Here is a 57,671-nt window from a genome sequence, read left to right on the forward strand (position 1 = left end):
GGCAAAACTACTGGCGGTCTTCAACGGAAAAGTCTGGAGCTTCTGGAGGCCTTAAAATGGATAATAGCTTAAAAAAAGATATGACTTAGCTTTTAATTATTTTTCAAAATAAGACAGGCTAAAGTTGTAATCTGTAAAAATAAATAAAAACACAAGTTCAATATAACAACACCATCAGAAATGATAATTCAATAGCATTATTCAGCAAAGCCAGGCAAAATAAACTACTTTTTCAGCTAATGATGGTCTTACCCCCAACTAAGTTTTTCCAATTAGTTGGGGGCTTTTTAAAAAATCTCTTAAAAAGAAAATATATGACAGGGACTAATTTTAAAGAAATCCATATAGGAAAACTTATTAAAGAAAGAACATTAGAATTAGATCTGGAAACATCCAGAATCTGTAATTTTTTTCATACAGACAAAAAAGAAATTGAGAAAATGTACATGGTGGAAAGTATCGATACTAAAACCCTTCTCAGATGGTGCAAATTATTAGAATATGATTTTTTCAGAATATATTCCCAACATTTAATCTTATATGCCCCGCCTTCAAATCCTGATCAGCAGAGTAAAAAAAGAGAGAAATCCAACCTTCCTCAATTCAGAAAAAACATTTACACTGTTGAGATCATTAATTTTATTTTAGAGCTTGTAGAAACAGGAAAGAAAACGAAACAAGAGGTGATTCAGGAATACAGGATACCTAAAACGACACTCTATAAATGGATCCATAAATATAAAAAATAAAGAATAAATGCTCAATACCCTTAATATAAATAATAAAAAATCTGTTTTCATCCATATTTTTCACTGGCCTTTCGTTTTATTTTTACTTACCCTATTTTTTTATTTCAGATCAGATTGGTTATTTACTGTCAGTTTAATTTTGTTTTTTATAGTGACAGCCATAAGATTGCTTACCGCAAGATATCTGAACATAAAAATTTCAGACACCTGGATCAGTGTAAAAGAAATTTATATTCTGAGAAGCAGGAAACCTCTTCATTATTTAAGTCTTCCCCCTTATCATATTATTCATTTTTCAATGAATAATAAAAAGAACGAAGACCTGATCTTTTTTATAAAAATTCAAGGTAAATCTAAGACCATCGGATTTCCGGTAAAACATTTCAGCAGGTATGAAAAATTAATGATAAGAACAACTCTGGAGGAAGTTATTAAAAAGTAAATCACATAAAAAAATATGGAAATAGTAAAGCCTGATTATAAAAAGATATATGAGGATATTTTAAAGTTAAAGCATCCTGATAAAATTAAAGATTGTAAATCGTTACTGTCTAAATCTAAACTTTCGGCAAAAGATGTTGTCCGGATAAATGATATTATCTTTTCAAAAAGCGATAAAATGACTTTATTCTTAAATCAAAGGCATCGGTCTTATGATAAATCCGCTATTTTGGAAATATTGGATTATCAAAAAAAGTATAAGCTCAATAATTCCCAACTAGCCAACCACTTCAGGCTCAGCAGGAACAGCATTACCAAATGGAAGAAAATATTTTTAGTATAATAGCTTTATTTCAGTTGGCTGCAATTAGGTTTTTAAAAAGGATCATATCTAAACCGGCAGGTATGAATACCTTAAACTATCCGTAAAATTAAGTACATCCTGTCAAGGAATCCTATATGGCAGCTCTTATCATTTAGAAGACTCTCGCACTATCTGGCCTTTTGAGACTGCCTCCTTATTTTTATAATGTAACTAGGCTGTTTTGAAATTATAAAACATTTTTATAAAAAAACAAAAATTACTTTAACTTTGCTGCTGAAAATAACAGGCATCCATCACAAAATTTTAGGGATGGATGTTATATCGTTTTAAAACTAATACCAGGCAGACTTAAATAATCAGAAAATCAATTTAGCGGATAAACAAATATGAAATATAAATTCTTAAATTTTAAGTTGAGGAAGATTGTCCATTATTCACTGATCTTGTGTGTTCTATTGATACAGGTGATTATAGCAATATTTTTTTATAACGAATTTGTCAATGGAAAGAAGCTGAAGTTTATCAAAAACCAACTGGAAGAAAGCAGAGCATTGGGGGGGCTCACTGATAATTCAAGGAAAGATTTTGTAGATGCACAGAATTATCTTCAGAAATATATGATAAGTGAAGATGATAAAGACCTTGCCCTCTACTTTCAATCCCTTAGAAAACTTAAAGATAATTTTGATAAAATAAGCCGGTACGAAAATATAAATCCAAGACTGAAAAATAATATAGAGTCCCATAGAAAAGATGCATTCAAAACGGCAAGATTTAAAACGTTAATAGACTCCGTATACCGGTATTCTCTGAACCCGCCAGCAAAAATACAGGACAAGGAATATGAGCCGGAAAAATTTAAAAATAATTTTGATAACCTGAATATACAAACCCATACCTTTTCTGATACTATTAAAAAGAAAGGCCTTATGGGGCGTTTAAAAGATGCCATATCCGGTAAAGTGAATGTACAGAAAGAAAGTACCGTTATTACTTTAACCAATAATAAAACGGCAGATCTTTCCAATGCTAAAGCTGAAATGAATAAAGCGATAAAATCGATGGATAAGCATTATGCAACTGAAGTAAAGAAATTTCAGATATATGCGGCCCAGAACCAGCAGGAAAACATTAAGTTTTACAATAGCTTCAGCAAACTACTGATTTATGGCAACGGGCTGATAGGAGTATATGAAAATGCTATTGAAGCCTTTCAGTCAGAATTAGAAAAAGAATACAACAAGCAAAGCTCAATTAATAATCAAATCAGGACGTATCTGGTACTTGGATTAATGATCTTAATGTTCATCGTATCCATCCTGATCATGTATTTCACAAGGGTTGCCTTTATTTATGAACGGAAACTGAATGCTGCCAATGATGAAATTAAAAAGAACCTTAATTTCAAAAACAGAATCCTGGGAATGCTGAGCCATGAATTGAGATCACCTTTAAAAATCATCAACATTTTTATTGATAAGATCAACCGGACGACAAAGGATGATACCATAAAAGATTATCTTAAATCGATAAAATTTACCAACAGTACATTACTGATACAATCTAACCAGATCCTGGAATACACGAAAAACCAGGATGCAGATAAAAAACTCGTCAATACAGTTTTCAACCTTAAAGATGAAATCAGTTCTATCGTAACGGCCATTACACCTTATATAGAAACAAGGAAAAATAAATTTGTGGTCACAGACGGAATCCCTGTTGGCGTAGTGGTGAATACAGACAATATAAAAATCAACCAGCTATTTATGAATATCCTGGGGAATGCCAATAAGTTTACGGAAAACGGGCAGATTGATCTTGCCATGACCACAGAAATGATAGGTGATAACAAAATCTCCCTGGCTGTAATCATAAACGATACAGGGATCGGAATATCGGAATCTGATGTAGGGAAAATTTTCGAGCCCTATTATCAGGGAATGATATCTGACGAAATTGACAATCTTGGTGCAGGTTTAGGATTAAGCTTGTGTAAAGAAATCGTAGAACTTTTCAACGGCGAGATCTCGGTCTCAAGTAAACTGTATAAAGGAACACAGGTATCATTCAGGATCAATTTAAATATCAGTACTAATGACGGAGCTACCCATTGAAAATAAAAAGATCGTATTTCTTTTAGCAGACGATCACAGTATTGTGCGGCAAGGCATGGAGATCATTATCAGTGATCTTGTTCCGGATGCTACCATTTATCATACCTCATCTTTACAGCAGATTGCAGAGATGGTGGAATCAAAAGGAATAGAAATGGCTGTCATTGATGCGCATTTCCCGGATGGAAACAGCCTTAGCATTATATCACAGGTCAAAAGTGTGAATCCTGATATTAAAATCCTCATTTTCACGGGGCTTGAAGAAGAGCTGTATGCCCTTAAATTTATTAAAGCCGGCGCCAATGGGTACCTGAGTAAATTGAGTGAAGAAGAAGAGGTAAGAGAGGCAGTCTTGCATTTTATACAGAAAGGGGAATATTTTTCTACTGTTTCCCGGGACTTAATGGTGCAGCTGATACACAATCCGGATTTAATCAATCCTCTGAGCCGTTTGACTAAAAGAGAGCTGCAAATTGCAGAGATGTACGCCGACGGATATGGAAACCTTGAAATTGCCAATCACCTGGATATAAAGCAGAATACCGTAAGCACCATTAAAAAAAATATTTTTGATAAACTAAAAATTGAAAACCTTGTTGAGCTGATTGAGCTCATCAAAACACATCATAAAATGTAGGATTTCTAAAGCCTGCTCTTCATTTCTTTTTATCAAAGCTGCTTTTGCTGATAAATATCTATGCTCTTATCGATATATATCTATGCCCTTTGTCAGTGATTTTATCTAGCAATGTTGTTTCTTTGTCATAGAAAAATTACAACGGAAACCAATCCAGATTAAAATGTTTTAATGGTATTGCAAACGAGTATATGATTCTAAAAATGCAAATGATGAAAATTATATAAATGTGTATGCATGGCTTTTAACCGACTTCTTAAAACTAAAAAACACAAATACAATATAAAGAAGTAAAATAGGTTTTTAGGCTATTTTGTACAGAAAAAAGGAGGCTGTCTCAAGTGAGACAGCTTTTTTTTATAATAATTCAAATAAAAAGACTTTAAGCATCAGGTTTAAAGTCTTTTTTTATCCGTACCTGTAGTTTTACCTTCCCGAATGTCTTATTGACCTTACAAAGTGTCCGGTTGAAATATATTATGAGTGCCCGGCTTAGCTGTACACTTTAAGTTTGCATCATAATCATACAAAAATAAACTACAATGAAAGCAATCAGAAAAATGTCAGCTACAAGTGTATTATGTTTAACGCTTTTTACGGCAGTTACCATGTCTTGCAGAGAAGAAAGCGAGAACACTCCCGTTCAGGAGGCACCCGCAGCAACGCATCAAACTGCCAAAACACAATTTATCAATGTGAAAGGAACTTCATTTGCCTACCGTGTTCTTGGAAAAGAAGGCGGTATTCCTTTGGTATTGCTACCGGGATTAGGTGGCTCAATGGATGATTGGGACCCTGCGGTTACCGATGGGCTGGCTAAAAAATACAAAGTGATCATCTTCGACAATAAAGGAGTGGCTGCATCCAAAGGTACTACTCCCAATACCGTACAGGCAATGGCCGATGATGCCATAGATTTTATAGAAGCCCTGCATCTGAATAAAGTGAATATCATGGGCTTTTCTATGGGTGGTTTTGTGGCACAAAGAGTGGTTTTAACCAAGCCTTCCCTGATCAATAAAGTGATCTTAACAGGTACGGGGCCAATGGGAGCCATCGGATTATCCAATCTGCCGAACATCATTGCAGGCACAGCAGGATTAAGCGCTGAAGAATCTTTCCTGAAATTCGGGTTTACATCATCTGCGGAGAGTATTGCAGCCGGAAAGGCTTCGTATGCGAGAATCCAGCTTCGTACGGTAGACAGGGATCTTCCGCTTAGCGATGCTACATCAGCTTCACAGTTTACAGCGGTTTTAAGCTGGGCACAGCCTGATACCAATGCCCTTACGGAAATAAATAAAATTAAAAACCCTGTTCTTATCGTACATGGTGAGAATGATCTTCCGGTATCGGTACAGAATGCACAGAATATGAAACAGAATTTAGATCATGCCGAGCTTTTGATCTTCCCGGATTCCGGGCATGCCTCTTTCTTCCAGAATCATGATGCATTTGTAGCGAAGGCGGTAGCGTTTCTGAATGAATAGGTATTGTATTTTGTCTCATTCATGATCTGAATCATGATGCTGTAAAAATGTGGTAATAATAGATTGTACTGAATAAAGGTACAGATCTTAGCCCTCCTTTTTTGGAGGGTTTTTTAAATATTAGTAATGCTTTGCAAGGGGAATGAAAAGATTTTTATTCTCTTTGTGTGAATTCCGATCACGTAAATAGAATTTAAGATAATTTATAGAAAATATAAAAAAAATGTAGGATTCCGTAATTTATGTTAGTTTTTATTTGTTATTTTAATATTGTTTTATTGTTCTGTTGAATTAAATAAAAAGTAATAACCATGAAAAAAATATCATTAAATAATATAATCCTATTCAGACAAAAATTAGATAAAAACCGGAAAGCATTTTTATCTAGTTTAAGGCGAAAAGACGAAATTAAATCGGAAGGTGGAGGAAATTATTGGGTAAGAAGTTTAAGTGCATTAAGTAATGGGTTTAAGTTAAAAGATAATCAACCTTTAAAAGAAAAAATTTCTGAAATACTAGAGCTTTTTACTCCTGCTTTAACTAAACAAATAAAAGAAATGTATCAAAGAAATCTTGATATCCTCCATAACTATGAAGACTTTGATTTCTCAGAATGGTTACCCGAAAATTCAAAAATTTTATCTAAGACGAATAAAAAATCAATTATTTATATCAATACTATCCCAGTTCAAATTACACCTAGCCAAATATATTCTTTTGAAAAAAACGGAAATATATATGTTGGAGCAATCTGGTTTGTTGCTAAATTAAAGGGCTATAAAATTGAGGAATTAGGAATGTTTGCTGAGGCCCTTTATATATATCTTTCTAATAATTTTGATCAGGAATTCGAATTAAGCGCTGAAAATTGTCTTATAGTAGATGTTCTTGGTAAAAAAGAAGTAAATTATCAAATGCTAATTGATGAAGAGATACCCTCAATTTTTAATACCACCTTGGAATTGATAAAAAACACTCACTAATATCTAAAAATTTTAATAGTAATAGTGTTCTTACTGGCAGAAAACCTATTTTTGTTTATATTTGTAAAAAGACACGACCACCACTATGGAAAAGCTAAGAAGTTTAAGAAAGCAAAGGGGGTATACCCAGGAATATATGTCAAAAATTTTGTCAACGGATGTTTCCAACTACTCCCGTAAGGAGAGTGGCGATGTAAGGATATTTGATGACGAGTGGGAAAAGCTGGCTGCGGCATTAGATGTTCCCGTAGAGGAAATTAAAGAAGAAAGACCAAATAGCGTCACACAAAATAATGAAAACTTGACTTTTAACGATACCAGCTCTTTTCACCAATCGGGTATTTATAATTGTAATATTCCTAATTATATCCTAGAAAACCAGCAGGATTACATCAATCTCTTAAAAGAGCAGATTGAGATATTAAAAAAGAATCAGAAATAAGCTCTGAAAAAAATATAATAAATGCCGTCTCTCACCAGACGGTATTTTTATGGTGTATAGCTAACCCCCAATCTTCTTAAAAATCAATGAAATTTCCCTCCGGAAAGGTAATCTTAGGTTCACAACCTCAATCGTAAGGTCCTGTGTATATCAGTTGGGGTTGCAAACTGCGGATTGAGGTTAACAGACCTGAAAATTGAGGTTCTAAACCCCATTACAGGAGTCCTGAACCTTAACGGAATGGTACATAACCCCAGGATTACCGTTTCACATTCCAACGAAGCAGTTCAGAACCCCCACGGAATAGTTCAGCACTCCAAAATTACGGTCCGGTACTCTTCCGGAGGATTGTAATACCCCAACGGAATGATCTGTAATCCTTTTTTTGCGGTTTAAAACCCTGAGGGAAGAGTTTATGACCTCAAAACAATATTCCGGAACCTCAAAATATGAGTCTGTAGCTTTTCAGAACCCATAAAAAAGTCCGGAATATATTTTCCGGACTTCGTTATTAAATTCTTAAATACGTTTTTTATTTAGCCGAGGGCGGTGGGGTATTACCGGTTTTGGGTAGCTTTTCAAAAAACTGTTTCAGTTCGTTCTGTTTTACTTCAAACCCCGGAGAAGCTGTACCTGCTTTATAGACTGTAAAAGCATAATCGGTAAGAGCGGCCTGGTAGTTGTCATAATCATGCAGTATTTTTGCATTTTTCAGCCTTGTGACTAGGCTTTCCAATCTTGCAATATAGCTTTCATAGTTTTGGCGGGAGGTGAGGTCTCTTTCAAACTCTGCCCAGTCTATTTCCGTAGCGCTCAGGGTAGGCTGGCTTTTCCGGTAATCAGATACCTTATTAACGAGCAGTTTGTTTTGCTCATTGATGCTGCCGTATTTCCGGCGGTCTTCCGGGGTAAGGTTAGTAGTAATTGATGCCAGAGCATTTTCTAATGCTGTAATGGCTGCCTGTGCTGCTGTTACCTGCGCAGCGGTGAGGTGCGTGTTGTTGAGGTTGCTGAGTGCCATAATTTTTGTGTTTTTTTGTTAGTATTTTATTTTTACATCACACTCAAATATAAAATAAATCAACTTAATAGTGATATATTTTTTAATATTTCGTTATAAAAATTTAATCTCTTTCTATTCTTAAAAATATGGCTTCACTGAGACAATATTTTTTTGTTACGTCAAGTTTTGGCGTTGTCAAAGAATACTTTTGCTATACCAAACAATAGATCTCTTGCAAGGATTTGTAAAACAAATATTAAAATTTAACACCAACCAAAATGATTTACACAGAAGATTTTTTTGCAGCAGGAAGTTCATTTCCTAATGATGATTTAGTACAGCTGGTAGACAGCTACACGCTTGAAAATGTAAATTTTAAAAAGACTACAGTATGGCATGACGGTTCGGCGATGACGCCTGCATCTGCTGACGGTATTGTATACAGACAAAAAGGGAGCGTATATTATGTAGATGTAGACTGGCTTTCTAACCGTACCGTATATGTAAAAAGATTCGGTGCAAAAGGAGACGGGGTTACCAATGATGCCCCTGCCATCAGAAGGATGATCAAATTTCTTCCTGCCAGCGATTTTATCATAATATTTGAAAATGCTACCTATCTGCAGGGTGATGGTACTTACGAAGAATATCCTCTGGATATTGACGGGAAATATTCAGGTTCGGAAGACATCGGAATACCCATTTTCTTTAGTTTTGAAAACAAATCAGATTTTATTATTTATGGAAACGGAGCGCTTATAAAAGCTCACCCCAATAATGCACCTATCATTAATGCCCGAGGGTTTGAATTTATAAGATGTAATAATTTCAGGGTACAGGATCTTAATTATGACGGTTCAAAAAATACAAGAACTCCCAATGGAGGTGATGCTTCTAAGTATAATAATCAATCGGGTTTTAAAGTAAGTTCAAGTAAAAAATGGGAAATTGTAGGCTGCCGTTCAGATAATACCTGTATGGATGGCTTTATCATTACTTCTGATGACATATTTGATAAGGTTCATCCAGCTAATAACTGGAATGAAGACGGACTATTGAAGAATTGCCATGCTGATAACAGCTACAGACAAGGGTGTTCCATTGTCAACAGCAAAAGAATGAAAGTGATAGGCGGCACATATACCAACTCCGGGAAAACCTACGGAACACTTCCTAAAGCCGGAATTGATATTGAAGAAGGTGAGCCAAACCCATATGGCTTCGGAAGAGGAAGCAGCGATGCAGTGGTAGAAGGCGTTCTATTTGCTGGCAATCTGGGAGACGGGCTCGCTTTGCATTTCGGAACCCATGATGCTACAGTGACCAACTGTGTTTTTCACAATAATCCGTTTTTTGTGGCTCCGGACATAGATGGGCTAAGCTGTAATAATACCATTTATAATAATAATTTCCATGATTCAAACGTCAGATTATTGGGTGGTGGTGAGCATTTTTATGGAAACAGGATTTATTTATCACCTACCTATCCGTTTAATTTCATTTTAGAAAACCATTATCCGCATTATCTTAATAAAAAATGCCGTGAGACCCTTGTTTATGATAACTATATTCAGCGTGATGCAGGCACCGGATCTATCGGTGATGTAACGGGTGCTGTTATCATCGGTAACTATAAAAACGGGGTTAGGTTTTTCAAAAACACCTTTATCAATCTTGCATCAAAAGCCAACTTCCTGTATATGTATGGTTCTGAGGACAGAAGCGTGGAATTCTATGATAATGTATTTCATAATACAGAAACGTTCAATACCAATACAGCATTAAACCCAGCCAATATCTACTATACCAATGCTGAAGTATTCTTAAAGAAAGCTTATAATAACAAAATAGAAATTCCGGGAATGACGCCTATGGTTTCTGTAGCTGAAAGAACAAAAGGAGATAAACTGGTTAAAAGTTTCAAGCTGGAAAGAATTCCTTCCGGAAAGTTTGTAGATATTAGTTTCGATAATATTACTTCTGCCTTTGAAGCCAGAGATCTTTATTTAAAAGTGACTACCAGTGGCTATTGGTTTGAAAATGATTCTACCCAGCAGAAAAGCGAAATCATGTCACTTTCAGATGTAAAACCTGTTACTTATACCGGAACATTGGATGAATTCAAGAAACTGCCTGTATCTACGGGGCTCTATATCAAAAATAATAAAGCTACCATTACCTTTGCGCAAAGTAGCTCCGATGCTTCCAGTAATACATTATGGAATTTAGATGTTGTTGTTGAGGTGCTTGGAAGGTATACAGATGATTTTTCAATCATTTTGTCAGATTATTATAATACCAACAGCCAGCCTATGATTGTTAATTTACCCATCACAAAATCTGTAACACAAGCCAATTCGTCTGCGGCAGATGTTGCATCGCTCCGTACAGATTTCAATAATCTGTTATCAAAGTTAAAGAGTGCAGGAATTATGCAGAATTAAAATAAAAAATCCCGGTCGAGTTGGCCGGGATATTTTTTATAGTACAACTTCCTCAAAAATCAAAAGGCATTTCCGGATTCCTAAGTTCCGGAAGAATAAAGCAAAAAGAAATTGGAAAATTATTATTTTTGCTGAAATCTGCCGGAAAAATGAAGAACGTAATAAGCTGGATATTGCTTTTATTTCTTAGCATTTTACTTCTGAATAACTGTTTTACCAGTAAAGTTCAGAAAAATATTGCCCAAAAAACATCTTTTATTGCCAGGCTACGGGAATTATACTCTTCCGGAGATTCTTCAAAATGGCCGGTGCCCTTATTGGATAACGAAGCCGAACCTTATTTTTCTGAGATCGGGCACTTACCGGAAGTTCAGTTTCCGGAAGATAATCCATATTCTGTTGAGAAAGTATTTTTAGGCAAGACCCTTTTTTTTGACCCGCGTCTTTCAGGCTCCGACCAGATAGCATGTGCTTCCTGCCATGATCCTGAACTCAGCTGGACAGACCACAGGGCTTTATCCTACGGCCATGACAGGCAGCTTGGCACCAGGAATGCAATGACGATTCTGAATGTTGCCTATACAGGCTCTCTGTTTTGGGAAGGGCGGGCAAAATCTTTGGAAGAGCAAACCCAGATGCCGATTCAGGATAAAAAAGAAATGAACGGGCATATTGAGATAGCTGCCGGTAAAATTGCTAAAATAAAAGGTTATGAGCCTTTATTCGAGAGAGCTTTTGGAAATAAAACCGTGACAAAAGAAAGAATTGCCCAGGCCATTGCTACTTTTGAAAGAACCGTAAAGAGTGCCCCGAGTAAATTTGATGAGTTCATAGACGGTAAAAGAGACCTCTATACCGATGATGAGGTGATGGGGCTTCATCTTTTCCGTACCAAAGCAAACTGTATCAGCTGTCATAATTCCGGGTATTTTTCCAATAACCGGTTTGAAAATATCGGAACCTCTTTATTAAGCTCGAAAGAAGAAGATCTTGGAAGATACCTGGTGACAAAAAATCCGGAGGATGTCGGGAAATTCCGGGTTCCCAGTTTAAGGGAAGCCGCCAGAACAGGCCCGTGGATGCACAACGGATCCATGGTGACTCTTAGCGAAATTATCCAACTGTACAACAAAGGAAATCCCGAACCTTATCAAAATAAGTCTGCAATTTATAATGGAATTCCATTGGCTTCCCATAAATCTGAAATCCTGAGGCTATTGGACTTGACAGATGAAGAAGTCTTCCAGATCGAAGCTTTCCTGGGGACATTATCAACAAGGCCACGGAGAATTATTCCTCCTGATTTACCTCATTAGAAATTGATCAAATGGCGTCTGAGATTTGTGGCATAATAATAGGTTGATTTTAAGTTATTAACCAAAACCAATCACACAATGAAATCAGAAGAGCAATTACCAAAAAGTTTAAGAGGGCAAACTGTAGTCATTACCGGTGGAAGTAGTGGCGTAGGAAGGGCAACAGCCGAAGCATTTGCATTGGAAGGCTGTAATATTATCGTTGCAGCAAGAGGAAAGGACGGATTGGATGAAACGGTAAGTTTATGCAGGGATTTAGGTGTTGTTGCAATAGGTGTGCCCACAGATGTGTCCGTAGCTGAACAGGTGGATCATCTTGCCAAAACGGCACTGCAGTTTAACGGCAGGATTGATATCTGGGTAAATAATGCCGGAGTAATGGCAAGCGGTAAATTTGAAGAAATTCCGATGGAGCTTAATGAGCAGGTAATCAAGACCAATTTATTCGGGTATATGCATGGTGCTTATAGTGTGCTTCCTATTTTTAAAAAGCAGAAAGACGGTATCCTTATCAATAATATTTCTATCGGCGGATTTATACCGGCACCTTACAGCGCAGCCTATTCATCGGCGAAATTTGGAATCCGCGGAATGATGGAGTGTCTTCAGGGCGAGATTTCTGATTTCCCCGGAGTGCATATCTGTAATCTATATCCACAGATCCAGAGATCTACGGGCAATATGCATTCTGCAAAATATTCGGGGTTGGATTTTAAAATTCCTCCATTTGCTGCAGATCCAAGGGATACGGCTGCAAAAATAGTTGAACTGGCAAAAAATCCTCAAAAAGGTATGTTTCCGGATATTACTTCACGGGTGATTAAGAATGTATATGGTTTATTCCCCAGATCTATAATGAATGTAGCTTCTGCAGGGATGCGTATGGTGATGAAAATCAAAAATGCACCTTCTGATGCGGGCAATATTTTTGAGGCTTCTTCAGAACCCCATCGGATTTATGGCGAAACGATACTTCCGGTTCCTTCAAGAAAAATGAGATTAGCGATCCTTGCCGGGCTTGGCCTGGGAGTAGCTTATATGATCTGGAATACAAGATCTGCAGACAGAAAGCATTGCTAAAAAACAGAAAATACTAAATTTAAAAGGCATTCAGGCTGAAATTTGTTTATGAAAATTGTAAAAATTAAGTAAATTGTGCAGAAGAATATCCAGTACATGATTTTACGGAAAATTACAATAGCTGTTTTTATGGTTTTTAGTATTACAGGCATTGCGCAGAGCACTAAGAAACAGATGTCGAAACTTATTCAGGATGAATTTCAGTTTGCAGATAAGCAGTATCGGTATTTAATCAAAAATATTCCGCAGGATAAAATGCCCCAATCTTACAATATTTCTGCAGGAAAAGTCATCAGCAGAGAAATTACATGGTGGTGTTCCGGTTTTTACCCGGGATCGTTGTGGATGATCTATGAGCAGATCAAAGATCCGGAAATCAGGAAAGAAGCGGAAAGAACCCTTGCACTCATTGAACCGAATAAAACATTTACAAGAGACCATGACCTGGGTTTTATGATGCTCAGCAGTTTCGGAAATGCTTATAGAATTACAAAAGATCCCAAATACAAAGATATTATCCTGACATCGGCAGGATCTCTTTCCACAAGGTTCTGTCCGGGGATGCAGGCTATTTTGTCGTGGGGTAAAATGGCAGATTTTAAAGGTCCTGTGATTATTGACAATATGATGAATCTTGAAATGCTGAATTGGGCATCCCAGAACGGAGGTGATAAAAAATACCAGGAAATAGCCATTGCCCATGCCAATACCACGATGAAAAATCATTTCCGCGCCGATTACAGTTCTTACCATGTAATCGATTATAATATTAACACGGGTGAAGTATTAGGTAAGAAAACTTTTCAGGGGTATTCCGATTCTTCGGCTTGGGCGAGAGGGCAGGGGTGGGCTTTATACGGTTATACCATGATGTACAGGTTTACTAAAGATCAGAAATACCTGGATCAGGCAAGGAATATTGCCGGGTTTATTCTGAATAATCCGGCTTTACCGGAAGATAAAATTCCGTATTGGGATTTTAATGATCCTAAAATTCCTGAAGTTCCCCGTGATGCTTCTGCCGCTGCTATTATGGCTTCTGCATTCCTGGAGCTGGGACAATATACCAAAGCAAAGGAAAAACAGCGTTATATTGATACTGCCCGTCAGATACTGATAAGCTTGTCAGGAGAAAAGTATCAGTCAGAGCCGGGGGAAAACGGTGGTTTTCTTTTAAAACACAGCACGGGAGGGTTGCCTCTTAATTCAGAGATTGATGTTCCGTTGATTTATGCAGATTATTATTTTCTGGAAGCTTTGAAAAGGTATAAAGACTGGTATTTATTGTAATGAAGAGAATGTGAAAGAACTTTGTGATCAGTGCCCACAAAAATTAAGTATTCCTTAGACATAATCAGGTAAACAAAATTAGCCCAGATGCAATGACTGGTTATTTTATAATCCTTATTAATGAAAACCGGGAATTAGTATACCCCGGTTTATCCATTAATCATTATTTAATCTGTTAAAATATCTGCCGGCTTATAATTTAAAACCTCTGATCTGGTAATTAGCATGGGTTTTATCGCCACCCAGCAGCTTTCCCAAATATGAATTAATGACATAAAGGTTTCCATTATCTGCAGCAAATGCGGTAGTGGGAAATTCGTTTTTACCGATGCTGACTTCTTTGATTTTGCTTGCCGATGCCCAGCCGTTATTCGAGCTGATCAGGTGTATTTTGCCATCACCAAGCCCATTTTCCACCACTGCCAGATTATTATTGCTCCATTCAAGCCCATCCGGAGTTTTAATCGTATTACCAATACCTGTAATTTCAGAAACGGCAGCATCGGCAACCTTCACTTTGAAAAGTTTTTCACCTTGTGTATGGGCTACAACAAAATATCCATCATTGTGATATACAATACCATTAAGTCCGAAAGAGCCAGCCGGAGCGCTAAACGAAGCATGATCGGCAAAAATAGAGGTATTATAGTCTTTATTAATTTTATAAATAACAGGCGAAAAAGAATCTGTGATATAAATATTGCCATTGTTATCCATTGCAATATCATTTGGAAATACACCACCAGTTGTAACAAGTGGTTTGAGGTCTATCCCTTTGATAAGGGCTCCTGTCTTAGAATTATAGATGCCTGTGTAGGCTATTTGGCCGGCAGTGCTTCCATTGTTTCCACTTTTTTCAGAAGCACCGGCATCACCACTTACTACGATAATCCGGTCGTTGATTTCATCAGTATATGTTCCTAATGCTGCAACAATATTGGGGTCATTAATGAATGGGGTGAAGTTTTTACCATCGGAGCTTAATGTGTAGACTGTTCCTTTATTGAAAGAAGCAATTACAAAACGGTTGTTATCCGTATCAAAATCAATTCCTTCAGGATAGATACCTGTTGCTGTAAAACTGTAATTTTCCAGAAGGGAAGTTTTTTGTGGCTCTGTTTTATCTTCGCTGCATGCTGTAAAGCTTAGAATTGCAAATGCTAATAATAAACCGGATAAATTGAATTTATTCATTGTGCTTTTTATGTTTATATTAAATTGTTTGTTAATCTTATAATTTAATGCGGTAAATAAAATAGGGTGGTTTTCCGGCATCGGGTTCCCCTGAAAATGCGGTTGTAGTATTGAGCTGGTTTACGGATATATAGAGATAGCCGTCTTCAGAGAGAGCTATATTATCCGGCCATTTTAACCTGGAGTCTTTTATAAAGCTGCTCAGCTTTCCGTTAGCGTCTAATTTACTGATGCTATGTCCGCCGAGGTTTGTGATATAATGATTACCTTTTGTATCAGTAGCTACACCGTCACTTACCGGTTTTTCACTGAATTTTACAATGGAATTACCAATTACAGTATCATCTGCATTCTCCCGGAAAAGTTTTGCCGGAACCTGATACCATGTTGTCCCGTTCATCGCTCCAAAGAAAATTGTTTCCCTGTCATTGGAAAGGGTTATAGGATTTATCCCTACACGCGCCGGCTTACCTCCGAAATCGGTTACCCGGCCATCAATTATCATATCCACATCTTCAGCCTGGAGGCTTGGATGCCCGCTGAATCTTCTTGATTTTTTTGTTTTAAGATTCAATGCTATAATACCCGGGTTGCTGATATCTGCCAGATAGGCCCAACCTCTGTCTTCATCAATGGCCACATCCTGAATAAAACTTCCCTTGGGAGCTATCTCTTGGGTAAATTCAATCTTTTCCAATAATTTATTTTTTTTCAGGTCAAAACTCCATAAACGGGTTTTTCCCAATTCCAATCCCATATCAATCATCCATAAACGGTTTTTTTTGTCTACGATTATCCCTAGTGGGGTATCAAAGGTTAAATCACCCAATGTATTTTTATTTTTCTGAAATGAGGCAGAAGGAAAAGGAACTGCCTTTCCGTTTACTATTTCTACAAGTTGCTGATTCGGATTTCCCAATGGATGGATAGTGGCAAATACTCTTCCGTCTTTACTTACGGCTACATTTCCGGGCCTCATATCATCGAATTGTGCGACGACTTCCAATACTTTTTTTTCTTGTGGAATATAAGTTGCCGTATTATCTACCCAGTCTTTACGAACCGGGGCAAAAAAGTCCAGATCTTCAGTACCGTCTTCCAGACAGAAAAATTCATGGGGTGTATTGGCCGGAATAATAAGTATACCACCTGCTTTTACAATATGGTCTTTATTATTAATGACCACTCTCACACTACCTTTTGTGATATAGGTTACCTGTTCATTGGGATGCTGATGTTGAGGAACGTGTGCTCCTTTTTCCATCTTCCAGTGGGCAAATGTACTTTCGCTGCCCGTAACCCATTTACGCTGCAAGCCCTTGTCGACCTGTTCCCAGATTCCTTTATTAAAATAGGTGTGCAATACTTTTTGCTGTGCGGTCACATGAGTTGTTGAAAATGTTCCTGCTATAGCCAGAAAAATAATTGATATATTGTATTTCATAATATTGGGGTTTAATATTGGGATTTTGTTCCGGTAGGTTTCCATTCTCGTTGGTAACCCTGATTATTGTCAGGTAAAACAACTTCGTAAGCATTCTTTTCATCCAGCTCTACGGTGATTGAGGTATTGTAAAGGTCGCCTTCAATTAAATGCCCTCCCAATGTTTTATCATCTGACAAAAAATGGAAATGAAATGGTGAAAGATCCAATCCATTAAGATATGGCGGTGTATAGAAGCCTATCATGGTCCCTTTTACGTTTTGTTTTTTATATAGAGGCCGGGCTTTCATCAGTTCAGCGATTCCAATAGTGTCTTTTTCATTTACTTTTATTGCACCACCTAAAGTAACATTCCGGTACGCGGTTTTAATCTTGAAAGCATAAAAACGGTTTTTTGATGGTAGTTTTTTCAGCAAAGCTTCTTGAAAATCTGTAAAACTTCTGATGTTTTCCAGTACAATTGTTTTATCTGTTTTGAAAAAAGTAAATGAAGCAAAAGGAATATTTCTGCGGTTATCTGCCTGTTCGACAGAACCGTCTGTTGCAATACGGTAAATAATGCCGTTTAAAGCGATGAGTTCACCATCCAGTAAATGATAAGTTCCCAAACCGAAATTACCTTTATTCTTTAAATCCTTGACCGTTATATTACCTGTATAAACCCCATTGCGCATAGCATCTATTGATGAATAATGGAAAATTTTATCAATATCCTGCTGGGATTTTAAAATTAAAGGACTTAAGAGGGAGAGTGTAATTAATAATGTTGCATTCATAATTATGTCTTTTTTTGATGAGGTAAAATTATACAGTATTATTTGTTATTATTAGTATAATATTGCTATATTTGGGTATAAATTTGCCAGATTGATTAGTCGTTATGAAAAATAATTTCTTACATGAGCCTTACAGTATTCATTTTGAAACTCTGGATGTTTTTCCTGAAATGCAGGGCAGAAAAAATTTTTTTGAATTGGTATTTATTTTAACAGGTACAGGGCAGCATTGTATCAACCAGCATAGTTTTTCTTATTATCAAAATCATATGTTTTTACTGACCCCTCAGGATTGCAGTAAGTTTTCCATAGATGAGACAACCCGGTTTTTCTTTTTACGGTTTAGCAATATTTACTTAAAAAATAATGGGATCTCTAAAGAGAATATCCAGCGACTGGAATTTATTTTGCAAAATGCCAATCATCGGCCAGGCTGTATTTTGAAAAACCAGAGTGATAAAGCACTGGTACGCCCTGTCATAGAGGCTCTTATCCGCGAAGCAGTAAACAAGGATATTTATCACAGTGAAATTACAGAGCAATTAATTAATACCCTGATTGTAGTAGTAGCTCGGAATATTGCAAAATACCTTCCACAAAAAATAGACGAGACTTCTGATGAACGTATTATTGATATTCTTAATTATATACAGTCAAATATTTATGAACCTGAGAGAATAAGAACAGAAAGTATCTGTAAAGAATTCGGTATTTCCGGAAATTATCTTGGGAAATATTTTAAAAAACACAGTGGCGAAACCCTACAATCTTATATCAACAATTATAAAATTACTTTAATTGAGCACAGGCTAAAGTACAGTGACCGGCGTATCACTGAAATTGCCAGTGAGCTTGGATTCACGGATGAAAGCCATTTGAATAAATTTTTCAAAGCCCAAAGAGGTAAAAGCCCCAAAACATTCAGAATGGAATTTGCAGGACAATAGAAATCTGTTTACAGTAAGATATTAAACATTCTCTTTTCAATCTGTGATAAGTTTGTAAATTTCTTTATTGATGATCTTTCAGCTCCTGTAAAATCTTATTTATGTAGCGGATGCGAGAAAATTTTGATACTGTATTTTATTGGTATTAAGGTTTCTATCCGTATATATCTCATCAAAATATTTACTGAGTGAGATTACTTTCTCCATATTAACCGGATTTATATAGCGCAGGAACATCTGTTCGGTACTGTGGCCCGTAGCCTCCATTAAAAGCGGAGTAGGGATCTTTCCATAGAAATTGGTTGCAAAACTTCTTCTTCCGATATGACTGGAAAGTACTTTCCATTTTTCTGTTTCTACATTCCTGGATCTGAATCCGAATCGTTTTTTAGCTCTGATAATTTCATTCAGCTTAGACATCCTGGCAATTTCTTTGATATGCCTATTATAATCCTGCATGCCCATCAGGTCTGGAAACTGGTTATTATTATTTTTCAAAATATTGACGACTACAGGATGCAGCGGAAGTAGTATCTGTTTCTGTGTTTTTTGCTGGGTAAACCTGATGCAGACCCTGCCGTCTACCTTTAATAATTGATGGGTTGAAAAGTGCATGAAATCTGAGAATCTCTGACCGGTATAGCAACTGATCATCAACCAGTCTTTGGCAGCCTGTAAATTTGCCGGAACCTTTGTTGTTTTTATTTGCAGCAATTCTTTTTCATTCAGGGTAATGATGTCTTTATCTTGTTTTTCTCTTTTTATTTCCAGCTCTCTTACACTTGTCCGGATGCCCTTTCTTTCAGCAAAGTTTAATATGGTTTTTACAAAATGTATTGTTCTGTAGATGGTATTATCACTGTATTGTTCTTCTTTACCAAACAGAATGAAATCTTTGATGAACGTTGAATTTAATGTATCTAGGTATAAACGGCTCATGATATAGGCTTCAAACCTCCGTAAAAGATTAAAAAAGACTTTATAACGCTTGAACGTAGATTTGCAGATCATATTTTCTTTTGTGGAAATGTAAAGCTGCATGAAATAGAGTAATGAATTTTCCAAAAAAGTTTTTTCCCCTTCATTGCTTATCTGCTTTACTTTCCGGGACAAGAGTCTCTGGCTGATGGGTTTCCCAAGCTCAATCTTTTTTTCAGCATATTCTTTTAATTCAAGCTTAAGATGGTTCATCTTTTCATACAGGCGTTTGTGTTTTTTCAGATAAATGTTTTGTGGCCTGCCTTTTTGATCATCCCACTCATTTTCATCAATCCTGAAGGGGGTCTGAAATTGAAAATTAATATCCTTGGAAGAATCGGAGATTTTAAGAGAAATACCTTTAAACCTATCATTGGCTGTAAGAAAAAACTGAAATGTCATTTTTGATAATTTAATGAGTTAATTATCAGCGCAATTTAATGAAAAAAGTAGTCCTACTTAGACTACTTTATGAACACAAATATACCTAATTTTTCATAGACAGCAAATATATTAAAGTGTTGTTAATTAAAATTATAGGAAATAAAATGATATTAAGAAATCTTTAATGAAAATGAAGTGATGTTTACTCCTTTCAGTAATACTTCAGATGCTTAGCGCTGGCTGCTAGCATAATATTTTCAAAGATAGTCTAAGTAGGACTATACTTAAATATTTACTTATTAATGATGAATAATATAATGAAAAATTACTTTCTTTTAATATTTTGTAGTGTATTTTTATTAAGTGTTGCATATAAAATGACCCAATTCCCCGGGGTTAATTTAAAGGAAGAGCAGGCCTTTGCAGCCAGGAAAGAGATCTTTGCAGGCTTACCTCAGCCTGAGGTACATAACCGTCATTCTGCTACAGAAAATAAAACAACCGAAATTCCGGCTCCCGATTCCAGAGACCATGTGTATGAATCAAAGATAAACATGTACGTCCCGGCTTTATTGATGATAGGCTTGGTCCTTATTCTTTATTTCTCAAAAACCGGAACTTCTTTTAAATCCAGATCCTAAAAACTTTAACCAAGAAACCATAACTTATGAGAAGAGAATTTATACTGAACAACAGGTATTATACAAGAGTGTTCCTGGCGGTGATGCTACCCCTCTTAATACTGGATATCCTGTTGATGATAGGCTGCCTTCTGCTGTCTTTTAAAGGAAGCAACCTGATTTTGATCGTAACCTTTATTGCCCTGTTTGTTTTATTGATCGTACTATTCGGGATGCGGTGCCTTGAGTTTGAAAGCACGGGAATGGTGATAAGCGTAAGGTCTTATCATCCTTTCACTATTGGCTGGACCCGGCCTGTTATTGAGTTTCCGGCATATCTGCTTAATGATTTTTCGGTCAGGAACCGTTATCTGTACTTAAAACTAAAAAAAGACGATAACCGGTTTGTTGAAACCAAAGTAAGGCTTGACGGTTTAACCCGGAATCAGATAGAGAAACTACAGAAAGTCCTTAGAGAAACCATTGAATATTGTTAAAAGACAGATATGAAAATTAATTTTAAGGATATTCATATCGGGAACCTGATTTATACCCGTGTTGAGGAGAATGGAACGGATATGAAAAAAATATGCGGTTTTATGAAATGTTCTGAAGATGATATAAAAAGGATGTACAAATCAAATCATATTCAGACTGACGTTTTATTAAGATGGTGTAAACTTCTGGAATATGACTTTTTCAGATTTTTTTCACAACATCTGATATTGTATGCGCCACCGGGAAATACAAACTATAACAAAGAAAGTACAACTGCATTGCCCCAGTTCCGGAAAAACCTTTATACCGTAGAAGTGATCAGGTTTATTTTGGAGAGCATCGAAAGTGGGGAAAAAACAAAGCTTCAGATAGTCACTGAATATAAAATTCCCAAATCTACATTACACAGATGGATCACCAAATATAAAGATGAAATTTAAAAATCAGTATAGCAATGAAACAAGTAAATGTAAAGAATAACAGTCCCGATTATAAGAAAATTTATACGGATATTCTGAATAAAAGATTTCCAGGGAAAATAAAAGAATGTAAAGAGATACTGAATAAAGAAGTCCTTTCCCATCTGGATGTGATCAATATCAACAGTTTAATATTCGGGAATGGTACGAAAGAAGCTTCAGAATTTAATCAGAAACACCGGTTTTATAATAAACCCACTATTCTGAAGATCCTGGATTACCAGAAGAAACATCATTTAAACAATACCCAGCTGGCAATGCACTTTAAAATGAGCAGAAATACGGTGACAAAATGGAAGAAAATATTTTTAGTCTGAATATATTTTAAAACGATCAGAATCAATCGTTTTTTCATGGTTTATTAAAAAAGCCGTTTCTCACTGAGAAACGGCTTTTCGAAAATTAATATAAAACGCCTAAACTTTCCGGTGCAAACCCCGAAAGTTCTTCAACTTTTCCTTCTTTTATTTTTTTCACCCACTGGTAATCATTTAACAGGGCACGTCCTACAGCTACAAGGTCAAAATCGCCTCTTTCCAGTCTACGTATAAGTTCTGTAAGATCTGTTGTTTCCGAACCTTCGCCGGCAAATGCTGTCATAAAATCTTCTTTAAGACCTACAGAACCTACTGTAATTGTTGGTTGTCCGGTTATTTTCTTTGCCCATCCTGCGAAATTAAGGTCTGAACCTTCAAATTCAGGCTCCCAGAATCTGCGTTGTGAGCAATGGAAGATATCAGCTCCAGCCTCTTTCATCGGCAGAAGCCATTCTTCCATTTCAGCAGGTGTTGTGGCAAGTCTGCTTTTATAATCCTGCTGTTTCCATTGAGAAAGACGGATGATGATCGTGAAATCTTCTCCTACGGCAGCTCTTATAGCTTTGATGACATCTACGGCAAAACGGCTTCTTTCTTTTATGGTCTTGCCTCCGTATTCATCGGTTCTGGTATTGGTAACTTCCCAAAAGAACTGATCGATAAGGTAGCCATGGGCACCATGAATTTCAATACAATCAAATCCAAGGTCTTTTGCTGCTTTTGCTGACGCTGCAAACTGTCTGATGGTATCTTCAATGTCTTCAAGGGACATCGTTGCTGCTTTCTCCATTGGGGTAAGAGGATATTCCTCCGACATTCTCGTGTCTCCCACATGCCATATCTGTGGTCCCATTTTTCCACCGTTCTGGTGAACCTGGTCAATAACGTTTTTCCAGCCCTGTAAGGCTTCTGTTCCATAAAAATCCGGAATATTCTGTACGTTTTTAGATCCCGGCCTGTTGATTACTGTACCTTCTGAAAGAATTAAGCCAACCTCTGAAGCTGCTCTTCTGGCATAGTAATCGGCAATCTGTTGTGTAGGAACTCCATCTGCAGACTGGGCTCTGGTCATAGGAGCCATTACTATTCTGTTTTTAAGTTGAAGTTTTTTATAGCTAAATGGACTGAATAATGCGTCTGTGCTCATTTTTGAATTTAATATTTTTAAATTGTTTTTGTTACACAAAGTAACTAATAATAATTTGTTTTTGTATCTATTGAAAGAAAAAAATAGTAACTTTGTTGTAACAAATAATAGTAACCTATTAGTAACTTATGAGACAGAACAAAATGACACAATGCAGCTGCCCTTTAGGTAAGGCAATGTCAGCTTTAGGAAGTAAATGGAAACCGATTATTGTAATGGTAATCAGAGACAGGACATTGCGTTTCGGAGAGATTGCAGCACGCATTCATGTGATTTCCCGTAAAGTTCTTACCGATCAGTTGAGGGAAATGGAAGAAGACGGTTTGCTGATAAGAGAAGAATTTAAAGAGCTTCCGCCAAGGGTAGAATATTCTCTTACGGAAAAAGGAATTGCTCTCCTGCCTATTCTGCAATTGCTGGAAGAATGGGAAGCAAGATTTGCGATGAGTGAAATGGTAAGTGTAAATAACAATTAAAATGCGAAGCATACTGGTTGCTGAAAGTATAAAGCAGGCTCAATACCGGCTCTGTATCATCTATGCAGACATTTTAAAGTTTTCACCGTTTAATATTCTTTATTAAAAAAACAATAATTTTTTTACATAAGTACGATTAATTGATATTAGTCGTTATATTTACCTAAATAATATTTAATTCACAAAAAGAAAACTGAATTAACAGACCATAATTTTTTAAATGACGAGTAAAATCATTGGAGTAGGAAACTATATTCCCCCCGAAACTATCACAAATTTATTCTTTGACAAGCATAATTTTATCAATAAAAGCGGAGAATCATTAACAGAAAGTAACGCTATTATCGCCAGTAAGCTGAAAGAGATTACCGGTATTGAAGAAAGAAGGTACGCAAGTAATGACCAGGTGACTTCTGATTTAGGCCTGATCGCTGCGCAGGCAGCAATTGATGACGCCGGAATTGATCCGGAAACCTTAGATTACATCATATTTGCCCATAATTTTGGAGATGTACGTTTTGGTACTGTTCAATCGGATACGGTTCCGAGTCTTGCTTCAAGGGTAAAACATCTTTTGAAAATCAAAAATAACTTTTGTGTCGCTTACGACGTACTATTCGGATGTCCCGGATGGATTGAAGGCGTAATACAGGCCAATGCCTTTATTAAATCCGGAATCGCCGGAAGATGTCTGGTAATTGGAGCAGAAACACTGTCCAGGGTTGTGGATATCCATGATCGGGACAGTATGATTTATGCTGATGGAGCAGGGGCGGCCATTTTAGAGGTCAGCAATGATGAATCCGGTATACAGTCCCATGTTTCGGCCTCTTTTACCCTGAAGGAAAAGGATTATCTGTTTTTCGGAAAATCTTATAATAATGAGAAGTGCCCGGATACCAAATACATTAAAATGGAAGGTAGGAAAATCTATGAATTTGCCCTTTCCAATGTACCGGATGCAATGAAGAAATGCCTGGATGAGAGCGGGTATGAGATCAACCAGCTGGATAAAATCATCATTCACCAGGCTAATGAAAAAATGGATGAAGCAATTGTAAAACGATTTTATCAGCTCTATGATACACCAATGCCGGAAAATATAATGCCAATGGTGATTAATAAATTGGGTAACAGCAGTGTTGCTACCATTCCGTCTTTACTTACCATGATTTTAAACGGTGAATTGCCATCGCATCAGATCGATAAAGGAGATGTTGTATTATTTGCTTCAGTAGGAGCGGGGATGAACGTTAATGCATTTGTATATAAATTCTAAAATCAAAGTGAATAATTTTCGCTTGAAACTGATTTTAATTAAAACACTATAGTTTTGATAACAATTGTTTTATACTATAGATTAATTTGAAGTTTCAATCCTTTTCTACAGATATACAAAAATATTTTGCCAGAAACAAAAAACGCTTTATATTTGCACCACTGAAAACGAAGGCATAGCCGGAGTTCAGGGAGAGTTGGCAGAGTGGTCGATTGCGGCAGTCTTGAAAACTGTTGACTGTAACAGGTCCGGGGGTTCGAATCCCTCACTCTCCGCCATTTGGAGAAACAAATAAAATCAAAAGCCTTTAAATACTAAGATTTAAAGGCTTTTTTTTTATTTTGAGGTACTTTTTTTCAACCGGATTTACACTTTAAGAAACTTAAGCATCCTAAAAAAAGCGCACCGATTGGTACGCTTCATATCATTTTAAGCTTGCTTATTAATGTAGTTCAGCAAGATATTTCTCTGCATCCATAGCTGACATACAACCACTTCCTGCCGCTGTGATAGCCTGCCTGTAAATATGATCCTGAACATCACCCGCCGCAAAAACTCCCGGTAGGTTTGTTCTTGAAGATCCTTTTTCCGTCAGGATATATCCGTTTTCATCCAAATCAATCTGCCCTACAAAGATATCAGTATTCGGTTTGTGACCGATGGCAATAAAGATTCCGTCAACATCAATCGTAGAGGTTTCCTGAGTCTGGTTATTGATTACCACAGCTCTCTCCACAAGGCTGTTTTCTCCTTCAATACCGATTAATTCATGATGAAATCTCACTTCAATATTCGGGGTGTTATCTACTCTGTGGATCATTGCTTTTGAGGCTCTGAACACATCTTTTCTTACCAGCATCGTTACCTTTCTGCATAATTTAGCGAGATAAGTCGCTTCTTCAGCGGCCGTATCTCCTGCTCCTACTACCACAACATCTTTTCCTTTATAGAAGAATCCGTCACAGGTAGCACAGGCAGATACTCCTCCACCGGCATATTTTTTCTCGTCATCAAGACCTAAATATTTTGCAGTAGCCCCCGTAGAAATAATGACCGTTTTAGCCAGAATTTCTTTGTTTCCTGCATATAGCTTGTGAACTCCACCAATTTCTCTGGAAAGCTCAACTTTAGTGATCATTTCGTAATGAACCTTAGTATCAAATCTTTCTGCCTGCTTCTGCAAATCCATCATCATTTCCGGACCTGTAATCCCGGCCGGATACCCTGGAAAATTGTCAACTTCTGTGGTTGTAGTTAATTGACCGCCCGGCTCCAAACCTGTATACAGTTCAGGTTTCAAGTCTGCTCTTGCCGCATAAATTGCTGCTGTGAAACCAGAAGGTCCAGATCCTACGATAACACAATCTAAAATGTTTTGCTCCATATTTTGCTTTTCAAAAGATTATAAAATTAACGAGCGCTAATTTCGTAATTTTTAATGTCTTATTAAAGTTATTTTAATGATACTTGTCAATATCGAATATGTGAATTGTCAATTGTTTTTTAGAGGCTCAATTGCTAAAGGTTAAAAAATGAAATCGCAACTTGTGAAACTGTCAATTTGTTTGATTACACATCTGCTCCACCCCATAACTCATAACTCATAACTCATAACTTATAATTCTTAATCATTTAAACCTTCAGCTTAATTTTATCCACATGAATAATCTTGTACACCAGCTCCTTGATAAGTTCTGTTTCATTCATATTCACTGCTCCCAGACCTTTTCCTTTCATGTCAAATTCTCTCAGGATAGAAATCACCCTTGTGGCATGTTTTAAAGGATATAGCCTTGCACTTTCTGCGTAATCTTTTATGAAATAAGGATTGATTCCCATCTGAGAAGCAATAGTTTGTGGTGACTGTCCGGCCATTGTCTGGTACATAATCACATTGGAAAAATAATTGTACAGGCTTGCCAGCATCATCACAAAAGGATTATTTTTAGGATTTTTCCCCATAAAATGCGCGATCTTAAAGGCTGCATTTGCATTTTTTGTTCCTAAAGCCTTCTGTAGTTCAAAAACATTGTACTCCTTACTGATTCCGATATGGTTTTCAATAATGTTTCCATCGAGAACCTCATCGTTTTTAAGGATAATTTTCAGTTTATTCAGTTCGTTGGCAATTCTTGAAAGGTCGTTTCCAAGGTATTCTGCAAGGAGATGGGAAATATTCGGAGCTGTTCTAATGCTTAATTTAATGCATTCATCAGCAATCCACTTCGGTAAATTATTTTCCTTGATTGATTCGCTCAGAAAAAGGGCCTTTGCTTTATCCAGAGCTTTTGTCACTTTTTTCCTGCTATCCAGCTTTTTATGTTTGTGGGCAAAAATGAGAACTGTAGAAGGAACCGGATTTTCCACATAAGCTTCCAGAATCCTGTTTTCCTCTTCATTAAGCTTTAAATCCTGTGCCTCTTTTATGATAATCACCTGTCTGTCACCCATCATCGGAAACTGTCTCGCCAATGAAAGTATTTCCTGATAAGAAGTATCTTTTCCATAAGCAACGGTCTGGTTGAATGCTTTTTCATCTTCTTCCAGAAACTCATGTTCAAAGGCTTTTACAACAACATCAATAAAGTAAGCTTCTTCTCCGTGGAAAAAATAAATCGGTAAAACTTCTTTATTTTTAATATTTTTGAGGATTAAATCTAATTCTTTCATCTTTTAATGGAACTTCCAAAACTGAACTTTCAGGAAACTTTTGATTTTAAATTCAAGAAAGACAAAGATAAGTTTTTTATTTATGATTTAGTTCGTAAAACTTACCTTTTGCTTACTCCTGAAGAATGGGTAAGACAGCACTGGATACATTATTACCTCACGGTAGAATCCTATTCTATATCGGCTTTAATCACAGAAAAAAAGATTGTCCTGAACGGCTTAACCAAAAGAATTGACCTACTGATTACTGAAAAAGCCCAACCCAAAATATTGATTGAATGTAAAGCTCCACAAATTAAATTAACAGAAAAAACTTTTGAGCAAACCGCAAGATATAACTCTATTATAGGGGCGAAAGAAATTATTTTAACCAATGGCCTGCAGCATATCAGTGCGTATTTTGAAAACGAGCAGTATCAGTTTTATAAGCCGTAAAAAATTCGTGCGGAATGACAGGCTTTACACTTTCTTATGTGAACTATATATTTTCAGGATGTTAATTTTTTTACAAAACAGACGTTCCGGTGCCTGTAAATAAAAAAGTTTTGTGAATTTTGTAGTGTATAATTTTTAAACAAATTCAACAAGAAATAAAATATGGAAATTAAAAACATAGTATTCGATTTTGGGGGTGTTTTAATGGATTGGAATCCGAGATATTTTTTCAGGGGTTATTTTAATGATGATGAAAAAATGGAATACTTTCTTACTCATATCGCACAACAGGAATGGAATGAAGAACAGGACCGCGGCAGAACTCTTGCAGAAGGAACAGAAATCCAGGTTAAAAAATTCCCTGAATGGGAAAAAGAAATCAGGGCGTATTATGATAACTGGACTGTCATGTTAAAGAGCGACATTCCTCACAATGTTGAAGTTCTAAGAAAATTGGGTAAAACCGATTATCAGTTATACGGTTTAACCAACTGGTCGGAAGAAACATTCCCGTATGCCCTGGAAAATTATGACTTCTTTCAGCTGTTTAATGGAAAAATTGTTGTTTCGGGAACAGAGAAATTAATTAAGCCCGATCCCAAAATCTGGCATGTTTTATTGGAAAGATATGATCTACAGGCTAATGAATCTGTTTTCATTGACGATAATCCAAAAAATATTGAAATGGCACAGTCATTGGGTTTCAGTACAGTTCATATCACTCCGGATACCAATTTAGAAGAAAAACTCAATAGCCTAGGTGTAAAATTTGAATAGACACTTTTAACAGAATTCTATTAATCCTCATTATAAGTTATTTTTATTAATTTAGATGAGGATTTTTTATTAAATATATGATAAGAACAAAATCACACTGTCTTCGTTCAACATGGCAAACTACTTTTGAAAATCACTAAAATTACAAAATATGATACGTTCAATTTTATTCACCGCTTTATTTATGACTTCAGGATCTTTATTCAGTCAAAAACTCTCAACAGTCTCCTATCAGGACGGTTCTCAGAAATTAAGCGGCCTGGTGACTTCCAATGCCGGAAAAAAACTTCCGGGAGTGCTTATTCTTCCTGCCTGGAAAGGGATAGACGATGAAGCTAAAACTGCTGCCGCTGAGCTTGAAAAACAAGGTTATATTGCTTTCATTGCCGATATTTACGGAGAAGGAAATATACCTGCCGATAATACTGCTGCTGCAAAAACCTCAGGTTATTACAAACAGAATTATGAAGCCTACCAGAAGCGCATTGCATTAGCTTTGGAACAGCTTAAGAAAAGCGGGGCTATCCCATCAAAAATTGCTGTTATAGGATATTGTTTCGGTGGTACCGGAGCTTTAGAATCGGCGAGAGGAAACTTACCTGTAGCAGGCGTTGTTTCTATTCACGGAAGCCTTTCAAAAGACCAGACCAGAAAAAACGGAAATATCACCTCTAAAATACTAGTTGAAAATCCGGCTGATGACCAGGGAGTAACCCGGGAGGATTATGACAACCTGATCAAAGAGATGAATGAAGGAAAGGCAGACTGGCAAATTATCACGTATGCGCATTCAAAACACACATTCACAGATCCGAAATCACCGGATTATAATGAAATAATGGCAAAGAGAGCATGGAATCATACTTTGATGTTCCTGAAGGAAGTTTTAAATCATTAATGTAACAATCTAACAGTGTACCTGTATAACAATTTTGGATTCAGTCTAGATCATTGGTACATTGTTAGATTATTTAAGTTGATACATTGTTTAGTCTACTCCTTCCTCTTCCCTATGCACGAGCTCTATTGAAAACGCAGGAAGACAGATGGCGATATATTCGCAAGGCTCAGCATAAGGATTGCTGTAACGTACTCTTGCTCCTTTTTCAACAAGAATGCTCTGGCCTTTTTCTAAAACGACAGTTTCGCCATCAATTTCAAACTGCTTTTTTCCTGAGACAATGATAGTAAATTCGTCAAATTCAGGAGTCTGATAAGGTTCACTCCAATCCGGTGGTGCTACCATATGAGCAATTGAGATATTTGAATTCTGAGTTGAGTTTCCCCAGTGCTCTTCGATTAATTTCCCATCTGTTGTAGGAACTACAAATGGAGATTTCTGAATTTTATATTTTTTCATTTTTGCCAGTTTTCTTTTGTTATTTCGTACACAAAATTAGTTCTTGTAGATTCTCCGAAATAAGCGACCTCTTCTTCGGCAATTTTTTGCCCGCCAAGCCTTTCCAAAGCGATTTGCGAACGGAAATTCTCTTTACCGATATGGAAATGAACCTTATCTACAAATCCGAAAATATAATCCAGCATAAGCTTTTTGATCTGTGGATTAATTCCTTTTCCCCAGGACTTTGTCCCGTAAAAAGTATATCCTACAAAAATGCTGTTGTTATTTTCATCAAAATCATAATAACGGCTGCTTCCCAACACATCACCCGAAGCTTTGTCCATTATTTTAAAAGCCCCTTTACTTTCGATAGCTCCTTTGAAAAAGTTTTCAAAGACTTCTCTTTTGTACCGGTCTTTATTAGGGTGCTGTTCCCAAACTTCAGGATCTGAAGCCACTTCATATAAAGATTCAAAATCCCCTTGCTGTAAGGGGATTAATTGATATTCCTGATTTTCTAAAACAGGTTGGATAGAAAAATTCATTTTTAGCTTTTTGTTTTTGCAGCGTCAGATTCTATTTTCTTGATTTCTTTCAGCTTATCGGAAATCTTGATAACGGCATCCAGTTTTGCAGGTTTTAAAGCAACCTCTGCCTGGGCCATATCCCATTTGATCACTAAATTTCCTGAATTTTCATCTGTCGGATTTAATGTGATCTCAAACCATTCCTGTTTGTCTGCTAATTTATTCACAGGCACCGTAACATCTACCACATCCTGTTTCGGATCATAAGTATATGCACCCCATTGCTGGAAATCTTTATTTAAAATTACTTTCCATTCTTTTTCCGTAGGAATGATGAAAAGACCATAAGTACCTGCCTGTACTGTTTTTCCACCGAAGTTAACGGCCTGTCCGAATGTAATTTTTGTAGACGAGTTGGCTCCCGCTCTCCAGACCTGTCCGTAAGGAACCAGTTCTCCGAAAATCTTACGTCCTTTCACACCCGGTCTTCCGTAATCAACGGTGATTTTAGACATTGAAAACTGCTGTTCTACCTTTTGGCGCGGGCTCAGGGCCGGAACCGAGTAGTCTTGTGCTAAACTGAAAGCTGAAGCTGATATGCAAAGTGCAAATAGTAACTTTTTCACGTGTAAATTTTTGTTTAAAAATACGAATTCAAAACAAAATAGCCTTCTCTAATTCCAATAATTTTTGTTTTCTCCAGATTCCGCCGGCATAGCCTACCAGCTCTCCATTTGACCCGATGACACGGTGACACGGGATTAAAATTGCAATTTTATTAATTCCGTTTGCTGTTCCTACGGCTCTTATCGCTTTCGGGTTTCCTAAAAATTCCGACTGCTGTTTATACGTACGGATCTCTCCCATCGGAATCTCACGCAAAAGCTGCCATACTTTTTCCTGAAACGCTGTGCCGGTAATATATAAGGGAACTTCAAACTCAGCTCTTTTACCCTCAAAATATTCTTTTAGTTCTGTTTCAAGTTGTTTGAAATGTTTATTTTCACCCTGCACAATTTCTGCATTCAAAGCTTTGGACAGTGAAATGAATTGTCTTTCCATATTTTTCCGGTCTGTAAATTCCAGCAGGCAAATTCCTTCATTAACAGCACAGGCAAACATATCTCCGAGCGGGGTTGATATGGTTTTAAGATGTATGATTTCCATATGTTCTAAATAAAAAACCTTGTCAGTTAAAACTTACAAGGCTTAAATTTATATATTTTTTTCGTTAATATCCGTAAATAGAGGAAACCCTTAATGATGGACTGCCATTCGGCCAGTCGTATTGAAAGACAATTTTACTTGGAAGATTATTTTGGTAATCGTATTGAAGATATGTTGGCTCATACATATAATCCGTGCCATCTGCTGTCAAAAACTCAGTTTTTTTAATTACATTATTTTTAGAAATCTGAGAAAAATCCTGAAGCACAAAAATGTTAAAGCTATAATCAACCAATCCTAATATTCTATTTTTATCAATTAAGAAATTAGGATTTACTTTCTGATCATATTCATATTTTATTCCTTGCATAAAAATGGAATTATCAACAAATGCAAATTCAACTCTTGAAACATTTCCATTATCCAGATAAATTTTAGTTACCCTGTTCAATTTATCGGCATTATTGAGATACTGAATATAATATTTAGCAATAATAATATTTGAAGATGGATATTCAAATGTTGTATAAGACCTTGCGTCATTAGTTACCACCGGATTCTCAGATCTTATCAGTCTGTTGCTACTGTCATAGATTAGTTTCCTACTAACATTTAAAGGGACATGATCTTCTATACCAGGATACTGATAACCCGTAATAACTATATTTGTAAGTAAATTATTACTGTTATAAGTTAAATTCTCAGTATAATTACCGTGAATATCCCAGACTTTAATCAACCGATCTCCGTTATATTCAAATTTAAAATCATATTTTTCAGCAAGACTGGCAACTCCATTGGAAACCATTTCATCTTTAATAGTTAGGGTCTGAATTTTTGCATGGTTAACACTTGAGTTTTCAATACTATCATTATCGTTAGTGCATGATAAAACGATAAGTGATAAGAAACAAAAAAGAAATTTCTTCATGTAGAGTTATTAGAATCGCAAAATTAGAGATTTATTGCATTCCTGACAAATGGAAATAAAACATTGAGTTTAGCCTCGATCTTTCATTTCCAGCACTCTTTTCGCCTGTTCAATATGCCTCAGATTGTGATAGGTTATAAAACGAAATGTATCACCAAGTTTGAGTTTAATAAGTTTTGAAATACTGATTCCGGTTTTGGTTTTTTCGAGATCAATGTTTTTTGCTCTTTCCAGTAGATCTGACCATTGGTTTTGCTGATCAATAAATATATTTAAAACATTTTTATCCAGCCGGCTGTGAATAGGATTCATCGTTTTGAATGTTTTCATTGCATTCAGTTTTTCTTTCGGAAGCATGCTTTTGGCAAAATAATTTCCTAAAACTCCCGGTGAAAAAGTTTTTTTTGGTGCTGGGCCTGAGGTTGAGGCCGGCATTCTTCTATTAATTTCAGGAATATAAAAGTTTCCATACCGATTGAGGTGTTCGATGCATTCCAGCACACTCCAGCTGTTTTCCAAAGCTCTGTAATTAAGCTCATTTTCCGGTCTATTCAAAAGTGTTTCTGTATATTGAACATTTTGAGAAGTGATTTCTTTTAATTCTGAAATTAACTGTAAAGAAGAAATTTTCATTGATGATTTTTATGCAAATTTCAGGATTGGATTTTTCTTAAATATTGATCAGGCTCAAGATTTTTTTAATCTTGATAATGTTTCCGGGCTCATCCGTAAATAATTGGCTATATATTTATTTGGAATTTCCTGAAATAGCTGAGGGCTTCTGCTTAAAACCCTTTCAAATCGTTTTTTCGGAGAGCCAATGAGTAAATCTTTTTCTCTTTCAAGCTGCTGTAATACCAGATCTTCCAAAATAAAATTCCAAAGTTTCAGGTTTTCATCACCGGAATGAATAAATTCATAGAATTTTTTTTTTGAGGCTATCCTTACTTCTGTTTTTTTAAGCGCCTGGATATAAAAATCTGATGGTTTTCCGGATAAAAAAGAATCCAGTGAAACAATAATATTTCCTGTATATCCGAAACGGATAATCCGTTCTTCCTCATCGTCCATGATAAAAATCCTGACACTGCCGTTTTCAATAAAATAAATATCAGTATCTGTTTCATCTTTTACTTTCAGAAACCGATACCGCCGGATTGTTTTTTTCACCTGAAACAAGTCGGCATCAAGCAGGGTTTGGATAATATTCATAAAAACTCGTTCATTAAACTAAAATTAATAAAATTTCTCAATCTACAATGTTTAAATAATTATTTCTTTTTCATCCCAAAAATAAAGGGTAATTTTCCGGTATAAAACGATTAACCATTAACCCATTAAACAATGTCAAAAAAAATAAATATTATATTTTTTTTCACCGCTATTTTTTTCACGGCAAATGCACAGGAAACAGTTCCGTTCCGGCTTACAAAATACAATAATATCATTGTAAAAGCACTGGTGAATGATCAAGATTCTCTGGACCTTATGTTTCAAATTGCCATGGGAGATGCCTCAATCTCTCCTGAACGCACACGAAAAGCCGATCATATTATTTTTGATAAAGATGAGATCAGCGATAATAATACGGTACAGATAGGAAACATTTCAAAGAAAAGCATCCGTTTTTTTGATAATGAAATTACAGGACATGAGGCGGACGGAAAAATAGGAACAGGATTTTTTGCAGGAAAAGCATTCAAAATCGATTATGATAACAACCAGTTTGTTATTTATGATCAGCTGCCGGATTTAAAAGAGTATCAGCTTATCACCATATTTCCGGAGAGAGATCAGCTATTCATCAATGCAGACAATATTATTGACGGAAAACAGCAGGAGGGCCATTTTCTTCTTCAATCCGGATATTCCGGCGGGCTGCTTTACAATAATCAGTTTGCAGAAGATCATCAACTGGATAAGAAACTGCAGGTTACCGGAGAAAAAACGCTGAAAAATTCCAGCGGAAAAAGTGTGATAACCAAACAGGGAATTTTACCCAAATTTAGAATCGGAAATATCACTATGGAAAATGTTTCTGCCGGATTTTTTGCCGGAGACCTCAAAACACAGAAAGTAAGCTATTTCGGTGCAGATACCCTGCGAAGATTTATCTGGATTTTTTCTGCTGACAGGAAAACAGCTTACATTAAACCCAGCAAATATTTTTCTGAACCTTATTTTAAAATCAATTAAAAAATAAAAATCCCCGGCTTATGTAGACTGAACGGTATTATTTTGTTTCAGTTTTTCTCCCGCTCTCAGACAGTAGAATTTTCTTAACGTTACAGCTTCCTATGTCATTTTAATTGGGGGTTAGCAATAGACAGGTTTATTTACATTCCCATCGAAGACATCATCATAGACATATAGTAATTGGCACAGTGTAATGAATTCATCAATATGATTTCTTTATTGGAAAATATTTCAAAAGCATCAGATGTTTTTATCTGATATTCATAATTCATGATGTTCCATTTCAGGTGCGGTTTCATCACCAGAAGTTCGACGCCGTCCTGATCTGTAAGTATAAATGACTCTTTGAAAATACCTCTGTGCTTAAAAACATAACTTTTCTTTTCGTCATCAAAGTAAGTTTGTATAACAATTTCTCCATTCCAGTTCATTCTGAATTTTAGGAATACTTTTTCTTCCTGCTTAAGCTCAATTGTTGTTCCCCAGAAACCTTTCGGCTCAACCTGGTAGCTTGAATCTGCCGTTTCTATTATTGCGTTAAACTTAAACCAACTTTTGTAAGACAGCTTCCCGATTAAGTTACCGTCTTTTGTCACATCAAAAGATAAAGAGCTGTTTGATTTTGCCTGATATTCTGCCATGGTTATTATTATTTGGTGGAATTTATCTGTTTTTAAACTTTCAAAGCGGGCTTACCTGTTTTTCCAGTTTTTTATTTCTATCCTGTATCTGTTAATGTTTATTTTCTCACTTTGGAACAGATTATTGCTTATTTCTTTTCCGTTTGTAAATTTTGTATAAACTACAATTCTATTTGTTGTTGGATCAATTACATAAACAGAATGGCCGTTAAACTCAATGCCTTTCAGTTTTCCATCTTTCAGATAAGCATAAGTAGGATGCAACCTATCCCCGTCAAATAATATTTTATCTGAATCAGAAACAAAATTTTGAAATTTGTTTTCAAATTTGTTACGATATGAACACTGAGATAACAAAAATAAAGCTGAGATATATAATAAAACTTTAATATTTCCTCTCATAAATCTTTAACTTCTATCCATAAGTTGCTAATAATGCCGAATTTACACAAATTCTATCAATGAACAAATAGTTTAATTTCACCCAATAAAAAAACCTCATAGATTTTCGAAATCTATGAGGTTTAGAATATTTATTTTTGAAATTACATGGTCTCCATTTTGAAGCTCATGCTTTCGATCACTTTCAATATGGCTTCAACTGTATCCATCGAAGTCAGACAAGGGACACCGTTTTCCACACTCATCCTTCTGATCTGGAATCCGTCTCTTTCTGCCTGTTTTCCTTTTGTCGTTGTGTTTACTACATACTGTACTTTTCCTTTCTGGATCAGGTCGATCAGGTTTACACTTTCTTCCCCTATTTTGTATCCTATTTTACAAGGAATTCCTTTTTCTTCGAAGAATTTAGCCGTTCCTTCCGTTGCCCAGATCCTGAAGCCTACTTCATGGAATCTTGTTGCCAGATCTGCTGCTTCCTGCTTATGCTTATCAGCTACCGTAAAGAGAATTGAACCATGCATCGGAACTTTTCTTCCTGCTGCAATCAATCCTTTGTAAAGGGCTTTTTCCAGTGTGGTATCTTTCCCCATCACTTCTCCCGTCGATTTCATTTCAGGGCCTAAGGAGATATCTACTTTTGTCAGCTTTGAGAATGAGAATACCGGAACTTTTACAAATACACCTTCTTTATTCGGTACCAGTCCGTTTTTGTAACCTAAATCTTTCAGTTTTTGTCCTAAAATTGCTTTTGTAGCCAGGTTAGCCATCGGAACATCCGTGATTTTAGAAAGGAAAGGAACCGTTCTTGATGAACGTGGGTTGACTTCGATCACAAAGACATTTCCATCAAACAAAACGTATTGTATATTCATTAGTCCTATTACATTCAGTCCTTTCGCCAGTCTTTCCGTATAATCTACCAATGTGTCAATTTCTTTTGGGGAAACATTCTGTGGCGGATATACTGCGATTGAGTCTCCGGAGTGAACTCCCGCTCTCTCGATGTGCTCCATAATTCCGGGAATAACTACGGTTTCCCCATCACAGATAGCATCTACTTCCACTTCTTTTCCGGTAATATACCGGTCGACCAATACCGGGTGTTCCGGGCTTGCATCTACCGCATGTTCCATATAGTGTGCCAGTTCTGTTTCAGTATACACAATTTCCATTGCCCGACCTCCTAAAACGTAGCTCGGACGTACCAGAACCGGATAACCGATTTCGTTTGCAATTTTTATCGCTTCTTCTTTTGATGTGGATGTTTTTCCTAAAGGTTGCGGAATTCCCAGCTCCTGAAGCGCTTTCTCAAATTTATCCCTGTTTTCGGCTCTGTCAAGGTCTTCCAGTGAAGTTCCCAGGATCTTCACCCCGTGGCTTGCCAGTTTATCGGCCAGGTTAATCGCTGTTTGTCCACCGAACTGAACAACCACCCCTGTTGGTTTCTCAAGCTCGATGATATTCATTACATCTTCTTCCGTTAAAGGCTCAAAGTATAATTTATCCGAGATTGAGAAGTCTGTAGAAACCGTTTCAGGGTTATTATTGATGATAATCGCTTCATAACCCATTTCTTTGATTGCCCAAACTGAGTGAACCGTTGCGTAATCAAACTCAACCCCTTGTCCGATTCTGATTGGCCCGGAGCCCAAAACGATGATTTTTTCTTTATCTGAAACCACACTTTCATTTTCTTCTTCGTAAGTTCCGTAGAAATAAGGGGTTTCACTTTCAAATTCTGCAGCACAGGTGTCTACCATTTTATAAACCGGCATCACTCCGTTTTCTTTTCTGAAATTGAAAACTTCTCTTTGTGTTGCATCCCAAAGGACAGCGATATTCAGATCGGCAAAACCTAATTTTTTCGCTTTGATTAAAGTTTCCTTATCAAATTTATGGTCTGCAATTTCTTTTTCAAAATCAATCAGTTTTTTGATCTTCCAGATGAAGAATTTATCTATTTTACTCCATTCTACGATCTGCTCCCAGTCATAGCCTCTTCTTAGAGCATCACCGATAATGAATAATCTTTCATCATCACAAACTTTTATTCTTCTTTCAATTTCTTCATCTGTAAGAGCTAAAGCCTGTTTTGTTTTTAAGCCTAAATGTCTGATTCCCGTTTCCAGGGAACGGATGGCTTTTTGTAAAGACTCTTCGAAATTCCTTCCGATTGCCATTACCTCTCCTGTTGCTTTCATCTGTGTTGAAAGTCTTCTGTCTGCTGTTTCGAATTTATCGAAAGGGAATCTTGGGAATTTAGTCACCACATAATCCAAAGCCGGTTCAAAGCACGCATAAGTTTTGCCTGTTACTGGATTCATGATTTCATCTAAGGTTAAACCTACTGCAATTTTAGCGGCAATCTTAGCAATCGGGTATCCTGTTGCCTTACTTGCTAAAGCTGATGAACGGGATACTCTTGGATTTACTTCGATGATATAGTAGTTGAATGAATGTGGGTCTAAAGCCAGCTGCACGTTACATCCACCTTCAATTCCCAAAGCTCTGATGATTTTCAGGGAGGCATTTCTCAGCAGCTGGTATTCTCTGTCTGAAAGTGTCTGAGACGGTGCTACGACGATAGAATCTCCTGTGTGAACTCCTACAGGATCTATATTTTCCATGTTACAAACCACAATTGCATTGTCGTTGGCGTCACGCATTACTTCGTATTCGATTTCTTTGAAACCTGCGATTGATTTTTCAATAAGACATTGTGTTACCGGGCTGTATTTCAATCCTAATTCTGCAATTTCTTTCAATTCAGCTTCATTGGAAGCGATCCCACCTCCTGTTCCACCCATAGTGAATGCAGGACGAACGATCACAGGGTACCCGATTTTATCAGCAAAATTAAGTGCTCCTTCTACGGTGTTTACAATATCAGATTCAGGAACCGGCTCATTCAGCTCCCGCATCAGTTCACGGAATAAATCTCTGTCTTCCGCTCTGTTGATCGCTGAAAGAGTTGTTCCCAACACTTCAACTTTACATTCTTCAAGAATTCCTGATTTTTCCAGCTCCACTGCCATATTCAGTCCCGTTTGTCCTCCAAGAGTCGGTAAAAGCGCATCCGGACGTTCTTTTCTGATGATGTGGCTTACAAACTGAAGGGATATCGGCTCAATATATACTTTATCTGCGATTTCCACATCCGTCATAATCGTTGCCGGGTTTGAATTGATCAGAATCACCTTATAGCCTTCTTCTCTCAGAGAAAGACAAGCCTGTGTTCCTGCATAATCAAATTCCGCAGCCTGACCGATGATGATAGGCCCGGAACCTATTACTAAAATTGTTTTTATATCTGTACGTTTTGCCATTTTCTATTTTAGATATGAGATGCTAGATGTCAGATTCGAGACTTCCAGCATTGTGTTTTATTTTTTTAAATTAGACTTAAATGAATAAATCATTTTTTGAATTTCATTCAGATTTGATATTAAACTATTGACTTTATCAGTATTGAGTAAATTTAATTCTCTTGTTAAAATTAATTGGGTCTGTAATTCAAACGAAGAAGCGTTCGCAATTCCAAGAAAATGATAAAACTCTCTATCGCTATTTCTTCCAGCTCCTTCAGCAATATTTGACGGAATTGAAACTACTGACCTTTTAATTTGAGAGATCAATCCAAACTTTTCATCTTTTGGTAAATCAACACAAATAATATAAATCTCTTTTGCGAGTTCTATTGATTTCTGCCAGAAAAGTAATTTCTCAAAATTATGCATGGTAAAGTCTGTTATCTGATATCTATTATCTGAAATCTAAATTACTTTTTAAAGTTCTCCATTAAATCAATGAACTCATCAAACAGGTAATTCGCATCTTCCGGGCCCGGGCTGGCTTCGGGGTGGTACTGCACTGAGAAGCAAGGATAGATTTTATGTTTCAGTCCTTCGTTGGTTCTGTCGTTCAGGGCGATGTGGGTTTCAATTAAATCTGTGTCTTTAAGGCTTTCCTGATCTACTGCATAACCGTGGTTTTGAGAGGTGATGGAAACTTTATTTTTTTCCAGGTCTAAAACTGGGTGATTCCCACCTCTGTGCCCAAACTTTAATTTGAAAGTTTTTGCTCCGCAAGCCAAACCTATTAGCTGATGTCCCAAACAGATTCCGAAGATCGGAACTTTTCCTAATAACCCGCGGATCATTTCTAATGCATGAGGATTGTCTTCAGGGTCACCGGGACCGTTTGAAAGCATAATTCCGTCAGGATCCATTAATAAAATTTCTTCTGCCGTTGTATCTTGTGAAACTACGATGATATCACAGTTTCTTTGAGAAAGTTCTCTGATAATTCCTAATTTGGAACCGAAATCAACCAATACTACTTTAAAACCTCTTCCCGGGTTTGCATATGGTGTTTTTGTGGAAACCATTTCTACCTGGTTTGTAGGGAACACTGTAGATTTTAATTCTTCAGCCACTGCATTTTCATCTGCATCAGCATTTACAATTTTCCCTTTCACAACTCCGGAGTTACGAAGAATTCTTGTCAGTCTTCTTGTATCAATTCCTGAAATCCCTGAAAGGTTTTTCTTTTTGAATAATTCATCTAAAGTAATCTGTGTCCGGAAATTGGATGGCAGGTCACAGACTTCCTTTACAATAAGCCCTTTGATTGCAGGCTCGATACTTTCATAATCATCTCTATTAATCCCATAGTTTCCGATAAGCGGATAAGTCATGCAAACAATCTGACCGCAGTATGAAGGATCAGAAATCAATTCCTGATAACCTGTCATTCCTGTATTGAAAACCACTTCTCCGGCAGTTTCCAATTCTGTTCCGAAACCTTCTCCATGAAATACTTCACCGGACTCCAGTATTAATTTTTTCTTCATTTTTTTATTTATCTCTTTATTCTATGTAATTTCTTTTGTACAATGTATAAGGTCAGTTGCAGAATGTATTTTTTACTTTTTACAATTATTTAAAAGTATGGCCTTTTTGTTCTAAAACTTCTTTCAAAATTGCCATTCTTGCGAAGACACCGTTCTGCATCTGTTTAAAGATCCTTGAACGTTCACATTCTACTAAATCTGTATCGATCTCCACCCCCCTGTTGATCGGAGCCGGGTGCATAATGATCGCTTCTTTTTTCATTGCCTTCTCTCTTTCTTTGGTCAAACCATATTTTCTATGATATTCTGACGCGGAGAAACTCATTTTTGCATCATGTCTTTCATGCTGGATTCTTAACAGCATCAGAACATCCACATCATGAATCAATTCATCTACAGCCAGATAAGTCCCGTTGATCAAAGCCCCTTCATCAAACCATTGCTCCGGTCCCGAGAAATATACTTTAGCACCTAATCTTCTTAATGCTTCTGCATTGGAGTTGGCTACACGGCTGTGTTTTACATCGCCTACAATTCCGATTTTCAGGCCTTCAAATTTCCCGAATTCCTGATAGATTGTCATCAGATCCAGCATACATTGCGAAGGGTGGTTTCCTGTTCCGTCTCCTCCATTGATTACAGGAATGCTGATATTTTTCAGTTCTTCAAAATAGCGGTCTTTCTTGTCTCTGATCACGACTAAATTTACGCCTAAACTTTCTATTGTTTTTACCGTATCGTATAAACTTTCACCTTTATTTACAGAACTGTGAGATGCATCGAAAGGTACTACCTGTAAACCTAGTTTTCTTTCAGCAATATCAAAGCTTGTTTTCGTTCTTGTACTGTCTTCAAAGAAAAGATTTGAGCAAAAAACTTCTCCTTCAATTTTGACAGTTTTTCCATTGGCAAAAGCGAGTGCTTCTGTCAGTATACTGTTGATTCTCTCGGTACTTAGTTCTGTAATCGTAAACATAATATCTTAATTTTTTCACATAAAAAAAGCGAAGACAAAATCTTCGCTTAATAACAATAAATATCGTAAAGGGCGCTTTCGCCCGGTAAATCTAATGATATAAATACTCTTTTATTCATTAGGTGCAAAGATATAAAAATTTACCGACATGGCAAAATCTAAATTCAAAAAAAAATTAAAAACCTTAACCATCCATTATTTTCATTTTTTCTTAATATTTTTGTTATCTTTCAAACTTACCGTATGGACGCAAAAGATAAATTGATTCTCAGCATTATTCAGGAAGACTCTACTTTTTCTGTAAAAGAAATTTCAGAAAAGATAGGCCTTACCTTTACTCCAACGTATGAACGTATCAAACAATTGGAGAAACAAGGAATTATTGAAAAATATGTAGGGCTTTTAAACCGTGAAAAACTGGGCCTTAATATTGTTGTTTACTGCAATATCCGTCTTAAAGAGCAATCTCAGAAAGTACTCGAAACCTTTGAAAAAAACATTGGGAAGCATGATGAAGTACAGGAAATCATCAGCCTTTCCGGTGAATATGATTATATGCTGAAGATTATTGCAAAGGATATTAATTCTTATAATGACTTCGCAGTCAATGTTATCTCAAACATTCCTAATATTGGGCAGTACCACAGCTCCATCGTCCTGCATGAGGTGAAAAAATCTACCAAATTTAAAATCGATCTGGAATAAATTTTATTTTGATCGCAAGGCTAAACAAGGCCACTTCACTCAATTTTAAAGACAGTATTTGCATTGTATTGCCTGGTTAAGTTTACGCCTTTTTACCTCTTCCGTAAATTAGAATTATTTTTCGTCTGTCTTTGCGATAAAAACCATTTATAATCAGACAGACTAAATTTCAGCTCAATAGTTTATTTTTCAGCTTATTAAACTGGTATTCGATTTTATCAAGACAAAGATCCCCTATACTTCCCTGGTGGGTATGCTGTAAGTTTCCGGGTTCAAAGTCAAATTCATTATTTTCAATTTCCTGTCCTACTTTCACATAGGCATCACGGAAAGAGCTTCCCTTCTTCACTTCTTCATTAATTTTCTCTACGCTGAAAAGGTATTTATATTTTTCATCTTCTAAAATCCCATCTTTAACCTGAATATTCGGTAAGGTATAATTTAGAATTTTCAGGCATTCTTTTAATGAATCGATTGCCGGAAACAAAATTTCTTTCGTCAGCTGAACATCTCTGTGATATCCTGACGGCAGATTGGTGGTCAGCAGGATAAGTTCATTCGGTAATGCCTGTATTCTGTTGCATCGTGCTCTAACCAATTCAAAAATATCGGGATTCTTCTTATGGGGCATAATGCTGCTTCCTGTGGTAAATTCTTTGGGAAAGCTTATAAAATCAAAATTCTGATTTAAATACAGGCATACATCATAAGCAAACTTCCCAAGTGTACCCGCCAACGTCGCCATAGCCATCGACAACACTTTTTCTGATTTTCCCCTTGTCATTTGAGCATAAACAGAGTTATAATTCATCGACTGAAATCCTAAATTACAGGTTGTACTTTCGCGGTCAATCGGAAAAGAAGAACCATAACCTGCCGCAGAGCCTAATGGGTTTTTGTTAATGATATTCTTTACGGAGAACAGCATTTCAATATCATCAGACAGCGCTTCTGCATATGCACCGAGCCAAAGCCCGAAAGAAGATGGCATTGCGATCTGCAGGTGGGTATATCCCGGTAGCAAAACATTTTTATGCTGTTCTGCCAGCTGGATCAGTATCTGGAAAAACTCATCCGTCAAGCCTGTTATTGCCCGAATTTCATCTAACAGATACAATTTAATGTCCAATAAAACCTGATCATTTCTGGATCTTGCAGTATGAATTTTCTTTCCGGTATCTCCTAATTTTTCAATCAGGATCGCTTCAACCTGCGAATGGATATCTTCAGCCTTTTTATCAATTTCAAAGGTTCCTTCTTCAATATTTTTTAGTATTTCAGATAAAACAAACAGCATCTGCCCTGCTTCTTCGGTGGAAATGATTCCAACTTCTGCAAGCATTTTACAGTGAGCCATTGAGCCCTGAACATCATATTTTGCTAATCGCTCATCAAAATCCAGGTCTTTTCCTACTGTAAACGTATTGACTAATATATTGGTGGCAAGGTCATCTTTCTGCCATATTTTTTTCATAATGATTACTATTTAATTATTATAGTATTTGATTTAAAAATCTGTTTTGACTTCGCCCGGCATCATATCCTTTTATGATCAGCTATCAAGACTTTAGTTATTTCCACATTCAATAAAGCCTTTCATTTTTAATTTTCTTTTTTGCATAAATCTTATTAAAAACTTTCTTCTTCATTATTGATGCTGAGCTGGTCAAAACATTCTTTTGGAGCTGGAAGTCTGAAGCCGGAAGTGAATAAAAATCTATACCCAGCTTCCTCCTCTATCTTCCATCTTCTCTCCTTTTATAAAACTTTCTCCAGGATTCGAATATAAATATCAATTCCTTCTTCTATCTCATGGATCTCTATAAATTCATCCGCCGTGTGGGAGCGCCTGCTGTCTCCGGGACCGAGCTTGACCGATGTACACGGAATGATCGCCTGATCGGAAGATGTCGGTGAACCGTAGGTGGTCCTACCAATTGAAAGGCCAGCCTGTACAAAAGGATGGTCCAACCTGATCTTTGAGGAATTCAACCGTAAAGATCTTGCAGTAAGCGTTGATTTCATTTGTGATTGAATGATTTCAAAGGCTTCCTTGTTTGTATATTCATCTGTAACTCTTACATCCAGAGTAAAATGGCATGCTTCCGGGACCACATTATGCTGAATGCCTGCATGTATTCCGGATAATGTAATTTTTACTTCTCCTAAATAATCCGAAACTTTTGGAAATTTAAAGTTTAAGATGGTTTGCAAATCTTCCAGGCATTTTACAATAGAATTGTCAGTATTCGGGTGGGCAGCGTGAGAAGGAGTTCCTTTCATTTCCCCGTCAATTACCAGAAGTCCTTTTTCTGCAATCGCCAGATTCATCTGTGTTGGTTCTCCTACAACAGCAAACTCTACATTCGGAAGTTGCGGAAATAAGGCTTCAATCCCATCAACCCCTGAAATCTCCTCTTCTGCTGTCAGCGCAATAATTAAATTAAATTTTAAACTTTCTTTTTCATAAAAATGTAAAAAAGCCTGTGCCATAGAAACCAAAGAAGCGCCGGCATCATTACTTCCCAAACCATAGAGTTTATCTTCTTGTTCAATTGCTAAAAACGGATCCAGGGTATAAGCTTTATTCGGTTTAACGGTATCATGATGGGTATTCAGTAAAACAGACGGTTTGGTCTCATCAAAATGTTTATTGACAGCCCAGATGTTATTTTTAAAACGATTGGTGGGAATCTGATGCCTTTTAAAAAAGCTTTCAATCTCCACAGATGTATTGTATTCATCTTTACTGAATGAAGGTATTTCAATCAGTTTTTTCAGCAATTCAACCGCATTATTGAGTAATTCGTTTTTACGATAAACAGATTTCAGTTCCTGCATGATGGTTTTCTATATGGTTTTTCAATTCGGTTTCTTTGATTAAGAACACTTTATTTACATTATTTTTTATTGCAGCGAGTGCATTTTCGAGCTTTGGCAGAATCCCTTTATGAAGTTTTCCGGTTTCTTTTAAGATCGAGAAACTTTTTTCCGACACATTTTTAATAATCGAATCCGGATCATCTACATCTTCCAACACTCCTTCTTTATCAAAACAGTATAACAATTCGACATCATACATCTCTGATAAAGCCTGTGCCATTACTGAAGCAATGGTATCTGCATTGGTATTGAGAAGGTTTCCTTTTTTATCATGGGTGATCGCCGAAAAAACAGGAATCAGGTTAAGGCTGACCAGTTCTGAGACCAGCTTTTTATTAATACTTTGTGGATTGATATCTCCTACAAATCCGAAATCAATTTCAGGATGGATTCTTTTTTCTGCCTGAATTATATTTGCATCTGCACCGGAAAACCCAATGGCATTGCAGTTTTTCTGCTGTAGTTTTGCGACAATATTTTTGTTGATTCTTCCTGCATATACCATTGTTACAATATCCAGCGTATCTTTATCTGTAATCCTTCTCCCGTTAATCAACTGTTGGGTAATCCCCAGTTTATCAGCTAAAGTCGTTGCCAGCTTTCCGCCGCCATGAATAAGGATTTTCTTTTCTTTAATTTCTGAAAACTGCACCAGAAACTCATTCAACAACTTCTCATCGTCAATTAATGCGCCGCCTATTTTTATGATGTATATTTTTTGTTTCATTTTTATATCCCAGTATATCTATTGGATAGGACTGTATCCTATCTTTTGTTAAATCGCCACGTTGTGGCTCTGAATGCCTAAAAATTCTTTACACTTATTTCTCAGTGATTTCATCCAGAATTTCACTGAATACAGCCTGGGCAGAGAAAATCCTGTTTTTTGCCTGCTGGTAAATGATTGAATTTTTACCGTCCATTACTTCATCGCTTAATTCTACATTACGACGAACGGGAAGACAGTGCATCACTTTCGCTTCATTTGTATTGGCCAGCTTTTCGTTTGTCAGCATCCAGCTCTCTTTTACTTCAGGCATTGCTGCATATTCATCAAATGACGACCAGTTTTTTACATAAACAAAATCTGCATCTTTTAAAGCTTCGTCCTGATCATGAATCACCGGAGTATCTTTCGTAAAGTTTTTATCAAGATCATAACCTTCAGGATTCGTAATCACAAAATCAACATCCATCTGCTGCATCCATTCTGCAAAAGAATTTCCCACAGCCTGAGCAATCGGTTTGATATGAGGTGCCCAGGTCAGCACTACTTTAGGCTTTTGTTCTTTGTTCCAGTTTTCTGTGATCGTAATACAGTCAGCCAGACTCTGTAAAGGGTGACGGGTTGCAGATTCCAAAGAAATTACCGGAACTTTTGCATACTTTTCAAACTGGCTTAAAATGTTCTCATTTATGTCATCTTCTTTGCTTTTCATTCCTGCAAAACAACGGACTGCAATGATGCCACAATATTGATTTAACACCTCAATGGCATCTTTTATATGTTCTACCGTATCACCATTCATCACTGCCCCATCTGCAAATTCCAGATTCCAGGCTTCCTGGGCAGCATTTAAAGTCAAAACATTTAACCCTAAATTTTGGGCTGCAATCTGGCTGCTCAAACGGGTTCTTAAACTTGAATTTAAAAAGACAAGTCCAATAGTTTTCCCCTTTCCTTTCTCTGTTTCCGAAAGTGGGTTTTCTTTTATCTGTAAAGCTTTTTTTATGATTTCCTGTAAGTCTTCAACATCACTTACTGAGGTAAAGTTTTTCATTTTAAATTGATTTTAAAGATTTTTTATCTGCTTATTTTTGTCACTCTGACGAAGGAGAGAATCTTACTTAATTTTTACAGGTTCTTCACTGCTCCGTTTCGTTCAAAATGACAGAGTGCATAGCTTTCAAGACTTTGCATTAAGCCTTATCAGCTTTCTTTGCCTTTTAAATTTCTTCAAGAACCGTTTTCAAAGCATTGATGAAAATATCCGTTTCTTCTTTTTTAATATTAAGTGCCGGCAAAATCCTCAATACTGCTTTATCATTGGAATTTCCTGTGAAAATAAAGTGATCGTAAAGCAGGCTTTTCCTCACCTCAGCACAATCCCGGTCAAGTTCTATCCCAATCATAAGGCCCTTCCTTCGAATCGATCTGATATGTGGAAAATCTTTAATTTCATTTTCAATATACCCGCCCATTTCCAGGGTATTTCCGATAAGGTTTTCATTTTTTATTACATCCAGAACCGCAATTGCTGCAGCACAAGCCAGATGATTTCCACCAAATGTTGTTCCCAGCAATCCATTGCTCGCCTCAAATTTCGGATGAATCAAAACCCCGCCGATCGGGAAACCATTTCCCATTCCTTTGGCTGTGGTAATGATATCCGGCTGAATTCCAAATTCCTGATGGGCAAAGAAATATCCGCTTCTTCCGTATCCTGACTGTACTTCATCCAAAATCAGAACTGCATTGTATTCTTCACACAATTCTTTGATTTTGAATAAAAATCCGGCTGTCGGAATCATAATTCCGCCCACACCCTGGATTCCTTCAATGATCACTGATGAAATATCATTACCCTGAGTTTTAAAAATCTCCTCAAGCTGTTTGAGATCATTCCATTCCAATTTGATGAAGCGTTCGGAATAATTTACAGGAGCTACAATTTTCGGATTATCAGTCACAGAAACAGCTGCTGAAGTTCTTCCGTGAAATGATCCTGAAAAATAAAGCACTTTACTTTTTCCGTTATGGAAAGAAGCCAGTTTTATCGCATTTTCATTAGCTTCCGCACCTGAATTGCATAGGAAAAGATTATATTCTTCGTATCCTGAAATTTCACCCAGCTTTTGTGCCAGTTCGATCTGCAAATTATTCTGCACCGAATTGGAATAGAAAGAAATTTTTTCCAACTGATCTTTCAATTTGCTTTGATAGTACGGATGATTATGCCCGATAGAAATTACAGCATGACCACCGTAAAAATCAAGATATTTTTCTCCTTTTTCATTCCAGAGGAAAGACCCCTGAGCTTTTACAGGATTTATATTAAATAATGGATATACGTTGAATAAATTCATTTTTTATTTTTTTATTTTTCTTTTACCTTGAAGCAAAAGTTCAGGGCTGGAAACTTCCGTTAAAAATTATTTCTGCTCTCTAAAAGTTCTAAAATTTGTGCGAACTTACTGTTTGTCCTCCGGTTCAAAATTTGCGTCACGCTTCGAACAGTAGAATTTTCTTAACACTCCATTTTCCTATGCCAAAACAATTAAACTATAATTCTCAATTGACTTTAAAATGCTACAGGTTTCAGTCCCAAGCCTAAATGCTCTTCCCATCTCATTGCAATATTCATATTCTGAACTGCCTGCCCGGAAGCTCCTTTTAATAAATTGTCAATCACTGAATGAACGACCACCACATCTTCGTTCTTTTCGATATGAATCGCACAACGGTTGGTATTGATAACCTGTTTTAAATCAATTGACTTTTCACTTACCTTCACAAAGGGTTCATCTGTATAAAGATCATGATACAACTGATAAATTTCTGAAAGCTCTAAGTCTGTTTTTATAGTTGAACTTGTAAAAATCCCTCTTGTAAAATCTCCCCGCCATGGAACAAAATTCAGATTTACATCTTTACCATTAAAAGAGTTTAGCTGCTGTATAATTTCTTCTACATGCTGATGGGTCAAAGTTTTGTAGGCAGAAATATTTTCATTCCGCCAGGTAAAATGAGTTGTTGCCTGCAGAGACTGACCAGCTCCTGTAGAACCCGTAATTCCTGTTGTATAAACTTCATTCAGTAAACCTTTTTTTGCTAATGGCAGCAATGCCAGCTGAATTGCCGTTGCGAAACATCCCGGGTTTGCAATACTTTTTACCCCAGAAAGATTTTTTTTATTGATTTCCGGTAAACCGTAGATAAAGTTTCTGTTTCTGAAGTTTCCATCCAAACGGAAATCATTTCCCAGATCGATTACCAGAGTTTCATCTTTAACTGTGTTTTGAGACAGCCAATTCTGGCTTTCTTTGTGGGGAAGACACAGAAAAAGAATATCCACATCCTGAGGTTTATCGGTCAGAATCATCTCACAAACCGTCGCCAAATCCGGGTACAAATCAGAAATATTTGTCCCCGAATTAGAACGACTATATAAAAAACTCAATGACACATTGGGATGAAAGGCCAACAACCGCACCAATTCACTTCCCGTATACCCGTTGGCTCCTACAATTCCTACTGCTTTTTTCATTTTATAAATTGATCTTTAATAGGATTCCATCCTATCCTTCGTTAAATCGTTCCTTCGGAACTCTTTTGAAATTAATTAATGTTTCGAATTAATCTGGTGATATATATTCAGAGAATTGCTTACAATTTTCGTGTATCCTTTCACATCTTCTCCTGTCCAAGCTCTGTTTGCTTCACCATAGCTTCCGAATTTATCCGACATCAAATCATGGTCAGATTCAATTCCGTTTAATATAAAGCGGTATGGGTGAAGGGTTATAAACACTTTTCCGCTTACCGTTTCCTGGGAATCAGACAGGAAAGATTCTATATTTCTCATAACCGGATCAAGAAATAATGCTTCGTGAAGCCAGTTTCCGTACCAGTCGGATAGCTGGGATTTCATCATTTGCTGGTATTTTGAAAGGGTATGTTTTTCCAATAAATGATGGGCTTTGATAATTACAGATGCTGCAGCTGCTTCAAACCCTACTCTTCCTTTGATCCCTACAATGGTATCACCCACATGAATATCACGGCCGATTCCATATGCGGAAGCCAATTCTTCAATTTTTTTGATTGCATAAACCGGGCGTTCAAAGCTTTCTCCGTTCACTCCATTGATTTCTCCGTTTTTAAATTCAATTTCCAGTTCTGATGGTTGAGTTTCTGTAATCTGGGAAGGAAATGCTTCTTCCGGAAGAGAGTTTCTGGATGTCAGTGTTTCCTTTCCACCAACGGAAGTTCCCCAAAGCCCTTTATTAACAGAGTACTGAGCTTTATGAAATTCCATCTCATAACCGTGCTTTTTCAGAAATTCAATTTCTTCTTCACGGGATAAGGCCATATCACGGATCGGCGTTATAATTTCCACATCCGGGCACATCACCTTGAAAATCAAATCGAAACGAACCTGGTCATTCCCGGCTCCTGTGCTTCCGTGGGCAATTGCATCAGCATTTATTTCCATCGCATATTTTGCAATTTCCTGAGCCTGAACGGTACGTTCAGCACTTACAGAAAGTGGATAGGTATTATTTTTCAATACATTCCCGAAAATCAGATATTTTACACATGAATTGTAATAATCTTCCTGAGCGTCAACACACCTGTATTCCTTCACCCCCAGTTTTAAGGCTTTTTTCTCTAGTTCTTTTTCTTCTTCTTCAGAAAAACCTCCGGTATTCACAGTTACTGCAAAAACTTCATATCCCAGTGTTTCACTAAGATATTTAGCACAGTAAGAGGTGTCCAGGCCTCCGCTAAACGCTAAGATGACTTTCTTTTTCATCTGTTTCTTTTTTATTATTGTTAGTTTCAGGTGAGTTTTGTATTGTATATTTATGCTCTTCCTGGCTTATTTTATGGTTAAATTCATTTTCAGACTGATTGACAGCCTCATTAACTTTATTATTTTGTGGAACGAAAAGCATTGCCGTACACAGGCAGTTTTTGCGTTCTTTTTTAATTAAAATTTCATAATTAACACAGTTTTTACAACCGTTCCAAAATTCTTCATCCTGAGTCAATTCAGAATAAATGACGGGTTTGTAACCTAAATCACTGTTGATCTTCATTACGGCAAGCCCTGTTGTCAATCCAAATATTTTCGCATCAGGATATTTATTTCTTGACAACTGAAAAACCTTATTCTTGATCAAAGTTGCCACCCCTTTGTTCCTGAAATTCGGGGACACAATAAGGCCCGAGTTTGCTACAAACTGACCGTGTGACCAGGTCTCGATATAGCAAAACCCCACCCATTCCCCGTTTTCAGTGGCCACCACAGCATTGCCGTCTGAAATTTTTTGAGTTAAATATTCTATGGAACGCTTTGCGATCCCCGTTCCTCTTCGCTGTGCCGAATCATACATTTCCTGCTGTATTTCACTCACATACATTAAATGTTTGCATGAGGAAATTTCTATTTCCATTTATTTATCTGAATTTTTCGGCAAATTTAAAACATAATAACTTTAAAAACCAAATTAAAAAGATATTTTTTTTGTTTAAACACAAATAATAAGATATTATATCTTATTTAAAATTTACAAATTTGCTAAATTATTATATATTTGCTAAAATACTATATATGGAAAATAAATGCCCCAAATGTCATAGCGAAAAAGTGGTTAAAAGCGGGATCATTAACGAAAAACAAAGGTTCCATTGCAAAGACTGCAATTACTATTTTACCGTTAAAAAATTAGGCAAACAAATCGATGATTATTATGTCACAAAAGCACTTCAGCTCTATCTTGAGGGTTTAAGTTATCGTGAAATAGAGCGTATTATAGGAGTTTCTCATGTCACAATAAGTTCGTGGATCAAGAAATACAATATTACAAGGCCGCCTCATTCAGAATTCCATCCGGTATATAAAGTCCTGAAACAAAATGAGCTTATTGAGTATATGGCTAAAGAAGAAAATATTAAAAACTCAGGGCTCATCATTACCCAGTTTGCAGATAAATATATGCTGATCAAATGGGAACGGTTTAAAAAGTAGGCTGAGGAGTTATAAGTTATTAGTTATGAATTATGAGTTTATTAAAATACATAAATCAACATAAAATATTTATCTGATTATAAATATTTTATGTTGATTTTAAACTGAAATTTAAAATTCTAACACTTTTCTAACTCATAATTAATAATTAATAATCCATAACTATATACTAACCATTAATATATATTAAATTTTCTTAAATAAATTTTTAATTACAATTTGGTATTCATAAAATAAGCACCAAAAAATTGATAATTTATGAAGAAAATATTCACATTTATTGGATTAGCACTAATCAGCAATTCTTTATACTCTCAAGGCTCTCCTGATTACGGAAGCGGATTAAAATTAAACCTCAATCCTGAGGGAGACAAATTTGTCAGATTTATTTTATGGGATCAGTTCTGGTTAAGAAACACAGAAATGAATCCCGGAAGTATGGTTGGCGGTGAACCCACAGACAATTCATGGAGTTTAGGAAACCGGAGACTCCGGGCGTTGGCTTATGCTCAGATTTCCAAAAGATACATGATTTTAGTTCACTTTGGGATTAACAATCAGACGTTTATTAACGGTGGTGCTACCGGAACAACAGGCACGGGTGGTTATGGAAACGGTAAGAAAACCCAGTTATTTTTTCATGACGCATGGAACGAATATGCAATACTTTTACCCGGAGAAGCTGGAAAATTTAGTTTAACATTGGGAGCAGGATTGCATTATTATATGGGATTATCCCGGATGACTATGGCTTCCACTTTAAATTTTCTTACGCTAGACTCTCCTGTCTTTACATGGCCGTTGATCGACAATTCCGATCAGTTTGCCAGACAGCTCGGGATGTTTGCTAAAGGAAAGTATGGAAAATTCGAATACCGGTTAAGCCTGAACAAACCTTTTGCAACAGACCTGATTCCTGCCAACGTTACAGATCCTTCAAAAGCAGTAGCGGTAGACAACAACGGGAATCCAAGTTTCTCCAAGGCCGGTTATTTTGAATACCAGTTTCTTGATGAAGAATCCAACACGCTTCCATTCAAGGTAGGCTCATATCTGGGGACCAAGAAAGTTTTCAATATCGGTGCCGGTTTTTACCATCAGGCAGACGGAACCAGAACTTCAATCAATTCGAATATTGAAAAACATGATATCACCCTTTTAGCAGTTGATGCTTTTGCCGATATCCCGCTTGGAAATGCCAAAAATAAAATGGCAGTTTCCGCTTATGCAGGTTATTACAACTATCAATTCGGACCCAATTACCTGAGAAACCTGGGAACAATGAATATTGCCGCATCTGATCCTAATTTTGCAGGGGAAAAAGCCATTGCAGGAGCAGGAAACCTACAGCCAACAATCGGGACAGGTAATATTATCTACGCTCAGGCAGGTTTGCTGTTACCAAGCCAGGCCGAAAAACCAAAAATCAGAATCCAGCCTTTTGCCGCCTATACACATAAAAATTTCGAAGCGTTCGATAAATCTTCCTCACAATTTGATGTCGGTGCCAATTGGTTTATAGACGGACATCATGCTAAAATTACAACACAGTATTCAACAAGGCCTGTCTACACAAGTCCAACGGAGAGTCCGAAATCAAAAGGTGAATTTATTGTTCAGTTCCAAATTTACCTATAAACTTAGTCCCCCATAAACCATTAAGAAAAATGAAGAAATTAAGGTAAAAGCCCTTTAAATACAAGTAAAACACAACGCTGAATGAACAGCATGCTATAAACTCAACTATTTTTCATCACATAAGACCCCTTAATGGCTTACAAATAAACACAATACAATTTTGGATGAACTAATATCATTTTTCATTAACATCAAAAATCAAGCAATATGAGCGAAAACCATCACGAGAACTATGAGAATATGACCGAAAAGCAAAAAAACCGCACCATCTGGAGCGTCATCACAGCTTCATCACTCGGTACACTGATAGAATGGTATGACTTCTATATTTTCGGAAGTTTAGCCGTTGTTTTAGCAACAAAATTTTTCCCGGCAGATAATCCTACTGCAGCATTTTTATCTACGCTGGCTACTTTTGCTGCCGGATTTGTAGTAAGGCCTTTCGGGGCTCTGTTCTTCGGAAGATTAGGAGATCTTATCGGAAGAAAATATACTTTCCTGGTCACTTTACTGATTATGGGATTCTCCACTTTCCTTATCGGGTGTATTCCAAGTTATGAAACGATTGGGTTTCTTGCTCCCGTTCTGGTTCTCATTTTAAGATTATTACAAGGGCTTGCTTTAGGCGGGGAATATGGTGGTGCTGCCACTTATGTTGCAGAATATGCACAACCCAACCGGAGGGGGTACTGGACCTCATGGATCCAAACCACAGCAACGGCAGGCCTTTTCATTTCATTAATTGTGATTTTGGTCACCAAAAATACCCTTTCCGCAGAGGAGTTTGACGGTTGGGGTTGGAGGGTTCCTTTCTGGATTTCGATTCTGATGGTAGGGGTTTCTTACATCATCAGAAAAAATATGAAGGAGTCTCCGCTTTTTGCAAAGGCCAAAAGTGAAGGAAAAACTTCTAAAAATCCGTTAAAAGAAAGCTTCGGGAATAAATATAACTTTAAGTTTGTCCTACTGGCTTTATTCGGAGCTGCGATGGGACAAGGGGTCATCTGGTACACCGGGCAATTTTATGCGATGAGCTTCCTGCAGAAAGTTATGAATGTAGAATCAGCACAGGTGGATTCGTTAATGGCTACCGCTTTGTTTTTAGGAACCCCATTCTTCGTGTTTTTCGGATGGCTGTCTGATAAGATCGGAAGAAAAGCTGTAATGATGACAGGAATGCTGGTTGCTATTTTAGCCTACAGACCAATTTACGACAGCATGTTTAAAAGTGTGACGCTTGAAAACAAAATTGTAGCACCTAATGGAATTACAGAGAAACGCACAGCTAAAATTCATAATAAAATTACCACTGACAGCCTGATAACCTTCCATAAAGAAACTGTGTTTACGGATGGTACCTTAATTAAAAAAGACAGTATCGTTCATTGGTCAGCGAATGGGCCGGTTATTAAAGACGGCAAAGCTGAAGAACCAAAAGTTTCCCAGTCTTTAAAATTAAATGATGATACGAAGTGGTACCTGGTATTCCTGGTATTCATTCAGGTGATCTTTGTAACGATGGTGTATGGCCCGATTGCAGCATTCCTTGTGGAAATGTTCCCGGTAAGAATCCGTTATACCTCAATGTCTTTGCCTTATCACATTGGTAATGGTGTATTTGGAGGGCTTCTTCCGGCTGTTGCCACTTATCTGGTTACTGTAGGAAAAGATGCAGGGCATCCAGCCTGGTACCTTCAGGGCCTTTGGTATCCAATTGGTGTTGCAGCGGTCTGTCTGATCATAGGATTAATATATCTTAAAAATAAGAATAATAATATTCATGATTAAAGACTAAATCACTCAAATTTTTATTAATTTTAAAACTACTAAAATGAACGGACTAAAAAAAATATTTGGCATTCTCTGGATTTTAATTGCTTTAGTTATAGGCTATTTCGGAATAACCGTAATGGGAATTCCGAAAATTACTTCCGGAAAGCAGGAAGACCTCGTTTTCGGTATCATTATCCTGTTTGTACTGATGCCGATTATCTCAGGAGGATTGGGAGTTTTTGGGTATTATGCCTTAAAAGGGGAATATTCTGACGACAAGATTTAAAATATAAAGCTTACTGATAATTGATGAATGATGACACCAACCATCCATTCATCAATTATCTTTTATCAATCATCACTTATGAAGAAGAGACACGAACAAAAACTGGTTATCCTGAGCATCGGACTGATGATCGCCTTCAGCATTCCAATTTCATTATTATTTAATAGTGAAAAGGAAATTTCCGGCTACCCGATGATTTTGATTTATCTTTTCTTTATCTGGATGGTTTCTATCATTATATCCTTTGTAATCGTAAAAAAGTATAATGAGTAGTTTCGCGTTATTTATCGTTGTTCTGATTTACCTGGCACTTTTGTTCTTAGTTGCCCATTTAGCAGAGAAGAAAAAGAGTAAGCTATGGATCAACAATCCATATATTTATGCATTGTCCCTGGCCGTATACTGTACAGCCTGGACTTACTACGGCAGCATCGGTGTTGCAGCTACAAGTGGATTAGACTATCTTCCTATTTATATTGGCCCTATTATGATTATTCCTGCGTGGATATTTATTAATACAAGAATCGTAAGAATATCAAGAGTCAATAAAATAAGCAGTCTTGCCGATTTTATTTCTCTAAGATATGGAAACAGCAGAAGTTTCAGCGCAATTATTACGATTGTCTGCCTTCTTGCCATCATTCCTTATATCGGACTGCAGATTAAAGCCATCTCCGAAACTTTCCATCTGGTTACGGAAACCTCTATATCGAAAAACATACTGACCGATAATGCTACTTTTGTGGTGATTTTAATTGCTTTATTTTCATCCTATTACGGAACACGATATGTAGATGCTTCAGAAAAGCGCCTCGGAATTATATCCGCAATTGCCTTAGAAAGTTTTTTAAAGCTTTTTTTCATTATTGTCTTAGGCTTATTCGTTATTTATTTTGCATTTGACGGGTTTTCAGACATTTACGAAAAGGCCAGTAAGTTTGAAGACTTTAAACAAAAAAACACATTCAACGGCATTGAAGGTGCTCTAAACTGGATGATTTTATGCATGATTTCAGCTACAGCGATCTGTATTCTTCCAAGACAGTTTCACACTGCTATCATTGAAAACAGGCAGGAAAAACATATTAAAACAGCCATTTGGTTTTTTCCGCTTTATCTTTTGATTTTTACGGTTTTTATTTTCCCGATCGCCTGGGGCGGAAGGCTCATTTTTGAAGGAGAAAATGTAAATCCCGAATTTTACTCCATACTCATCCCGCAACATTTCAATAATACCCTGATTACCGTTTTGGTTTTCCTTGGCGGATTGAGCTCATGTATTTCGATGATCATTATTTCCGCAATTACTTTATCAATCATGCTTTCCAACAACCTCATCATTCCATATGGATTGCTTGGAAAGTTTAAATCCGAGAATGAAGTTCAGAATACCAGAAACATTACCAACATCAGGAAGATCAGCATTTTTGCCCTGGTGATCATGGCCTTTGCCTTTTACAAATATTTCATTCTTAAGACATCACTGGATTCTGTAGGATTGATTTCATTTGTGGTCATTTCACAATTAGCCCCCGCTTTTTTCGGTGCACTGTTCTGGAGAAGAGGAAGCTATAAAGGTGCTGTTGCCGGACTTCTGGCAGGATTAGCGATCTGCTATTTCGGATTGATCATTCCCCAATATTATTTTTCTTATAACCAGGAATTTAAATGGGTTTTAAGGGATATGTATAATTTTTTTGATTTTTTCAGCATTCCGTACCTGAGCAGGATTTCACAGATTTTCTTCTGGTCAATTCTGGTTAATACTGCCCTATTTGCTATCATCTCCGTAAGCATCAAAGGTAATTACCGTGAAAGAAATTTTGCCGAGTTGTATGTGGATATTGATAAATATATTC

General features: G+C 36.7%; 60 protein-coding genes and 1 tRNA gene (1 of these 61 running past the window's edge). 32 read left to right on the top strand and 29 right to left on the bottom strand.

Translation table 11 applies throughout. The features are described 5' to 3' along the window. The first annotated feature begins 314 nt into the window (after positions 1-314). The 9 genes from PMI13_RS17335 to PMI13_RS17375 all read left to right on the top strand — a co-directional run bounded on the left by PMI13_RS17335 (position 315) and on the right by PMI13_RS17375 (position 7,538). A complete protein-coding gene (locus tag PMI13_RS17335; RefSeq protein WP_007846176.1) occupies positions 315-749 on the top strand; it encodes a hypothetical protein in 435 nt (144 codons plus the stop codon). Positions 750-900: 151 nt separating this feature from the next. Continuing rightward, positions 901-1,191 carry a hypothetical protein gene (locus PMI13_RS17340; RefSeq protein ID WP_156104417.1) on the top strand — a complete coding sequence of 97 codons (291 nt, stop codon included), beginning with the start codon at positions 901-903 and terminating at the stop codon, positions 1,189-1,191. A gap of 15 nt (positions 1,192-1,206) precedes the next feature. Further along, positions 1,207-1,533: a hypothetical protein gene (locus PMI13_RS17345; RefSeq protein WP_007846179.1), complete on the top strand. Its 327-nt coding sequence runs from the start codon at positions 1,207-1,209 to the stop codon at positions 1,531-1,533. 368 nt (positions 1,534-1,901) lie between these two features. Then, positions 1,902-3,632: a sensor histidine kinase gene (locus PMI13_RS17350; protein ID WP_007846180.1), complete on the top strand. Its 1,731-nt coding sequence runs from the start codon at positions 1,902-1,904 to the stop codon at positions 3,630-3,632. Then, the gene (locus PMI13_RS17355; RefSeq protein WP_007846181.1) at positions 3,613-4,269 is read left to right on the top strand and encodes a LuxR C-terminal-related transcriptional regulator; all 657 of its coding nucleotides are present in this window, start codon (positions 3,613-3,615) and stop codon (positions 4,267-4,269) included. The genes PMI13_RS17350 and PMI13_RS17355 overlap by 20 nt, the downstream gene beginning before the upstream one ends. Positions 4,270-4,811: 542 nt before the next feature. Beyond that, a complete protein-coding gene (locus PMI13_RS17360; protein WP_007846182.1) occupies positions 4,812-5,759 on the top strand; it encodes an alpha/beta fold hydrolase in 948 nt (315 codons plus the stop codon). Between the two features lie 311 nt (positions 5,760-6,070). After that, entirely contained in the window at positions 6,071-6,742 is a 672-nt protein-coding gene (locus PMI13_RS17365) for a hypothetical protein (RefSeq protein WP_007846189.1), read from the top strand. Positions 6,743-6,827: 85 nt separating this feature from the next. Continuing rightward, positions 6,828-7,184 (top strand): helix-turn-helix domain-containing protein, encoded by a 357-nt coding sequence (locus PMI13_RS17370; RefSeq protein WP_007846191.1) that lies wholly within the window; start codon positions 6,828-6,830, stop codon positions 7,182-7,184. A 174-nt stretch (positions 7,185-7,358) separates the two neighbouring features. After that, entirely contained in the window at positions 7,359-7,538 is a 180-nt protein-coding gene (locus PMI13_RS17375) for a hypothetical protein (RefSeq protein WP_039889787.1), read from the top strand. A gap of 178 nt (positions 7,539-7,716) precedes the next feature. On the opposite strand, the gene PMI13_RS17380 is transcribed toward PMI13_RS17375, so the two are convergent. Next, on the bottom strand, positions 7,717-8,205 hold the full coding sequence (locus tag PMI13_RS17380; protein ID WP_007846193.1) for a hypothetical protein: 489 nt from the start codon (positions 8,203-8,205) through the stop codon (positions 7,717-7,719). A 260-nt stretch (positions 8,206-8,465) separates the two neighbouring features. Between PMI13_RS17380 and PMI13_RS17385 the strand changes: the two genes are divergently transcribed. The 4 genes from PMI13_RS17385 (at position 8,466) to PMI13_RS17400 (ending at position 14,317) form a co-directional block, all read left to right on the top strand. Next, on the top strand, positions 8,466-10,631 hold the full coding sequence (locus tag PMI13_RS17385) for a right-handed parallel beta-helix repeat-containing protein (RefSeq protein ID WP_007846195.1): 2,166 nt from the start codon (positions 8,466-8,468) through the stop codon (positions 10,629-10,631). 149 nt (positions 10,632-10,780) lie between these two features. Beyond that, on the top strand, positions 10,781-11,947 hold the full coding sequence (locus PMI13_RS17390) for a cytochrome-c peroxidase (protein WP_034669574.1): 1,167 nt from the start codon (positions 10,781-10,783) through the stop codon (positions 11,945-11,947). Between the two features lie 78 nt (positions 11,948-12,025). Continuing rightward, positions 12,026-13,027 (top strand): SDR family oxidoreductase, encoded by a 1,002-nt coding sequence (locus PMI13_RS17395; protein ID WP_007846200.1) that lies wholly within the window; start codon positions 12,026-12,028, stop codon positions 13,025-13,027. Positions 13,028-13,102: 75 nt separating this feature from the next. Next, the gene (locus PMI13_RS17400; RefSeq protein WP_238536330.1) at positions 13,103-14,317 is read left to right on the top strand and encodes a glycoside hydrolase family 88 protein; all 1,215 of its coding nucleotides are present in this window, start codon (positions 13,103-13,105) and stop codon (positions 14,315-14,317) included. 192 nt (positions 14,318-14,509) lie between these two features. On the opposite strand, the gene PMI13_RS17405 is transcribed toward PMI13_RS17400, so the two are convergent. From PMI13_RS17405 to PMI13_RS17415, 3 genes are read right to left on the bottom strand one after another with little or no spacing between them, the layout of a single operon-like run. Next, positions 14,510-15,511, bottom strand: a complete 1,002-nt coding sequence (locus PMI13_RS17405; RefSeq protein ID WP_007846204.1) for a hypothetical protein — start codon at positions 15,509-15,511, stop codon at positions 14,510-14,512. Positions 15,512-15,548: 37 nt separating this feature from the next. Then, positions 15,549-16,955, bottom strand: a complete 1,407-nt coding sequence (locus PMI13_RS17410; RefSeq protein WP_007846205.1) for an L-dopachrome tautomerase-related protein — start codon at positions 16,953-16,955, stop codon at positions 15,549-15,551. A gap of 11 nt (positions 16,956-16,966) precedes the next feature. Continuing rightward, a complete protein-coding gene (locus PMI13_RS17415) occupies positions 16,967-17,731 on the bottom strand; it encodes an acetolactate decarboxylase (RefSeq protein ID WP_007846206.1) in 765 nt (254 codons plus the stop codon). 104 nt (positions 17,732-17,835) lie between these two features. Here PMI13_RS17415 and PMI13_RS17420 point away from each other — a divergent pair, with 104 nt between their 5' ends. Further along, positions 17,836-18,678 (top strand): AraC family transcriptional regulator, encoded by an 843-nt coding sequence (locus PMI13_RS17420; protein WP_007846207.1) that lies wholly within the window; start codon positions 17,836-17,838, stop codon positions 18,676-18,678. Positions 18,679-18,777: 99 nt separating this feature from the next. On the opposite strand, the gene PMI13_RS17425 is transcribed toward PMI13_RS17420, so the two are convergent. Beyond that, entirely contained in the window at positions 18,778-20,058 is a 1,281-nt protein-coding gene (locus PMI13_RS17425) for a phage integrase SAM-like domain-containing protein (RefSeq protein WP_007846208.1), read from the bottom strand. 359 nt (positions 20,059-20,417) lie between these two features. Here PMI13_RS17425 and PMI13_RS17430 point away from each other — a divergent pair, with 359 nt between their 5' ends. Genes PMI13_RS17430 through PMI13_RS17445 form a run of 4 tightly spaced genes read left to right on the top strand, consistent with a single transcriptional unit; the run spans position 20,418 to position 21,954 of the window. Beyond that, positions 20,418-20,681, top strand: coding sequence for a hypothetical protein (locus PMI13_RS17430; RefSeq protein WP_034669551.1), 264 nt, complete (start codon positions 20,418-20,420; stop codon positions 20,679-20,681). Between the two features lie 26 nt (positions 20,682-20,707). Next, the gene (locus tag PMI13_RS17435) at positions 20,708-21,157 is read left to right on the top strand and encodes a hypothetical protein (RefSeq protein ID WP_007846211.1); all 450 of its coding nucleotides are present in this window, start codon (positions 20,708-20,710) and stop codon (positions 21,155-21,157) included. Positions 21,158-21,166: 9 nt separating this feature from the next. After that, positions 21,167-21,598, top strand: coding sequence for a hypothetical protein (locus tag PMI13_RS17440; protein ID WP_007846215.1), 432 nt, complete (start codon positions 21,167-21,169; stop codon positions 21,596-21,598). A gap of 14 nt (positions 21,599-21,612) precedes the next feature. Continuing rightward, entirely contained in the window at positions 21,613-21,954 is a 342-nt protein-coding gene (locus tag PMI13_RS17445) for a hypothetical protein (RefSeq protein WP_007846216.1), read from the top strand. 85 nt (positions 21,955-22,039) lie between these two features. Here the strand turns inward: PMI13_RS17445 and PMI13_RS17450 are convergent, their stop codons facing one another. Beyond that, positions 22,040-23,101: an NADH:flavin oxidoreductase gene (locus PMI13_RS17450; protein ID WP_007846217.1), complete on the bottom strand. Its 1,062-nt coding sequence runs from the start codon at positions 23,099-23,101 to the stop codon at positions 22,040-22,042. 128 nt (positions 23,102-23,229) lie between these two features. Here PMI13_RS17450 and PMI13_RS17455 point away from each other — a divergent pair, with 128 nt between their 5' ends. From PMI13_RS17455 to PMI13_RS17465, 3 genes are all read left to right on the top strand, one after another. After that, on the top strand, positions 23,230-23,577 hold the full coding sequence (locus tag PMI13_RS17455) for a winged helix-turn-helix transcriptional regulator (protein WP_007846218.1): 348 nt from the start codon (positions 23,230-23,232) through the stop codon (positions 23,575-23,577). 220 nt (positions 23,578-23,797) lie between these two features. Next, entirely contained in the window at positions 23,798-24,856 is a 1,059-nt protein-coding gene (locus tag PMI13_RS17460) for a 3-oxoacyl-ACP synthase III family protein (protein WP_007846219.1), read from the top strand. 190 nt (positions 24,857-25,046) lie between these two features. Next, a tRNA-Ser gene (locus PMI13_RS17465) sits at positions 25,047-25,134 on the top strand. A gap of 164 nt (positions 25,135-25,298) precedes the next feature. Here the strand turns inward: PMI13_RS17465 and trxB are convergent. Continuing rightward, entirely contained in the window at positions 25,299-26,240 is a 942-nt protein-coding gene (trxB, locus tag PMI13_RS17470) for a thioredoxin-disulfide reductase (protein WP_007846222.1), read from the bottom strand. Positions 26,241-26,488: 248 nt separating this feature from the next. Next, positions 26,489-27,526: a DNA polymerase III subunit delta gene (gene holA / locus PMI13_RS17475; protein WP_007846223.1), complete on the bottom strand. Its 1,038-nt coding sequence runs from the start codon at positions 27,524-27,526 to the stop codon at positions 26,489-26,491. A 6-nt stretch (positions 27,527-27,532) separates the two neighbouring features. Between holA and PMI13_RS17480 the strand changes: the two genes are divergently transcribed. The 3 genes from PMI13_RS17480 to PMI13_RS17490 all read left to right on the top strand — a co-directional run bounded on the left by PMI13_RS17480 (position 27,533) and on the right by PMI13_RS17490 (position 29,636). Beyond that, the gene (locus PMI13_RS17480; RefSeq protein WP_007846224.1) at positions 27,533-27,961 is read left to right on the top strand and encodes a type I restriction enzyme HsdR N-terminal domain-containing protein; all 429 of its coding nucleotides are present in this window, start codon (positions 27,533-27,535) and stop codon (positions 27,959-27,961) included. Between the two features lie 162 nt (positions 27,962-28,123). Then, positions 28,124-28,738: an HAD family hydrolase gene (locus PMI13_RS17485; RefSeq protein WP_007846225.1), complete on the top strand. Its 615-nt coding sequence runs from the start codon at positions 28,124-28,126 to the stop codon at positions 28,736-28,738. A 151-nt stretch (positions 28,739-28,889) separates the two neighbouring features. Continuing rightward, entirely contained in the window at positions 28,890-29,636 is a 747-nt protein-coding gene (locus tag PMI13_RS17490) for a dienelactone hydrolase family protein (RefSeq protein ID WP_007846226.1), read from the top strand. Positions 29,637-29,726: 90 nt separating this feature from the next. On the opposite strand, the gene PMI13_RS17495 is transcribed toward PMI13_RS17490, so the two are convergent. The 7 genes from PMI13_RS17495 to PMI13_RS17525 form a co-directional block, all read right to left on the bottom strand. Then, positions 29,727-30,098 carry a cupin domain-containing protein gene (locus PMI13_RS17495; protein ID WP_007846228.1) on the bottom strand — a complete coding sequence of 124 codons (372 nt, stop codon included), beginning with the start codon at positions 30,096-30,098 and terminating at the stop codon, positions 29,727-29,729. Then, positions 30,095-30,625 carry a GNAT family N-acetyltransferase gene (locus PMI13_RS17500; RefSeq protein WP_007846230.1) on the bottom strand — a complete coding sequence of 177 codons (531 nt, stop codon included), beginning with the start codon at positions 30,623-30,625 and terminating at the stop codon, positions 30,095-30,097. Before PMI13_RS17500 ends, PMI13_RS17495 begins: the two co-directional genes overlap by 4 nt. Positions 30,626-30,627: 2 nt before the next feature. Next, the gene (locus PMI13_RS17505; protein ID WP_007846232.1) at positions 30,628-31,233 is read right to left on the bottom strand and encodes a DUF2911 domain-containing protein; all 606 of its coding nucleotides are present in this window, start codon (positions 31,231-31,233) and stop codon (positions 30,628-30,630) included. A gap of 28 nt (positions 31,234-31,261) precedes the next feature. Then, on the bottom strand, positions 31,262-31,774 hold the full coding sequence (locus PMI13_RS17510; RefSeq protein WP_007846234.1) for a methylated-DNA--[protein]-cysteine S-methyltransferase: 513 nt from the start codon (positions 31,772-31,774) through the stop codon (positions 31,262-31,264). A 64-nt stretch (positions 31,775-31,838) separates the two neighbouring features. Next, positions 31,839-32,705 (bottom strand): hypothetical protein, encoded by an 867-nt coding sequence (locus PMI13_RS17515; RefSeq protein WP_007846235.1) that lies wholly within the window; start codon positions 32,703-32,705, stop codon positions 31,839-31,841. 69 nt (positions 32,706-32,774) lie between these two features. Then, positions 32,775-33,338: a DinB family protein gene (locus PMI13_RS17520; protein WP_007846237.1), complete on the bottom strand. Its 564-nt coding sequence runs from the start codon at positions 33,336-33,338 to the stop codon at positions 32,775-32,777. A gap of 54 nt (positions 33,339-33,392) precedes the next feature. Further along, on the bottom strand, positions 33,393-33,917 hold the full coding sequence (locus PMI13_RS17525; RefSeq protein ID WP_007846240.1) for a Crp/Fnr family transcriptional regulator: 525 nt from the start codon (positions 33,915-33,917) through the stop codon (positions 33,393-33,395). 132 nt (positions 33,918-34,049) lie between these two features. Between PMI13_RS17525 and PMI13_RS17530 the strand changes: the two genes are divergently transcribed. Next, the gene (locus tag PMI13_RS17530; RefSeq protein ID WP_007846242.1) at positions 34,050-34,901 is read left to right on the top strand and encodes an aspartyl protease family protein; all 852 of its coding nucleotides are present in this window, start codon (positions 34,050-34,052) and stop codon (positions 34,899-34,901) included. A gap of 140 nt (positions 34,902-35,041) precedes the next feature. Here the strand turns inward: PMI13_RS17530 and PMI13_RS17535 are convergent, their stop codons facing one another. The 6 genes from PMI13_RS17535 to PMI13_RS17560 form a co-directional block, all read right to left on the bottom strand. Beyond that, positions 35,042-35,542, bottom strand: a complete 501-nt coding sequence (locus PMI13_RS17535; protein ID WP_007846248.1) for a hypothetical protein — start codon at positions 35,540-35,542, stop codon at positions 35,042-35,044. Positions 35,543-35,593: 51 nt separating this feature from the next. Next, positions 35,594-35,944, bottom strand: coding sequence for a hypothetical protein (locus PMI13_RS17540; protein WP_007846249.1), 351 nt, complete (start codon positions 35,942-35,944; stop codon positions 35,594-35,596). 143 nt (positions 35,945-36,087) lie between these two features. Further along, positions 36,088-39,270 (bottom strand): carbamoyl-phosphate synthase large subunit, encoded by a 3,183-nt coding sequence (carB, locus tag PMI13_RS17545; RefSeq protein WP_007846250.1) that lies wholly within the window; start codon positions 39,268-39,270, stop codon positions 36,088-36,090. A gap of 57 nt (positions 39,271-39,327) precedes the next feature. Then, complete coding sequence (locus tag PMI13_RS17550; protein WP_007846251.1) at positions 39,328-39,681, bottom strand: four helix bundle protein; 354 nt, start codon at positions 39,679-39,681, stop codon at positions 39,328-39,330. A 41-nt stretch (positions 39,682-39,722) separates the two neighbouring features. Continuing rightward, a complete protein-coding gene (locus PMI13_RS17555) occupies positions 39,723-40,796 on the bottom strand; it encodes a carbamoyl phosphate synthase small subunit (RefSeq protein ID WP_007846252.1) in 1,074 nt (357 codons plus the stop codon). 85 nt (positions 40,797-40,881) lie between these two features. Continuing rightward, entirely contained in the window at positions 40,882-41,772 is an 891-nt protein-coding gene (locus PMI13_RS17560; RefSeq protein ID WP_007846253.1) for an aspartate carbamoyltransferase catalytic subunit, read from the bottom strand. Positions 41,773-42,015: 243 nt separating this feature from the next. On the opposite strand from PMI13_RS17560, the gene PMI13_RS17565 reads away from it, so the two are divergent. Next, positions 42,016-42,477, top strand: coding sequence for an Lrp/AsnC family transcriptional regulator (locus tag PMI13_RS17565; RefSeq protein WP_007846254.1), 462 nt, complete (start codon positions 42,016-42,018; stop codon positions 42,475-42,477). Positions 42,478-42,646: 169 nt separating this feature from the next. Here the strand turns inward: PMI13_RS17565 and argH are convergent, their stop codons facing one another. From argH to PMI13_RS17605, 8 genes are all read right to left on the bottom strand, one after another. Continuing rightward, positions 42,647-43,951 carry an argininosuccinate lyase gene (gene argH, locus PMI13_RS17570; protein WP_007846255.1) on the bottom strand — a complete coding sequence of 435 codons (1,305 nt, stop codon included), beginning with the start codon at positions 43,949-43,951 and terminating at the stop codon, positions 42,647-42,649. Positions 43,952-44,235: 284 nt separating this feature from the next. Beyond that, positions 44,236-45,318, bottom strand: a complete 1,083-nt coding sequence (locus PMI13_RS17575) for a M20 family metallo-hydrolase (protein ID WP_007846256.1) — start codon at positions 45,316-45,318, stop codon at positions 44,236-44,238. Beyond that, positions 45,290-46,087 (bottom strand): acetylglutamate kinase, encoded by a 798-nt coding sequence (gene argB, locus PMI13_RS17580; protein WP_007846257.1) that lies wholly within the window; start codon positions 46,085-46,087, stop codon positions 45,290-45,292. Before argB ends, PMI13_RS17575 begins: the two co-directional genes overlap by 29 nt. Before the next feature lie 94 nt (positions 46,088-46,181). Then, positions 46,182-47,141 (bottom strand): N-acetylornithine carbamoyltransferase, encoded by a 960-nt coding sequence (locus PMI13_RS17585; RefSeq protein ID WP_007846259.1) that lies wholly within the window; start codon positions 47,139-47,141, stop codon positions 46,182-46,184. A gap of 166 nt (positions 47,142-47,307) precedes the next feature. Then, positions 47,308-48,447, bottom strand: a complete 1,140-nt coding sequence (locus tag PMI13_RS17590) for an aspartate aminotransferase family protein (protein WP_007846260.1) — start codon at positions 48,445-48,447, stop codon at positions 47,308-47,310. A gap of 215 nt (positions 48,448-48,662) precedes the next feature. Next, positions 48,663-49,628 (bottom strand): N-acetyl-gamma-glutamyl-phosphate reductase, encoded by a 966-nt coding sequence (gene argC, locus PMI13_RS17595; protein WP_007846261.1) that lies wholly within the window; start codon positions 49,626-49,628, stop codon positions 48,663-48,665. 75 nt (positions 49,629-49,703) lie between these two features. Beyond that, positions 49,704-50,897: an argininosuccinate synthase gene (locus PMI13_RS17600; protein ID WP_007846262.1), complete on the bottom strand. Its 1,194-nt coding sequence runs from the start codon at positions 50,895-50,897 to the stop codon at positions 49,704-49,706. Further along, positions 50,869-51,540, bottom strand: coding sequence for a GNAT family N-acetyltransferase (locus PMI13_RS17605; RefSeq protein ID WP_007846263.1), 672 nt, complete (start codon positions 51,538-51,540; stop codon positions 50,869-50,871). Before PMI13_RS17605 ends, PMI13_RS17600 begins: the two co-directional genes overlap by 29 nt. Before the next feature lie 158 nt (positions 51,541-51,698). Here PMI13_RS17605 and PMI13_RS17610 point away from each other — a divergent pair, with 158 nt between their 5' ends. From PMI13_RS17610 to PMI13_RS17635, 6 genes are all read left to right on the top strand, one after another. Then, positions 51,699-52,115 (top strand): IS1/IS1595 family N-terminal zinc-binding domain-containing protein, encoded by a 417-nt coding sequence (locus PMI13_RS17610; RefSeq protein WP_007846264.1) that lies wholly within the window; start codon positions 51,699-51,701, stop codon positions 52,113-52,115. A 258-nt stretch (positions 52,116-52,373) separates the two neighbouring features. After that, positions 52,374-53,753, top strand: coding sequence for a hypothetical protein (locus tag PMI13_RS17615; protein ID WP_007846265.1), 1,380 nt, complete (start codon positions 52,374-52,376; stop codon positions 53,751-53,753). A 207-nt stretch (positions 53,754-53,960) separates the two neighbouring features. Beyond that, complete coding sequence (locus tag PMI13_RS17620) at positions 53,961-55,541, top strand: MFS transporter (RefSeq protein WP_007846266.1); 1,581 nt, start codon at positions 53,961-53,963, stop codon at positions 55,539-55,541. A 43-nt stretch (positions 55,542-55,584) separates the two neighbouring features. After that, positions 55,585-55,812, top strand: coding sequence for a DUF6814 family protein (locus PMI13_RS17625; protein WP_007846268.1), 228 nt, complete (start codon positions 55,585-55,587; stop codon positions 55,810-55,812). Positions 55,813-55,890: 78 nt separating this feature from the next. Continuing rightward, complete coding sequence (locus PMI13_RS17630; protein WP_034670368.1) at positions 55,891-56,085, top strand: hypothetical protein; 195 nt, start codon at positions 55,891-55,893, stop codon at positions 56,083-56,085. Then, positions 56,078-57,671: the 5' portion of an ATP-binding protein gene (locus PMI13_RS17635; RefSeq protein WP_007846272.1), read on the top strand. It continues 1,109 nt past the right edge of the window; 1,594 of the gene's 2,703 nt are visible here — the first part of the coding sequence; it begins with the start codon at positions 56,078-56,080; its stop codon lies off the right edge, out of view. The genes PMI13_RS17630 and PMI13_RS17635 overlap by 8 nt, the downstream gene beginning before the upstream one ends.

The sequence above is a fragment of the Chryseobacterium populi genome (assembly GCF_000282115.1).
In the GTDB taxonomy this organism is placed as follows: Bacteria; Bacteroidota; Bacteroidia; order Flavobacteriales; family Weeksellaceae; genus Chryseobacterium; species Chryseobacterium populi.

What these genes read in the sequence shown, in the direction of transcription:
- PMI13_RS17335 (WP_007846176.1), top strand. Translation starts at nt 315, where the DNA reads ATGACAGGGACTAATTTTAAAGAAATCCATATAGGAAAACTTATTAAA.
- PMI13_RS17345 (WP_007846179.1), top strand. Translation starts at nt 1,207, where the DNA reads ATGGAAATAGTAAAGCCTGATTATAAAAAGATATATGAGGATATTTTA.
- PMI13_RS17350 (WP_007846180.1), top strand. Translation starts at nt 1,902, where the DNA reads ATGAAATATAAATTCTTAAATTTTAAGTTGAGGAAGATTGTCCATTAT.
- PMI13_RS17355 (WP_007846181.1), top strand. Translation starts at nt 3,613, where the DNA reads ATGACGGAGCTACCCATTGAAAATAAAAAGATCGTATTTCTTTTAGCA.
- PMI13_RS17360 (WP_007846182.1), top strand. Translation starts at nt 4,812, where the DNA reads ATGAAAGCAATCAGAAAAATGTCAGCTACAAGTGTATTATGTTTAACG.
- PMI13_RS17365 (WP_007846189.1), top strand. Translation starts at nt 6,071, where the DNA reads ATGAAAAAAATATCATTAAATAATATAATCCTATTCAGACAAAAATTA.
- PMI13_RS17370 (WP_007846191.1), top strand. Translation starts at nt 6,828, where the DNA reads ATGGAAAAGCTAAGAAGTTTAAGAAAGCAAAGGGGGTATACCCAGGAA.
- PMI13_RS17380 (WP_007846193.1), bottom strand. Translation starts at nt 8,205, where the DNA reads ATGGCACTCAGCAACCTCAACAACACGCACCTCACCGCTGCGCAGGTA.
- PMI13_RS17385 (WP_007846195.1), top strand. Translation starts at nt 8,466, where the DNA reads ATGATTTACACAGAAGATTTTTTTGCAGCAGGAAGTTCATTTCCTAAT.
- PMI13_RS17390 (WP_034669574.1), top strand. Translation starts at nt 10,781, where the DNA reads ATGAAGAACGTAATAAGCTGGATATTGCTTTTATTTCTTAGCATTTTA.
- PMI13_RS17395 (WP_007846200.1), top strand. Translation starts at nt 12,026, where the DNA reads ATGAAATCAGAAGAGCAATTACCAAAAAGTTTAAGAGGGCAAACTGTA.
- PMI13_RS17405 (WP_007846204.1), bottom strand. Translation starts at nt 15,511, where the DNA reads ATGAATAAATTCAATTTATCCGGTTTATTATTAGCATTTGCAATTCTA.
- PMI13_RS17410 (WP_007846205.1), bottom strand. Translation starts at nt 16,955, where the DNA reads ATGAAATACAATATATCAATTATTTTTCTGGCTATAGCAGGAACATTT.
- PMI13_RS17415 (WP_007846206.1), bottom strand. Translation starts at nt 17,731, where the DNA reads ATGAATGCAACATTATTAATTACACTCTCCCTCTTAAGTCCTTTAATT.
- PMI13_RS17420 (WP_007846207.1), top strand. Translation starts at nt 17,836, where the DNA reads ATGAAAAATAATTTCTTACATGAGCCTTACAGTATTCATTTTGAAACT.
- PMI13_RS17425 (WP_007846208.1), bottom strand. Translation starts at nt 20,058, where the DNA reads ATGACATTTCAGTTTTTTCTTACAGCCAATGATAGGTTTAAAGGTATT.
- PMI13_RS17430 (WP_034669551.1), top strand. Translation starts at nt 20,418, where the DNA reads ATGACCCAATTCCCCGGGGTTAATTTAAAGGAAGAGCAGGCCTTTGCA.
- PMI13_RS17435 (WP_007846211.1), top strand. Translation starts at nt 20,708, where the DNA reads ATGAGAAGAGAATTTATACTGAACAACAGGTATTATACAAGAGTGTTC.
- PMI13_RS17440 (WP_007846215.1), top strand. Translation starts at nt 21,167, where the DNA reads ATGAAAATTAATTTTAAGGATATTCATATCGGGAACCTGATTTATACC.
- PMI13_RS17445 (WP_007846216.1), top strand. Translation starts at nt 21,613, where the DNA reads ATGAAACAAGTAAATGTAAAGAATAACAGTCCCGATTATAAGAAAATT.
- PMI13_RS17450 (WP_007846217.1), bottom strand. Translation starts at nt 23,101, where the DNA reads ATGAGCACAGACGCATTATTCAGTCCATTTAGCTATAAAAAACTTCAA.
- PMI13_RS17455 (WP_007846218.1), top strand. Translation starts at nt 23,230, where the DNA reads ATGAGACAGAACAAAATGACACAATGCAGCTGCCCTTTAGGTAAGGCA.
- PMI13_RS17460 (WP_007846219.1), top strand. Translation starts at nt 23,798, where the DNA reads ATGACGAGTAAAATCATTGGAGTAGGAAACTATATTCCCCCCGAAACT.
- trxB (WP_007846222.1), bottom strand. Translation starts at nt 26,240, where the DNA reads ATGGAGCAAAACATTTTAGATTGTGTTATCGTAGGATCTGGACCTTCT.
- holA (WP_007846223.1), bottom strand. Translation starts at nt 27,526, where the DNA reads ATGAAAGAATTAGATTTAATCCTCAAAAATATTAAAAATAAAGAAGTT.
- PMI13_RS17480 (WP_007846224.1), top strand. Translation starts at nt 27,533, where the DNA reads ATGGAACTTCCAAAACTGAACTTTCAGGAAACTTTTGATTTTAAATTC.
- PMI13_RS17485 (WP_007846225.1), top strand. Translation starts at nt 28,124, where the DNA reads ATGGAAATTAAAAACATAGTATTCGATTTTGGGGGTGTTTTAATGGAT.
- PMI13_RS17490 (WP_007846226.1), top strand. Translation starts at nt 28,890, where the DNA reads ATGATACGTTCAATTTTATTCACCGCTTTATTTATGACTTCAGGATCT.
- PMI13_RS17495 (WP_007846228.1), bottom strand. Translation starts at nt 30,098, where the DNA reads ATGAAAAAATATAAAATTCAGAAATCTCCATTTGTAGTTCCTACAACA.
- PMI13_RS17500 (WP_007846230.1), bottom strand. Translation starts at nt 30,625, where the DNA reads ATGAATTTTTCTATCCAACCTGTTTTAGAAAATCAGGAATATCAATTA.
- PMI13_RS17510 (WP_007846234.1), bottom strand. Translation starts at nt 31,774, where the DNA reads ATGGAAATCATACATCTTAAAACCATATCAACCCCGCTCGGAGATATG.
- PMI13_RS17515 (WP_007846235.1), bottom strand. Translation starts at nt 32,705, where the DNA reads ATGAAGAAATTTCTTTTTTGTTTCTTATCACTTATCGTTTTATCATGC.
- PMI13_RS17520 (WP_007846237.1), bottom strand. Translation starts at nt 33,338, where the DNA reads ATGAAAATTTCTTCTTTACAGTTAATTTCAGAATTAAAAGAAATCACT.
- PMI13_RS17525 (WP_007846240.1), bottom strand. Translation starts at nt 33,917, where the DNA reads ATGAATATTATCCAAACCCTGCTTGATGCCGACTTGTTTCAGGTGAAA.
- PMI13_RS17530 (WP_007846242.1), top strand. Translation starts at nt 34,050, where the DNA reads ATGTCAAAAAAAATAAATATTATATTTTTTTTCACCGCTATTTTTTTC.
- PMI13_RS17535 (WP_007846248.1), bottom strand. Translation starts at nt 35,542, where the DNA reads ATGGCAGAATATCAGGCAAAATCAAACAGCTCTTTATCTTTTGATGTG.
- PMI13_RS17540 (WP_007846249.1), bottom strand. Translation starts at nt 35,944, where the DNA reads ATGAGAGGAAATATTAAAGTTTTATTATATATCTCAGCTTTATTTTTG.
- carB (WP_007846250.1), bottom strand. Translation starts at nt 39,270, where the DNA reads ATGGCAAAACGTACAGATATAAAAACAATTTTAGTAATAGGTTCCGGG.
- PMI13_RS17550 (WP_007846251.1), bottom strand. Translation starts at nt 39,681, where the DNA reads ATGCATAATTTTGAGAAATTACTTTTCTGGCAGAAATCAATAGAACTC.
- PMI13_RS17555 (WP_007846252.1), bottom strand. Translation starts at nt 40,796, where the DNA reads ATGAAGAAAAAATTAATACTGGAGTCCGGTGAAGTATTTCATGGAGAA.
- PMI13_RS17560 (WP_007846253.1), bottom strand. Translation starts at nt 41,772, where the DNA reads ATGTTTACGATTACAGAACTAAGTACCGAGAGAATCAACAGTATACTG.
- PMI13_RS17565 (WP_007846254.1), top strand. Translation starts at nt 42,016, where the DNA reads ATGGACGCAAAAGATAAATTGATTCTCAGCATTATTCAGGAAGACTCT.
- argH (WP_007846255.1), bottom strand. Translation starts at nt 43,951, where the DNA reads ATGAAAAAAATATGGCAGAAAGATGACCTTGCCACCAATATATTAGTC.
- PMI13_RS17575 (WP_007846256.1), bottom strand. Translation starts at nt 45,318, where the DNA reads ATGCAGGAACTGAAATCTGTTTATCGTAAAAACGAATTACTCAATAAT.
- argB (WP_007846257.1), bottom strand. Translation starts at nt 46,087, where the DNA reads ATGAAACAAAAAATATACATCATAAAAATAGGCGGCGCATTAATTGAC.
- PMI13_RS17585 (WP_007846259.1), bottom strand. Translation starts at nt 47,141, where the DNA reads ATGAAAAACTTTACCTCAGTAAGTGATGTTGAAGACTTACAGGAAATC.
- PMI13_RS17590 (WP_007846260.1), bottom strand. Translation starts at nt 48,447, where the DNA reads ATGAATTTATTCAACGTATATCCATTATTTAATATAAATCCTGTAAAA.
- argC (WP_007846261.1), bottom strand. Translation starts at nt 49,628, where the DNA reads ATGAAAAAAGCAGTAGGAATTGTAGGAGCCAACGGGTATACGGGAAGT.
- PMI13_RS17600 (WP_007846262.1), bottom strand. Translation starts at nt 50,897, where the DNA reads ATGAAAAAGAAAGTCATCTTAGCGTTTAGCGGAGGCCTGGACACCTCT.
- PMI13_RS17605 (WP_007846263.1), bottom strand. Translation starts at nt 51,540, where the DNA reads ATGGAAATAGAAATTTCCTCATGCAAACATTTAATGTATGTGAGTGAA.
- PMI13_RS17610 (WP_007846264.1), top strand. Translation starts at nt 51,699, where the DNA reads ATGGAAAATAAATGCCCCAAATGTCATAGCGAAAAAGTGGTTAAAAGC.
- PMI13_RS17615 (WP_007846265.1), top strand. Translation starts at nt 52,374, where the DNA reads ATGAAGAAAATATTCACATTTATTGGATTAGCACTAATCAGCAATTCT.
- PMI13_RS17620 (WP_007846266.1), top strand. Translation starts at nt 53,961, where the DNA reads ATGAGCGAAAACCATCACGAGAACTATGAGAATATGACCGAAAAGCAA.
- PMI13_RS17625 (WP_007846268.1), top strand. Translation starts at nt 55,585, where the DNA reads ATGAACGGACTAAAAAAAATATTTGGCATTCTCTGGATTTTAATTGCT.
- PMI13_RS17630 (WP_034670368.1), top strand. Translation starts at nt 55,891, where the DNA reads ATGAAGAAGAGACACGAACAAAAACTGGTTATCCTGAGCATCGGACTG.